41 protein-coding genes and 4 pseudogenes (2 of these 45 running past the window's edge) are annotated in these 57671 nt (G+C 70.4%); 26 read left to right on the plus strand and 19 right to left on the minus strand.

Annotated features, from left to right (window positions below; all coding sequences use genetic code 11):
• Nucleotides 1–4885 carry the 5' portion of an amino acid adenylation domain-containing protein gene (locus ACIBM5_RS16920; protein ID WP_396007561.1) on the minus strand. The gene continues 1535 nt to the left of window position 1, outside the view, so only the first 4885 of its 6420 coding nucleotides appear in the window; it begins with the start codon at nucleotides 4883–4885; the stop codon falls past the left edge of the window.
• A 50-nt stretch (nucleotides 4886–4935) separates the two neighbouring features.
• The gene (locus tag ACIBM5_RS16925) at nucleotides 4936–5961 is read right to left on the minus strand and encodes an amidinotransferase (RefSeq protein ID WP_396007562.1); all 1026 of its coding nucleotides are present in this window, start codon (nucleotides 5959–5961) and stop codon (nucleotides 4936–4938) included.
• Nucleotides 5962–6389: 428 nt separating this feature from the next.
• Between ACIBM5_RS16925 and ACIBM5_RS16930 the strand changes: the two genes are divergently transcribed.
• The 6 genes from ACIBM5_RS16930 to ACIBM5_RS16955 are packed head-to-tail and all read left to right on the plus strand — an operon-like array spanning nucleotide 6390 to nucleotide 12433.
• Nucleotides 6390–7337 carry a methyltransferase domain-containing protein gene (locus ACIBM5_RS16930; RefSeq protein ID WP_396007563.1) on the plus strand — a complete coding sequence of 316 codons (948 nt, stop codon included), beginning with the start codon at nucleotides 6390–6392 and terminating at the stop codon, nucleotides 7335–7337.
• A 60-nt stretch (nucleotides 7338–7397) separates the two neighbouring features.
• The gene (locus tag ACIBM5_RS16935) at nucleotides 7398–7877 is read left to right on the plus strand and encodes a VOC family protein (RefSeq protein ID WP_396007564.1); all 480 of its coding nucleotides are present in this window, start codon (nucleotides 7398–7400) and stop codon (nucleotides 7875–7877) included.
• The gene (locus tag ACIBM5_RS16940; RefSeq protein ID WP_396007565.1) at nucleotides 7874–8839 is read left to right on the plus strand and encodes a hypothetical protein; all 966 of its coding nucleotides are present in this window, start codon (nucleotides 7874–7876) and stop codon (nucleotides 8837–8839) included. The genes ACIBM5_RS16935 and ACIBM5_RS16940 overlap by 4 nt, the downstream gene beginning before the upstream one ends.
• Before the next feature lie 5 nt (nucleotides 8840–8844).
• Complete coding sequence (locus ACIBM5_RS16945; protein ID WP_396007677.1) at nucleotides 8845–9738, plus strand: LLM class flavin-dependent oxidoreductase; 894 nt, start codon at nucleotides 8845–8847, stop codon at nucleotides 9736–9738.
• Complete coding sequence (locus ACIBM5_RS16950; protein WP_396007566.1) at nucleotides 9735–10613, plus strand: PhzF family phenazine biosynthesis protein; 879 nt, start codon at nucleotides 9735–9737, stop codon at nucleotides 10611–10613. The genes ACIBM5_RS16945 and ACIBM5_RS16950 overlap by 4 nt, the downstream gene beginning before the upstream one ends.
• Nucleotides 10614–10636: 23 nt before the next feature.
• Nucleotides 10637–12433: a gamma-glutamyltransferase family protein gene (locus tag ACIBM5_RS16955; RefSeq protein ID WP_396007567.1), complete on the plus strand. Its 1797-nt coding sequence runs from the start codon at nucleotides 10637–10639 to the stop codon at nucleotides 12431–12433.
• Nucleotides 12434–12487: 54 nt separating this feature from the next.
• Here the strand turns inward: ACIBM5_RS16955 and ACIBM5_RS16960 are convergent, their stop codons facing one another.
• Together ACIBM5_RS16960 and ACIBM5_RS16965 are read right to left on the minus strand one after the other, a co-directional pair.
• A complete protein-coding gene (locus ACIBM5_RS16960) occupies nucleotides 12488–13807 on the minus strand; it encodes an MFS transporter (RefSeq protein ID WP_396007568.1) in 1320 nt (439 codons plus the stop codon).
• A gap of 236 nt (nucleotides 13808–14043) precedes the next feature.
• On the minus strand, nucleotides 14044–14193 hold the full coding sequence (locus ACIBM5_RS16965; protein ID WP_396007569.1) for a hypothetical protein: 150 nt from the start codon (nucleotides 14191–14193) through the stop codon (nucleotides 14044–14046).
• A 255-nt stretch (nucleotides 14194–14448) separates the two neighbouring features.
• On the opposite strand from ACIBM5_RS16965, the gene ACIBM5_RS16970 reads away from it, so the two are divergent.
• The 3 genes from ACIBM5_RS16970 to ACIBM5_RS16980 all read left to right on the plus strand — a co-directional run bounded on the left by ACIBM5_RS16970 (nucleotide 14449) and on the right by ACIBM5_RS16980 (nucleotide 19984).
• Nucleotides 14449–14823, plus strand: a complete 375-nt coding sequence (locus ACIBM5_RS16970) for a hypothetical protein (RefSeq protein ID WP_396007570.1) — start codon at nucleotides 14449–14451, stop codon at nucleotides 14821–14823.
• Between the two features lie 131 nt (nucleotides 14824–14954).
• A complete protein-coding gene (locus ACIBM5_RS16975) occupies nucleotides 14955–17621 on the plus strand; it encodes a tetratricopeptide repeat protein (protein ID WP_396007678.1) in 2667 nt (888 codons plus the stop codon).
• Between the two features lie 1424 nt (nucleotides 17622–19045).
• Entirely contained in the window at nucleotides 19046–19984 is a 939-nt protein-coding gene (locus tag ACIBM5_RS16980; RefSeq protein ID WP_396007571.1) for a hypothetical protein, read from the plus strand.
• Between the two features lie 322 nt (nucleotides 19985–20306).
• Here ACIBM5_RS16980 and ACIBM5_RS16985 read toward each other — a convergent pair whose 3' ends face one another.
• The gene (locus tag ACIBM5_RS16985) at nucleotides 20307–20627 is read right to left on the minus strand and encodes a carboxymuconolactone decarboxylase family protein (protein ID WP_396007572.1); all 321 of its coding nucleotides are present in this window, start codon (nucleotides 20625–20627) and stop codon (nucleotides 20307–20309) included.
• Nucleotides 20628–20899: 272 nt separating this feature from the next.
• Here ACIBM5_RS16985 and ACIBM5_RS16990 point away from each other — a divergent pair, with 272 nt between their 5' ends.
• Nucleotides 20900–21298 (plus strand): hypothetical protein, encoded by a 399-nt coding sequence (locus ACIBM5_RS16990; RefSeq protein WP_396007573.1) that lies wholly within the window; start codon nucleotides 20900–20902, stop codon nucleotides 21296–21298.
• A gap of 304 nt (nucleotides 21299–21602) precedes the next feature.
• Nucleotides 21603–21909, plus strand: a pseudogene (locus ACIBM5_RS16995) (transposase); the annotation flags it as partial.
• Nucleotides 21910–22041: 132 nt separating this feature from the next.
• Here the strand turns inward: ACIBM5_RS16995 and ACIBM5_RS17000 are convergent.
• Nucleotides 22042–24393 carry an arylsulfatase gene (locus ACIBM5_RS17000; protein ID WP_396007574.1) on the minus strand — a complete coding sequence of 784 codons (2352 nt, stop codon included), beginning with the start codon at nucleotides 24391–24393 and terminating at the stop codon, nucleotides 22042–22044.
• A 790-nt stretch (nucleotides 24394–25183) separates the two neighbouring features.
• Between ACIBM5_RS17000 and ACIBM5_RS17005 the strand changes: the two genes are divergently transcribed.
• A complete protein-coding gene (locus tag ACIBM5_RS17005; protein ID WP_396007575.1) occupies nucleotides 25184–25672 on the plus strand; it encodes an SRPBCC family protein in 489 nt (162 codons plus the stop codon).
• Between the two features lie 115 nt (nucleotides 25673–25787).
• Nucleotides 25788–26081: a hypothetical protein gene (locus ACIBM5_RS17010; RefSeq protein WP_396007576.1), complete on the plus strand. Its 294-nt coding sequence runs from the start codon at nucleotides 25788–25790 to the stop codon at nucleotides 26079–26081.
• Between the two features lie 454 nt (nucleotides 26082–26535).
• On the opposite strand, the gene ACIBM5_RS17015 is transcribed toward ACIBM5_RS17010, so the two are convergent.
• A complete protein-coding gene (locus ACIBM5_RS17015; protein ID WP_396007577.1) occupies nucleotides 26536–27345 on the minus strand; it encodes an NmrA family NAD(P)-binding protein in 810 nt (269 codons plus the stop codon).
• Between the two features lie 605 nt (nucleotides 27346–27950).
• Here ACIBM5_RS17015 and ACIBM5_RS17020 point away from each other — a divergent pair.
• From ACIBM5_RS17020 to ACIBM5_RS17035, 4 genes and pseudogenes are all read left to right on the plus strand, one after another.
• The gene (locus ACIBM5_RS17020) at nucleotides 27951–31268 is read left to right on the plus strand and encodes a BTAD domain-containing putative transcriptional regulator (protein WP_396007578.1); all 3318 of its coding nucleotides are present in this window, start codon (nucleotides 27951–27953) and stop codon (nucleotides 31266–31268) included.
• 76 nt (nucleotides 31269–31344) lie between these two features.
• Complete coding sequence (locus ACIBM5_RS17025; protein ID WP_396007579.1) at nucleotides 31345–31839, plus strand: hypothetical protein; 495 nt, start codon at nucleotides 31345–31347, stop codon at nucleotides 31837–31839.
• Nucleotides 31840–32482: 643 nt separating this feature from the next.
• Nucleotides 32483–34414 carry a glycoside hydrolase family 5 protein gene (locus tag ACIBM5_RS17030; protein WP_396007580.1) on the plus strand — a complete coding sequence of 644 codons (1932 nt, stop codon included), beginning with the start codon at nucleotides 32483–32485 and terminating at the stop codon, nucleotides 34412–34414.
• A 217-nt stretch (nucleotides 34415–34631) separates the two neighbouring features.
• Nucleotides 34632–34889, plus strand: a pseudogene (locus ACIBM5_RS17035) (DUF6069 family protein); the annotation flags it as partial.
• Between the two features lie 118 nt (nucleotides 34890–35007).
• On the opposite strand, the gene ACIBM5_RS17040 reads toward ACIBM5_RS17035, so the two are convergent.
• Entirely contained in the window at nucleotides 35008–35178 is a 171-nt protein-coding gene (locus ACIBM5_RS17040) for a DUF5670 family protein (protein ID WP_396007581.1), read from the minus strand.
• 479 nt (nucleotides 35179–35657) lie between these two features.
• Between ACIBM5_RS17040 and ACIBM5_RS17045 the strand changes: the two are divergent.
• Nucleotides 35658–37559, plus strand: a pseudogene (locus ACIBM5_RS17045) (replication-relaxation family protein); the annotation flags it as partial.
• Here ACIBM5_RS17045 and ACIBM5_RS17050 read toward each other — a convergent pair.
• From ACIBM5_RS17050 to ACIBM5_RS17075, 6 genes are all read right to left on the minus strand, one after another.
• Nucleotides 37556–39535: a hypothetical protein gene (locus ACIBM5_RS17050; protein ID WP_396007582.1), complete on the minus strand. Its 1980-nt coding sequence runs from the start codon at nucleotides 39533–39535 to the stop codon at nucleotides 37556–37558. The pseudogene ACIBM5_RS17045 and the gene ACIBM5_RS17050 overlap by 4 nt on opposite strands.
• A gap of 121 nt (nucleotides 39536–39656) precedes the next feature.
• On the minus strand, nucleotides 39657–40175 hold the full coding sequence (locus tag ACIBM5_RS17055) for an isochorismatase family protein (RefSeq protein WP_396007679.1): 519 nt from the start codon (nucleotides 40173–40175) through the stop codon (nucleotides 39657–39659).
• Nucleotides 40176–40265: 90 nt separating this feature from the next.
• Complete coding sequence (locus tag ACIBM5_RS17060; RefSeq protein ID WP_396007583.1) at nucleotides 40266–40508, minus strand: hypothetical protein; 243 nt, start codon at nucleotides 40506–40508, stop codon at nucleotides 40266–40268.
• Between the two features lie 291 nt (nucleotides 40509–40799).
• Complete coding sequence (locus tag ACIBM5_RS17065; protein WP_396007584.1) at nucleotides 40800–43724, minus strand: tetratricopeptide repeat protein; 2925 nt, start codon at nucleotides 43722–43724, stop codon at nucleotides 40800–40802.
• A 140-nt stretch (nucleotides 43725–43864) separates the two neighbouring features.
• On the minus strand, nucleotides 43865–44308 hold the full coding sequence (locus tag ACIBM5_RS17070; RefSeq protein WP_396007585.1) for a hypothetical protein: 444 nt from the start codon (nucleotides 44306–44308) through the stop codon (nucleotides 43865–43867).
• A gap of 218 nt (nucleotides 44309–44526) precedes the next feature.
• A complete protein-coding gene (locus ACIBM5_RS17075) occupies nucleotides 44527–45027 on the minus strand; it encodes a helicase associated domain-containing protein (RefSeq protein ID WP_396007586.1) in 501 nt (166 codons plus the stop codon).
• A gap of 1280 nt (nucleotides 45028–46307) precedes the next feature.
• On the opposite strand from ACIBM5_RS17075, the gene ACIBM5_RS17080 reads away from it, so the two are divergent.
• The 4 genes and pseudogenes from ACIBM5_RS17080 (at nucleotide 46308) to ACIBM5_RS17095 (ending at nucleotide 49384) form a co-directional block, all read left to right on the plus strand.
• Entirely contained in the window at nucleotides 46308–46493 is a 186-nt protein-coding gene (locus ACIBM5_RS17080) for a hypothetical protein (RefSeq protein ID WP_396007587.1), read from the plus strand.
• A gap of 191 nt (nucleotides 46494–46684) precedes the next feature.
• Entirely contained in the window at nucleotides 46685–46900 is a 216-nt protein-coding gene (locus ACIBM5_RS17085; RefSeq protein ID WP_396007588.1) for a hypothetical protein, read from the plus strand.
• Nucleotides 46901–47023: 123 nt separating this feature from the next.
• A complete protein-coding gene (locus tag ACIBM5_RS17090; RefSeq protein ID WP_396007589.1) occupies nucleotides 47024–48445 on the plus strand; it encodes an APC family permease in 1422 nt (473 codons plus the stop codon).
• A gap of 277 nt (nucleotides 48446–48722) precedes the next feature.
• Nucleotides 48723–49384: pseudogene (locus tag ACIBM5_RS17095) on the plus strand (transposase).
• 611 nt (nucleotides 49385–49995) lie between these two features.
• Here the strand turns inward: ACIBM5_RS17095 and ACIBM5_RS17100 are convergent.
• Complete coding sequence (locus ACIBM5_RS17100) at nucleotides 49996–51216, minus strand: MFS transporter (protein ID WP_396007590.1); 1221 nt, start codon at nucleotides 51214–51216, stop codon at nucleotides 49996–49998.
• Between the two features lie 76 nt (nucleotides 51217–51292).
• Between ACIBM5_RS17100 and ACIBM5_RS17105 the strand changes: the two genes are divergently transcribed.
• A complete protein-coding gene (locus ACIBM5_RS17105; RefSeq protein WP_396007591.1) occupies nucleotides 51293–51664 on the plus strand; it encodes a MerR family transcriptional regulator in 372 nt (123 codons plus the stop codon).
• Nucleotides 51665–51871: 207 nt separating this feature from the next.
• Here the strand turns inward: ACIBM5_RS17105 and ACIBM5_RS17110 are convergent, their stop codons facing one another.
• A complete protein-coding gene (locus tag ACIBM5_RS17110; RefSeq protein WP_396007592.1) occupies nucleotides 51872–52381 on the minus strand; it encodes an FAD-dependent oxidoreductase in 510 nt (169 codons plus the stop codon).
• Between the two features lie 11 nt (nucleotides 52382–52392).
• On the opposite strand from ACIBM5_RS17110, the gene ACIBM5_RS17115 reads away from it, so the two are divergent.
• Together ACIBM5_RS17115 and ACIBM5_RS17120 are read left to right on the plus strand one after the other, a co-directional pair.
• Nucleotides 52393–52713, plus strand: coding sequence for a hypothetical protein (locus tag ACIBM5_RS17115; protein WP_396007593.1), 321 nt, complete (start codon nucleotides 52393–52395; stop codon nucleotides 52711–52713).
• A 27-nt stretch (nucleotides 52714–52740) separates the two neighbouring features.
• Entirely contained in the window at nucleotides 52741–53421 is a 681-nt protein-coding gene (locus tag ACIBM5_RS17120) for a hypothetical protein (protein ID WP_396007594.1), read from the plus strand.
• A gap of 30 nt (nucleotides 53422–53451) precedes the next feature.
• On the opposite strand, the gene ACIBM5_RS17125 is transcribed toward ACIBM5_RS17120, so the two are convergent.
• From ACIBM5_RS17125 to ACIBM5_RS17135, 3 genes are read right to left on the minus strand one after another with little or no spacing between them, the layout of a single operon-like run.
• Nucleotides 53452–54081, minus strand: coding sequence for a DUF1989 domain-containing protein (locus tag ACIBM5_RS17125; RefSeq protein ID WP_396007595.1), 630 nt, complete (start codon nucleotides 54079–54081; stop codon nucleotides 53452–53454).
• Nucleotide 54082: 1 nt separating this feature from the next.
• Nucleotides 54083–55549, minus strand: coding sequence for an APC family permease (locus ACIBM5_RS17130; protein WP_396007596.1), 1467 nt, complete (start codon nucleotides 55547–55549; stop codon nucleotides 54083–54085).
• A complete protein-coding gene (locus ACIBM5_RS17135; protein WP_396007597.1) occupies nucleotides 55546–57174 on the minus strand; it encodes an amidohydrolase in 1629 nt (542 codons plus the stop codon). Before ACIBM5_RS17135 ends, ACIBM5_RS17130 begins: the two co-directional genes overlap by 4 nt.
• A 72-nt stretch (nucleotides 57175–57246) precedes the next feature.
• Here ACIBM5_RS17135 and ACIBM5_RS17140 point away from each other — a divergent pair, with 72 nt between their 5' ends.
• Nucleotides 57247–57671 carry the start of a LacI family DNA-binding transcriptional regulator gene (locus ACIBM5_RS17140; protein WP_396007598.1) on the plus strand. Its footprint extends 613 nt past the window's final position, so 425 of the gene's 1038 nt are visible here — the first part of the coding sequence; the start codon lies at nucleotides 57247–57249; the stop codon falls past the right edge of the window.

Genomic DNA, 57671 nt, shown 5'->3' on the forward strand with positions numbered 1-57671 from the left:
CCGCACTCGTGCGCACGGTGGTCAGCAGCAGGGCCGGCCGGACGTCGTCGAGGAGGAAGGCGATCCGCTCGGGCGGATACTGCGGATCCAGCGGCAGGTACGCCGCACCCGCCTTGAGCACCGCCCACACCGCCGCCACCAGGTCGAGCGAGCGCGGCACGGCCAGGGCGACCACGGATTCGGGCCCCACCCCGGCGGCCACCAGCAGCCTCGCCAGCCGGTTCACCCGGGCGTTGAACTCGCGGTACGTCATGCTCCCGTCGGGCGCGGTGACCGCCGTGCGCTCGGGGCCCTGCTCGACCCGGGACTCGAACAGGGCCGGCAGCGTGGTCGCGACGACCGGGTGATCCGTGTCGTTCCAGTCCCGCACCACCCGCTCGCGCTCGCCGGGCGCCCACAGTTCGAACGCGCCGATCCGGCGGGTGGGCTCGCCCACCACCTGTGCGAGCAGGCGCAGCAGCCGGTCCGCGATGGACAACGCCGTGCTCCGGTCGAACAGGTCGGTGCCGAAGAGCAGGGCGCCGCTCAGTCCGGTGGGGCCCTGCGACCCGGCGGACTCGTCGTCGAACTCCACCACCAGGTCGAACGGGGACATGCCGGTCCACACCGACTCGGGGTGCACCTCGATGCCGGGCAGCACCAGTTCGCCCGAGCGAGTGTTGCGCAGCACGAGCGCTACCTGGAACAGGGGATGCCGGGCCAGGGAACGCTCCACCGCCAGGTCGCCGACCAGCAGTTCGAAGGGGACGTCCTGGTGGGCGTAGGCGTCCAGGCAGGTTTCCCGCACCCGGGCGAGCAACTCGGTGAAGGTCGGATCTCCCGACAGGTCCGTACGCACCACGAGGGTGTTGGTGAAGAATCCCACCAGATCCTCCAGCGCGTCGTCCAGACGTCCGGCCACCGGCGCACCGATGGGGACGTCGTCGCCGGCTCCGAGCTTGGACAGCAGCACGGCCAGCACGGCCTGGAGCACCATGAACGTGCTCGCGTCGTGTGCCCGGGCCAGGTTCACCAGCCCCAGGTGCACGTGCGCCGGGATCTCCAGCGGAACCGAGTCGCCCGCGTAGGAGGGCAGGGCGGGCCTGGGCCGGTCCGACGGGAGGCTGATCTCCTGCGGCAGCTCGGCCAGGGCCCGCCGCCAGTAGGCCAGTTGTTTGGCGTGGACACTGTCCGGATCCGCCGCCGAGCCGAGCCGGTTCCGCTGCCACAGGGTGTAGTCGGCGTACTGGACCGGGAGCGGCGCCCAGCCGGGGTCCCGTCCGGCGGCGCGCTCGGTGTATGCCCGGCTCAGATCGGCCAACAGCGGACGCAACGACCACGCGTCGCCGGCGATGTGGTGCATCACCAGCAACAGGACGTGTTCACCGGGCGACAGGGCGAGCAGCCGCGCGCGCAGCGGGATCTCCGACTCCAGGTCGAACGCCCGCCGGGTGGCCCGGGCCAGGTCCTGTGCCAGGTCGGCCGGGTCGATCGGCACCACGGGCAAGTCGAGGTCGACCGAGTCGGCGGAGAGCACGTGCTGATACGGATGGCCGTCGTCGGCCGGGAACACGGTGCGCAGTACCTCGTGCCGGCCCACCAGGTCGCGCAGCGCGGCGCGCAGGGCGGCGACGTCCACGGCACCGAGCAGACGCAGCCCCATGCCCTCGTTGTACGTGGCGATCGGTCCCTGGAATTGTCGAAGGAACCACAGTCGGGACTGGGCGAACGACAGCGGGATCCGGTCGGGCCGCACCGCCGGGACCAGTGCGGGCCGGGCCGGGCCGGCCGTGCCGAGCCGGGCGGCCAGTGCCGCGACGGTCGGTGCCTCGTACACGGTCCGAATGCCCGTCTCCCGGCCGAGCACGGTCCGGATCCGGGTGAGCAGGCGCGTCGCCGACAGGGAGTGGCCGCCCAGCGCGAAGAAGCTGTCGTCGACGCCGACCGAGGTCAGGCCCAACACCTCGGCGAAGATCGCGCACAGCGCCTTCTCCGCGGGTGTGCCGGGCTCGCGTCCGCCGCTCGGGGCCTGGCGGGAAGGTGCGGGCAGGGCGCGCTCGTCCACCTTCCCCGCGGTGGTCAACGGCAGCGCGTCCAGCACGACGAAGGCGGCGGGCACCATGTAGTCGGGCAGGAAGCCGGCCACCTGCGCACGGATCGCGGCGATGTCCGGCCGCGCTCCCGCCGCGGGCACCAGGTAGCCGACCAGGCGCTTGTCGGTGCCGGGGTCCTCGCGCACCACGGCGAGCGCGGCGGCGACGCCGGCGCATCGGGCCAGGGCGGCCTGCACCTCGCCCGGCTCGATCCGGAAGCCGCGGATCTTGACCTGGCGGTCCGCCCGCCCGACGAAGTCCAGATCGCCGTCCGACGTCCAGCGCACCAGGTCCCCGGTACGGTACATCCGCGATCCGGGCGCACCGAAGGGGTTCGGGACGAAGCGCTCGGCGGTGAGGCCGGGGCGCCGCAGATAGCCCCGGGCCAGGCCGGGTCCGGCGACGTAGAGCTCGCCGACGGCGCCCGGGGGCAGCAGGTGCAGACCGGCGTCCAGCACGTACGCCGTGGCGTGGGCGACCGGTGGGCCGATGGGCGGCGATCGGCCGTCGGAGGGCGCGACACACAGTTTCTGCGTGGCGTCGACGGTGGTCTCGGTGGGTCCGTATCCGTTCCAGAACTCTCGTCCGTCCGCGGCCCACTGGTCCACGAGCGTTGCCGGCACGCGCTCGCCACCGGCGGACACCGTGCGCAGCGCGGGCAGTTCGTCGGGCCGCAGCAGATGCATCAGGGCCGGGGACAGATGCGCGACGGTGACCCGGTGGGCGGCCAGCAGCCGTTGCAGGGCTTCGGCGTCGAGCCGTTGGTCGTCGTCGGCCAGCACGATCCGCGCCCCGGCGGCCAGGGAGACCCACAGTTCGAGCATGGAACCGTCGAAGGTGAAGGCGTACGCCGCCAGGACACGGTCCTGCTCGCCCACGCCGTACGCCTGGACGGCGTGCGCCACGTACCGGGCGATCGACCGGTGTTCGATCACCACCCCCTTGGGACGTCCGGTCGACCCCGAGGTGTAGATCACGTACGCCGGATGCGTCGGGAGGAGGTCGGGCGCGGGTGCCTCGCGTGACTCGGCGAGGGGCGTTTGGTCGGCGGCGCCGGTGACCTCGTCCACCACCAGACACCGTGGCCCGGTCCAGCCGGGCGGAAGTTCCCGCGCCAGGTCCGCCGTCGTCACCACCAGTGCCGGTTGCGCGTCGTCGAGCATGTACGCGATGCGCTCCGGCGGGTACCCGGGATCGATCGGCACATAGGCGCCTCCGGCGGTGAGGGTGGCCAGGAAGGCCACCACGCCCGCCGGGGAGCGGGGCAGCAGTACGGCCACGAACCGCTCGGGTCCGACGTCCCGCTCGGTGAGCACGCGGGCCAACCGCCCCGCGCGGGCCCGGAGTTCGGCATACGTCAAGGAGGTGTCCCGGTACACCAGCGCGGTCCGCTCCGGGGTGCGCAGGGCCTGCTCGGCGAGCAGCTCGGACAGGGTGCGCGGGGGGAGCGGTGCGGACGGCGGGTTCCACCGGGTCAGGAGCAGCCGCCGAACGGCGGCCGGCAGCACCTCGATTCGGCCCACCGGGGTGTTGCCCGGCGTGTCGACGACGCGGTCGAGCGCTTCGTCGAGCAGACGCGCGCAGCCGGCGTGCGTGCGCTCGTCGAACCGGTCGGGGTCGGTGTCGACGGCCAGTTGCAGGCTGCCGTCGCGCGAGATGTCCCACAGGTTCAGGGAGATCTCCTCGAAGGGCCCGGTGGCGAGGTTGTGGGCGACGAAGGGCCGGCCGGCGAGGGTGACTCGGTAGTCGAACGGCATGACGTTCAGGGAGACCGCCCAGGGCACCTCCCCCGGGGCGAGGCCGAGGTCGTGGCGGATGTCCTCGTAGCGGTATCGCTGGTGGCGCATCGCCTCCAGGACCTGGACAAGGCTTCGGTCGAACAGGTCCGCCAAGGTCGTCTCGGGACGCACCGACAGGCGGATGGGGACCACGTTGGCCACGACTCCGGGAATCGTCTGCTCGATGCCGGGGCCGCGGCCGGGTACGGCGAAGCCGATGACCACGTCCGTCTCGCCCGTGGCCCGGGCGGCGAAGAGCGCGGTGGCCGCGACCGCGAGGCCGGCCAGGTTGGTTCCGAAGCCGCGGCAGGCGGACCGGAGTCGGTCGGCCGCCGCGGGGTCCAGGTTCCTCGTCTCGCGCCGGCGCGCGCGGGCCGGTCCTCGCACCGCCCCGCCGGCCAGGGACACCGGGCGGGGCCGGTCCGCCAGCAGGTCGAGCCAGTACCGGCGGTCCTCGTCGAACGCGGGGGAGGCGCGGTACGCCGCATCGGCGTCGACGAGGGCCCGCACGGACTCGAAGGGTTCGCCGTCGGCCGAGCCGCCCTCGAACAGGGCGGTGTAGAGCTCGGCGACGCGGGCGACCACCAGGGGAAAGCCGAATCCGTCGTTCACGATGTGGTGGCAGCCCTGGTACCAGTGGAAACGCCGATCGTGCAGCTTGAAGAGCGCGAACGTGACGAGCGGCCCGCGTTCGAGGTCGCGCGGGCGGGCCAGATCGGCACTCATCCACTCCAGCGCGGACCGGTGCGGGTCCCGGTCCGCGCTCACGTCGACGACGTGCAGGCGATGTTCGAGGTCCGGGTCGACCTCCTGGCGGAGCCCGTCCTCGTCCTCGAAGAATCTCAGCCGCAGGGTCTCCGCCTCGGACACGGTCTGCCGCAATGCCTCCTCGAACAGGCCGATGTCGAGGGAGCCGTCGATGTCGAGATACTCGCCCTCGTTGAGGATCGGGCTCTCGGGGTCGAATCGATGGGCGTACCACAGGCCCCGCTGCCCTGCCATGAGCCCGATACGTCCGGCGCTGCGGTCCGACATCTCACACTCCAGATCGAGACGACGCTTGGCGAGGTGCTCCCTGCGGCGGGTCAGCCGGGGTGGTCGAGATAGGAGTCGAGTCCGCCGCTGCGTCGCACGTCGAGGGTGGCGCAGTGGAAGGAGCCACCGAAACTGTTGAAGTTGCGGAAGCTGCACGGAATGGGGGTGAAGCCCCACTCCTTCATCGCGGAGATCATCGGCTCGTCGCCGCGCTCGACCACGACGCGGTTCTCGTCCAGCATCAGGACGTTCATGTTGATCCACTTGCTGGTCAGGTAGAGCGGGTGACTGTCGGGAATCACCGGCCGGGGGGCGCGCATCACGTCCCAGCCCTTGAAGATCGCGGGTACCTTCGACACCCGCTCGGGGTGCACGAGCAGCTTCCCGGGAGCCAGCGGGGCCAGCGTGGCGTCGATGTGCATGGGGTGCGTGTCGTCGAACTCGAGGACGTGGATCCGGTATCGATCACCGAGATGGCGGCGCAGCCAGTCGATGCCGAACTCGTTCGTGACGTTGCTCTTCTGCGCGACGATGTCGCGCCCGAGCCGCAGGAAGTCGGCTGCGTCGAAGGTCGGCTCGAACTCGGTCACGATCAGCCGGGTCGGCATCCCCTCGGCCGGCTCGGTCCAGGTCAAGTCGTATTGTTCGTCGGTGAGTTCGGGCTTGGGTCCGGCGCTCCACCGGGCGCCGGACCGGAAGTACTCCTTCAGGAGCGGCCGGTAGGCGAGGGTCTCGTAGTACCGGGAGCGCCAGGCCATCGGGCACTCGATGACGTCCTCGCCCACCACCAGGAGGCAGTCCCGCGGCATGGCCGCGTACAGACCGGTGCTGGTCCAGTCGCGCGTGGCGTAGGGCGTGCGCTGCGCGACCGGCTCGGGGCGTCGGACCGTTACCCCCTCGGCTTCGAGGATGTGCACGAACTCGTCGAGTTCCTTGCGGGCCGCGGCGATCAGCTCCGCGGGAAACGGTTGCCCGCCGCGGCGGCGGAAAGTCTCGTGCTGGTGCGCCGGAATGACCGGTTCCAGTGACGCGTGCCACGGGGGAAACGTGGCGTCGTCAACTATCCCGACAATCACTTCTTCGAGTGGATCCCACTCGGTATATGACGAGACGGAAGAATTTCCTGATAAGGGTATGTCTGCTGACGAATCGGACAACGTGAACTCCAGTCACTCTGCCGCATTCCGGTCCGACGGTCGCGCCAAGCCCTATCCAGGGCGGCCGCACGGCAGGCGGGGTGACATGAATTCAAGCCGCCGTCCCGGCGTGCCGAGTGGTCGGCGGCCCTGGTCGTCCAGGTGGGTCATGGTGAACCTGCCGTCGGTGTGGTCGCCCTGTCAACACGACGCCGATGTGACGCACGTCACTTGCGTTATCCGATCGTGATCATGGATATTAAATGTCGCCTGTCGTAAATTTTTGTTTCTCACCATTTTGCGTGAGAGGGGTGGATGTGACGCCGGGGGACAGCGAAAGAGCGATAACCCACATATACAATTCTGCGGTGGCGGCTTCGGCCATCGGTGCCGCCTGGGAACTCGGTATGTTTGACGAGTTACACACGCAGGGAATGCTCGACGTGCAGAGTTTCGCGGCCGAACGGGGACTCGACACCGTTTCCGTTCTCGGCCTCTTTCGGGCACTCTCGGCGGTCGAGATCGTCGAGCGCGAAGATTTCAAGATATTACCGGGCGTCCACTTCTCCGAGGCGTACCGAAACAAATCGTTCTTTCACTGGCTCACCAGGGGGAGTGCGGATCTGTTCCGGCGGGCGCCCGAGGTCGTGCGTACCGAGAACCGGGTGGGAAATTTCTGCCCGCGCGACAGCGCCGCCATCGCCTTCGCGTGCCGGGAGATCAGCGAGTTCTGCTACGACCCCTGGTTCTGGCAGACGGTGCAGGGCCTGGACTTCGACTTTCACGTCGTCGCCGACCTGGGCTGCGGCAGCGGCGAGCGGCTCATGCAACTCCTCGGCCGCCATCCGGGTACCCGGGCCGTGGGCATCGACATCGCCCAGCCGGCCGTACGGATGGCAACCGCCGCAGCGGCCGCGGCCGGCCTTGCCGACCGGATGACATTCGTGCAGGCCGACGTGCTGACGATGGCCCCGGATCCGGCGTTCGAAGAGGTCGAACTCCTGACCTGTTTCATGATGGGGCACGACTTCTGGCCCCGGCAACGGTGCATCGAAAACCTTCGGCGGCTGCGCACCCTGTTCCCGCGGGCGCGCAGATTCCTGCTGGGTGACGCCACCCGCAGCGAGGGAGTCGCCGACCGTGACCTGCCGATCTTCGCGCTGGGATTCGAGGTCGCGCACGACATGATGGGCACCTTCATTCCGACCGTGCGCGACTGGGAATCCGTTTTCGAGGAAGGCGGCTGGCGGCTCAGGAGTAAAAATTCGATCGACATCGCCGTCGGCGAGGTCATCTTCGAACTCGAAAAGCTCTGAGCCACGCAGGATGTCGGAACCGGGGCCGACGCAGGCCGCCGGCCACCGGAGAGGATTCGTATGCCCGATCTCGAATCGGTGCCCGTTCTGCACCACATCGCGGTGCAGACGGACAACCTCGACAACTCGATTTCATGGTACGAGGACTTCTTCGGCGGCCGGCTGACCTGGGCGACGGACATATTCTCGGACCTGACCGTGTCCCGCCTGCCCGGCATCGTGCGGATGGCCGAACTGGCCGTCGGAGCCGCGCACTTCCATCTCTTCGAACGCGGCACTCCCGCCGAGCGCCGGGCCGCGCCGGACGCACCTCGTTTCCAACACGTGTGCCTGGGCGTCGAAACGCCCGCCGAACTGCGTACCTGGCGCAGCCGTTGGTTGGAACTCTCGGGTTCGCACCGCTACGCGTTCGTCGACCCGGAGCAACCCACCGAGATCGTGACCGACGCGCAGGGCACCCAAAGTTTCTACTGTCTGGACGTGAACGGCCTGGAATTCGAGTTCACCTGCATCGGGGGAGCAGCGGGGGAGAACGCATGAGGCGCCCGTCGGCCGTCGCCGCACTCTCCCTGCCCGGCACCCACGGCTGGGACTTCGGCGACTACCCCTACGGCCTGGAACCGCTGACGATGCCGGCGCCGAACAGCGCCGCGCCCGACGGTGGCAGTCGCGACGAAGCCGACCTCGACGACGCGTGCCTGGGCTTTCTGGCCCGGGCCAAGGAAGGTTTCGGGATCACCCCACCCGTCGACGACAACGGCCTGGGGCGACTGTTCTGGTTTCGCTGGATCATCGGCCATCACGTCTCCTTCGTGATCTGGCGCCTGCTGGCGGACGAACTGTCGCGACTGTCCTCGAACCCGAAGGACCGCGAGGCCGCCTCGGTCGCCGTGACGGAATACGTGCGGGCGTACTGCGGGATGCTGCTGTACACGGGCTCGTGCAACAGCGCCATCTACAACGCGGACATCCGACCGAGCATGCATCGGCTGCACAGCACCTTCAGCGGTACCTGGGCGCCGGACTACCCGCCGGTACGAAGCCTGTTCCGCGGCCGGAAACTGCCACCCGTGGTCGACTCCGAGCGGGAACGGCTGGTCCGACAGGTCGAGTTGAGCCACCGCATCCACCTGGGGGTCGCGGCCAAGCTGGTGGAAGGCGGCAGGTCGCTGCTCCAGCAGTCGGTCGCGCAGCGCGACGCCAACCAGCCCCGCATGTGGGAGGGGATCTTCGACTGCTACTTCCTGACCCTGCGGGCGCCGACCACGCGGCAGGAGATCCTGGCGCAATTGTTGCGGCGCAACAAGGCCATCGTGATGGACCTCGTCACGAACGGCCTGTACCCGGGGTCGCCCGAGAGCCGAGACGAGACATTGGCGGAGATGCGACACCCCGACATCGTGGAGTGCGAGGAGGATCTGACCCCCTCGCTCTTTCGCGTCGCCGGTCTGGCCGCCGGCTTCTCCGCGGCCCGGGTGGCCAAGGAGATGACCGCCTCGTGAGCACCATGCGGCACGGGGTGATCCTGCTGCCCGAGCAGCGCTGGTCGCACGCGCGGCGACTGTGGACGCACGCCGAGGAACTCGGCTTCGACCACGCGTGGACCTACGACCACCTGATGTGGCGATGGTTCCGCGAAAAGCCCTGGTTCGGCGCCGTCCCCACGCTGGCGGCCGCGGCCGAGGCCACCTCCCGGATCGCACTCGGGACGATGGTCGCCGGCGCGTCCTACCGGCACCCGGTGACCTTCGCCAAGGAATTGATGACCCTCGACGACATCTCGGACGGCCGGCTGATCTGCGGACTCGGCGCCGGCGCCGGAGGCCACGACGACCGGGTGCTGGGCCACACCCCCCCGTCCCCGGCCGAACGCCACGACCGTTTCGCGGAGTTCGTCGAAATGACCGACCTGCTGCTGCGCCGACGGGTGACCGACCACCAGGGTGCCTGGTTCGAAGCCCACGGCGCCTTCATGGTGCCGGGCTGCGTCCAGCGCCCGCGCCTGCCCCTGGCCATCGCCGCGACCGGCCCCCGAGGCATCCGGCTGGCGGCTCGCCACGCCGACATCTGGGTGACGGCCGGCGACCCCGGCTGGGGTGAACCAAGCGGCTACGCACCGGCGATCGCGAACCTTCGCGCACAGGCGCAAACCCTCGACGCGGCGTGCGCGGACATCGGCCGCGACCCCTCGACGGTGCGCCGCCTGGTCGTCACCGGCGCGATGATCACCGGCGTGATCGATTCGGTGGACGCCTACGAGGACGCCTGCGGGCTGTTCGCGGACATCGGCTTCACCGACCTGGTCGTCCATTGGCCCCGAGCCGACTTCCCCTACCAGGGCAGCCCCGAGGTCGTGGAGCGGATCGCCGGCAAGCTCTTCACGTCGACGGGCACACGATGATCGGCTACGAGCTCGTCAACATGTTCACCGACCGTCCCTTCACGGGCAGCGCCCTGGCCGTGGTCCCCGACGCGACGGGACTCTCGTCCGCCGTGATGCAGTGCGTCGCGGCGGAACTCGGCGCCGCGGAAACCGCCTTCGTCCTCCCCGCGACCTCGCCCCACGCGTCGTACCGGGTACGCGTCTTCGGTCCGGACGCCGAATCACCGCACGGCGCGCATTCCGCAGTGGGGACCGCCGCCACGCTGGCTCGCTTGGGCCGCGTTCCCACCGGCCACCTGGTGCAGGAATGTGGCACCGGACGCCAGGTGCTCGCGGCGCGGGCCGACCGCGCCACCCTGCACGCGACCGGGCCGGTGCGCGGCGAGCCGCTGGATCGGCAACCACTGCTCGACGCGGTGGGGCTGACCGAGGCCGACCTCGCCGATGCGGACGGCGACGGCGGGCCGCGACTGGCGGGCTTCGGCGGGGGCTTCGCGGTGCTCCCGGTCCGCGCCGGCGCGATCGCCCGGGCCCGACCCGACTACGCGCACATGCGCGACGTCGCGCTGCCGGCCTTGTGCCTGTTCACCTGGGACCCGGCCGATCGCCTCGCCCGGGCCCGGCTGTTCGCCCCCGGCTTCGGCATCCCCGAAGACCCCGCCTGCGGACCGGTGGCCATGGCCCTGGGCGGGTGGCTGATCGTCGCCGGCCGACTGCCCGCCACGAACGGCGGGCACGGATACACGGTCCGCCAGGGAGCCGAGGCGGGCCGCCCCGCACTGCTCGAGTGCACGGTGACGGTCGAGAACGGCCTCGTGGTGCGAGGCAGCGTGACCGGCCGGGTGACACCGGTCGCCTCCGGACACCTCGCGGACCCCGTCGAATCCCCTTGACCGACCCCTCGGAAGGACGTCTCGTGCTGCATCGTCCGGAACTGCACGGCAACGCGTGCGCGGTCTCCTCCACGCACTGGCTCGCTTCGGCGGCGGGCATGGCGATGTTCGACCGCGGCGGGAACGCGTTCGACGCCGCCACCGCCGCGGCCCTGGTCATCCAGGTGGTGGAGCCGCATCTCAACGGTCCCGGCGGAGACGTCCCGATCATGGTCTACGACGCGGCGACCGGGTCCACCCGGATCGTCTGCGGACAGGGTCCGATGCCGCGGCAGGCGACGCCCGAGGCGTTTCGCCGGCGCGGGCTGGCGGTGATACCCGGCTCCGGACTGCTGGCGGCCACCGTGCCCGGAGCCTTCGGCGCCTGGATGCGCCTGCTGCGCGACTTCGGCCGGCTGACGGTACAGGACGTGCTGGAGCCCGCGATCGGCTACGCCGAGGACGGATATCCGCTGCTGCCCAAAGCCGCCGCGATGATCGAGGTGATGGCGCCGCTCTTCCGCGACGAGTGGACCGAGTCCGGCCGTACCTATCTGCACCACGGCGCGGCTCCCGCGCCCGGCGCCCGGATGCGCAATCCGGCGCTGGCCCGGACGTATCGCCGCATCCTCGCCGAGGCCACGGCGGGCGGACGAACGCGCGAGGCACAGGCGGACGCCGCGATCTCGGCCTTCTACGAGGGATTCGTCGCCGAGGCCGTCGACCGGTTCATGGCGACCGAGGAGCCGATCGACTCCACCGGCCGGCACAACGGCGGCTTGCTCACCGGTGACGACCTGGCCGGCTGGCGGGTACCCGTCGAGGCCACCGTGGCCCTCGACTACCGCGGTCACAGCGTGCACAAGGCGGGTCCCTGGTCCCAAGGCCCGGTCTTCCTCCAGCAACTGGCCCTGCTGGAGGGCTTCGACATCAACGCGATGGGCTTCGGGAGCGCGGACCACGTGCACACCGTGATCGAGTCCGCCAAGTTGGCCTTCGCGGACCGGGAGGCGTGGTATGGCGACCCGGAGCACGCCGACGTGCCGCTGGCCGGCCTTCTCGACCCCGTCTACGCGGCGGCCCGCCGGACCCTGATCGGATCCGAGGCGTCCGATGTCCTGCGCCCCGGCTCCCCCGACGGTCGGAAACCGTGGATTCCCCCGGTACTGGACGTGTCCGCCTCCTCCGGCGACCCGGACTGGCTGCGGCAGTTGGCCGACGGCATCCCGACCGTCCTGCAACGGACGGCGGCGAAGGGCGACACGTGCTGCGTGAGTGCGACCGATCGCGACGGCAACATGGTGGTCGCCACCCCCAGTGGCGGGTGGCTCAAGAGCTCCCCGGTGGTCCCCGGCCTCGGATTTCCGCTCGGCACCCGAGGCCAGATGGCCTGGTTGGACGAGGGGCACAACAACTCCGTCGCTCCCGGCAAACGGCCCCGCACGACGCTCAGTCCGACCTTGGTGCTCCGGGACGGCGCGCCCTACCTGGCCTTCGGTACGCCCGGGGGCGACCAACAGGACCAGTGGACCCTGAACTTCTTCGTCAACCACGTCGACTTCGGCATGAGCCCCCAGCAGGCCGTGGAAGCGGCGACCTTCCACACCGATCACGTACCGAGCTCGTTCACGCCCCGTCGGGCGCGGCCGCTGGCCGCGGTCGTGGAGCAGGACGGGTTCGATCCGGGCGTCCTGACCGAGCTTCGCCGGCGCGGCCACGAGGTGCAGACGGTCGCGCCGATGACCCTGGGCAAGGTGTGTGCCACGGGCCCGGATTCGCACGGCGGCGTGCTGGCGGCGGCGAGTCCGCGTGGGCAACAGGCGTACGCGGTCGTTCGGTGACCGTGGCCGGGCGCCGTGGGAGTCGCGCCCGGCCTTGCGGAAAGCGGTGCCCGGTCACCGGGGGAGCGTCGGATCGTCGACCGGATCCGGATCGGGATCGGGATCGGGATCCGGTTCGGCTGCGCCGTCGAGTCCGGCGGGTCGGCTTCGAACCGCCTCGAGACTCGCCAACCTGGGGACCACGACGAGGGACGCGAGCAGGACGACACCGCCGAGAACGGCGGGGGTGCGCACGGAGAACGCGGAACCGAGCCAGCCGCTGAGCCCGGCGCCGACCAAGATCCCCAGACGGCTCAGCAACAGGTAGCAGCTGTTGACCCGACCGAGAAGCCGACGCGGTACGACCCGTTGCCTGAGGGAGACCACCTGCACGTTCCAGGTCACCACACCGAAACTGGCCACGGCGTACAGGACGGCCGCCAAGGCCACGGAGGAGCCGACCCCCAGACCCAGCAGTGAGGCTCCCATCAGGAAGAAGGACAGACCGATTCTGGCCGTCAGGCCGAGGCGGTTGCGCAGCCGGCCCGAGGTGACGCCGGCCAACGCTCCGCCGACGGCACCCGAGGCCAACACCATGCCGTACGCCACGGGCGACGCCCCCAGGGTCTTCGTCAACAGCAGCACCAGCATGGTGACCGCCAGATAGAAGGCCATCGACGCCACCGCGGCCACGATGGCCAGCAGCCGGATCCCGCGGTGCGTCCAGGTCCAGCGAACGCCCTCGCGGATGTCCGCCGCCACCGGGCGACGAGGTGACGGCGTGCTCGCGCTCGACCGACCCAACGCGGCCACCAGGGCGGCGGCCAGGACGAAGGAGACGCCGTCCACGGCGAACGGGTACCCCGCGCCGACGACGAACAGGGCGGAGCCCAGCAGCGGGCCGACGAAGTGTCCGCCGACGATGAGACCGCCCTCCAGACGACCGTTGGCGGCCTCGAGTTGCTCGGGCCGCACCACATCCGGCAGGGCGGAGGTGGACGCGTTGACGAACACCGTCTCGCCGCATCCGAGCACGAAGGCCAGCAGGGCCGGCACCACCAACGGCGGGCTCGCGACCAGCACCCACGCGGCGAAGCCCAGGACCACCACGGCGCGCACCAGGTCGACCTGCCACATCAGGCGCCGCCGGTCGAACCGGTCGGCCAGGACACCCCCCACCAAGGACATCACCAGCCAGGGCAGCGTTCCGGCCACCGTCACCAACGCCACGGCGTTCGGGGACGACGACACCGTGGCGGCCAACAAGGGCAGGGCCGCGTCCCGCATGCCGTCACCCACGGCGGAGACCGACGAGGCCGACCACAGCAGCGTGAACTTCCTGCCCAGCCTCGACGCCGGAAGCCCCTGCGATGCCGCCGATTTCGCCGTAGTCACCGCCCCAGTCTGGCAGCCGGCCGGCCCCGACGAACGGGAGACGAGAGGGATGGCGCCCGGCAGGCACCAACACGTCGACGGCGCATTCGACCCGTCCGCCCGATTCGTGGTGAACACCCGGATCCGGGTGCGGACGTTGCCCGCGTCGGCAACCGTCGAGCAGTCCGCGGATACCGAACTCCGCGGCGACCCGCTCCGGCCCGACCGACGATCACGACCCGCAACGGCCACCAGCCTCACCCGAACCCAAGCACCGGCGCCGACGCATGATCGGCACCGGCGCGAGTAGCCGCACCCTCCATGCGCTCGACGAAGGCGTCCGACTCGACGGAGTCGGGGGCCTTGCTGGTGGCCTTGGCGAGGCGGACGAACCCGTCCTTGCTCATGGTCTCGGGATGGTCGTCCGGGGCCGGCGGGGGCCGTCCGCAACAGACGTATCCGCGCACACACCGGCGGGCAACGAACCCGGCCGACAGGGCCGCGCGTCCACCCGTCCGAGTGGGGGGAGCCGGCGCAGCGGATCCTGGTTTCGGCGGTTTCGTTGTCGTGGAGCCTGCGGGTGAGGGAAGCGGGGTTGGAGTCCTCCGGCGAACGTCCGGTTTGCTCACATCGACCGTATCGGGAGGGGCATGCTGGAGGGCATGACGGGTCGTGACGTGGGTGTGGCCGCGTTGGTGGTGGCGGGCCTGGGTGCGGTGGGGCCGGGTGTGTTCCTTGCGGTGGCCGGGTTGGACGACGCGGACGAACTCGCCAGTGTAATCGGGGTGTTCGTGGGCCTGGTGGGTCTGGGGCTGTCGGTCTACGGGATTGTCCTGGCCCGACGGCCGCCACCATCGCCAGAGCCGATCGCGCCGGGGGCCACGGCGGCGGGTTCGTCGCACAACGAGTTCACCGGTGGCACGGCGCGTGACGCGTACATCGCGCGCGACCTCACCGTCGACCGCGGCACCGCGACACCCACATCGGGTCCGACGCCTGCGATTCCTCCGGGAGGCCACGTCCCGCCCGGTCCGTGATCGAAGACTTGGCATACGGCGACTTCAGGGGGTGGGGCGTGGCGTGGTGGCGGTGGTGGTCCCGGTCCGCGAGGCGCGTGGTCCACACGGCGGGGGACACGACAAACGTGTTCTCCGGTGGGACGGTGTCGATGCTGGTGCAGGGGCAACACGTCACGCTGCGCCTGCCGAGGGACGTTCCGGACGCATTGCGTGGGTTGCCGCCCGCACCGGGCGTGTTCACCGGGCGTGAGAGGGAACTCGCCGATGTCGCCGCGCTTGTGGCTCCGTTCGTAGCCGCCGGAGGCGAGGGTGGGCGTGCGGTGTCGGTGGTGGCGGGAATGGCCGGGGTGGGCAAGACGGCGCTGGCGCTGCGCGCGGCCCACGACGTGGTCGCCGCAGGATGGTTCTCCGGCGGCGCGATGTTCCTCGGGTTGCGCGGCTACGGTGACGCTCGTCTCGACGCGGACGCCGTCGCCGTGGAGATGCTCGGGATCCTCGGTGTCCCCGCAGAGGTGATTCCCGCCGGCGCGCAAGCCCGCCTGGCGGTGGTGCGCACCGTGTTGGCCGGGTTCGCCGAGGCCGGGCACCGAGTCCTGATCGTTCTGGACGACGCCTCCTCCGGCGACCAGGTCCTGCCCGTCCTGCCCGGCACCACGACGCATCCGGTATTGGTCACCTCGCGCCATACCCTCACCGGCCTCGACGCCCCCACCATCGAACTGCGCACCCTGCCCGACCGCGCCGCGCTCGACCTCCTGGCCGCGGCCCTGCACGCCCGGCGCCCGGGCGACAGCCGCCTGCGCCGGAACACCCGCGCGGCCCGGGCGTTGGTGGGCGTGTGTGCGGGGTTGCCGCTCGCGTTGCGGGTCGTCGCGGGCCGACTCGCCGCCTCGCCCGATCTCGCCGCGGGCGTGTTGGCCGTGGACCTGGCCGACGGTGCCCGGCGTCTGGAGGGTCTGGACGACGGCGAGCGTGCCGTGCGCACCGTCCTCGATCTCGCCTACGAGCATCTTCTCGCCGCCGACGCAAACGCGGCGACGGTGTTGTGTCTGGCGGCCGAGAACCCCGGTCCGACATTCACCGTCGACGCCGCAGCCGCCCTGAGCGGGCTCGATCGCACCATCGTGATGCGCGCGTTGGCGGAACTCGACCGCGCCCACCTCGTCGAGCCCGCAGGCACCGGCCGGCGGCGCATGCACGACCTGGTCCGTCTGCACGCCCACTCGATCCCCGACCCGAACCGGGAACGCGCGGTGCACGGACTCATCGCGTACTACAACGCCGGGGTCGACGAGTTCGGCGTCGCAGCAGGTGCGTCTCCGGCGCAGGGAGTATCCGAGGCCGCAGCGGCGAGCACGGCCCGGGGGTGGTTCGCCGCCGAATACGACGGTCTCCGGGCAGCCCTGGAACACGCGGCCGGCCGGGGTGAACACGACACCGTCCTCGGATTGGCGCTCGGAGTTGATCCCTACCTCATCCGCATCCGCGACTTCGGTTCCGACCTGCGCAATCTCCACCTGGCGCTTCGGGCCGCGGAAGCCCTGAGTAGTCCCCACCGGGCGGCGCAGGTACTGAACCGACGCGGGAGCGCGCTGTGGAAGGTGCGGCGGTTCGAGGAGGCGATCGTTGCCCACGAACGCGCCCGCGAGTTGTTCCGGGCCACCGACGACCCGAACGGCGAGGCCCGCGCGTGGAACAACCTCGGGAACGTGCTGGGGGAGGTGCGGCGGTTCGAGGAGGCGATCGTGGCCCTCGAACGCGCCGGCGAGTTGTTCCGGGCCACCGACAACCCGAACGACGAGGCCCGCGCCTGGCACAACCTCGGGAGCGTGTTGCAGAAGGTGCGGCGGTTCGAGGAGGCGATCGTTGCCCACGAACGCGCCCGCGACCTGTTCCGGGCCACCGACGACCCGAACAGCGAAGCCAACGCGTGGAACAATCTGGGGATCGCGTGGCGGGAGGTGCGGCGGTTCGAAGAGGCGGTCAACGCCCACGAACGCGCCCGCGAGTTGTTCCGGGCCACCGACGATCCGAACGGCGAAGCCCGCGCGTGGAACCACCAAGGGAGCGTGTTGCGGGAGGTGCGGCGGTTCGAGGAGGCGATCGTCGCCCACGAACGCGCCGGTGACCTGTTCCGGGCCACCGACGACCCGAACGGCGAAGCCACCGCCTGGGGCAACCTCGGGAGCGCGTTGCGGGAGGTGCGGCGGTTCGAGGAGGCGATCGTCGCCCACGAACGCGCCCGCGACCTGTTCCGGGCCACCGACGACCCGAACGGCCAAGCACACGTGTGGACCCATCTGGGTCTCGCGCTGTGGGATGTGCGGCGGTTCGAGGAGGCGATCGCCGCCCACGAACGCGCCCGCGACCTCTCCCAGGCCACCGACGACCCGAACGGCGAGGCCAACGCGTGGAACAATCTGGGGATCGCGTTGCGGGAGGTGCGGCGGTTCGAGGAGGCGATCGTCGCCCACGAACGCGCCCGCGACCTGTTCCGGGCCACCGACGACCCCCATAACGAAGCCGCCGCCTGGGGCAACCTCGGGATCGCGCTGTGGCAGGTGCGGCGGTTCGAGGAGGCGATCGTCGCCCTCGAACGCGCCCGCGACCTGTTCCGAGCCACCGACGACCCCGACACTCGGCTGGCGGTCGAAATCCTCCTGCGCTCCGTCTGGGAACAAGTCCAAGCCATCGAAACATCGCGAGATCACGCCTCCCACAACAGGCAGGCTCCACCCAGCCCTTCGACCCCCGCATTCACAGGCTCCCTGACCGTGCTCTTCCCCAAGCGAGAAGAACCACCGCCCGGCACATGAGCCACACTCGCCGTACATCCTCTTCATGAGGGGCCGTGTGCCCTGGCGACGGGGAATACGGACGCCACCGAATACGGCCAAGTGCCGGCTATCCGAGCGGACCCGGTCCCAGCGGACGTCGAGCCGTAGGACGTGCGGTCACCATCGCCCCCCGCGAACCGAGAAGCCGGCCCCTTCTTCGTTCGCCGCGCAACGCTGCCGGGCCGATGCGACGCGGGACCCGTGGCCGAGACGGCGACTCGGTTCGGTGGTTTGAGGTCCACGGAGGGGGTGGAGCAGGGATGAAGAGGCGGCACGGTCCTCCGTGCTCGACCGATCAGGCATGCCGAGCGATGGGCGGAAGGCTCGTATGGTGCACAGCACGGAACTGGATCGTTCGGGTCCGACGATGCCGGAGGAGGTCGTCGCGGCGGCGCGTGGGATGCTCGTGCCGTATCTGCGGGACCTCGTGGGCCGAGTGCCGCCGCCGCTGGACATCCCGTGCGCGTACCACTTCGGGTGGGGGCCGGCCCCGCCCTGGAGCGCGCCGGCGTGCAGGACGTGCCAGATGGTGAGGGTGAGCTTGTGCGTGACCGCCACGAGCGCGGTCTGCTCGTGGACTTTTCCGGGCCGGGGCGGGTTGACGGTGGGCCGGCACGAGCTGTGTGAGCGCTCCTCGGCAAGCTGTCGCATACGAAGCTGCGTTCGCAGACGACCGGCACAACGAAGGTATCCGTCGAAGCGGAACAGGCTCAGGTCGAGGTGCATCGCGGCGGCTGTCGACGGGCCGGCGATACCGACCGGGTGATGCGGACCGGGTGACATGAATCGGGTCATACGGATGGTTCGATGCCGATTCGTTGTGTGATACGCGTTGTCCGTTTCGTCGAACGTGCCCTCGGATCAGGGCCATTCCGCGCATGATCGACGGCTGCGCGCTCGTGGGGGGCGCGGTGAATTCGTCCGGTGGGGCCGTGGCGAGCGTGACGTGGGGATGGTGGGGGACATGACGGCGTGGTCCTGAGCGGCGGCGCGCGGCCGGACGGCGGTGGTGCTCGCGGTGGTTGCGGCCGTGATCGCCGGATGCACGTCGGGCGGCGGAGGCGATGGCGACGGCACGGGCTCCGTCGAGGGGGCCAACCCCCAAGGGGGCGTGTCCGTTTCGGCACCCGCCAAGGCGTTCGAGGGTGCGTCGCCGGCCCTGCGCCTGAGTACCGTCGACGACGCACCGCCGCCGAGCGGCGCGTACAAGCTCTTCGGCAAGCCGACGAAGATCGAGGTACGGGGCGGTGAACTCGCCAAGGGGCGGGCCGTGGTGACCCTGGACCATCCGGCCCAGGCGACGCCGCAACAAGTCGAGAACCTGAGGGTGTTGCGGTACGAAGGCAACGCATGGCAGGCCCTGACGCCCGAACATGTGGACACGGCCCCGGCATCGGGTCTCGGTGAGCACGGACCGCTTCTCGCTCTGGGGAATCGGATGGTGGGACGTCGAAAGCGCGATCTCGACGACCGTGACCAAGGCGAGGAACCTGCTGAGCACCGACGGGGTTCCGGGCATCGGCAAACGCGTGGCGAACCCGCCCACCGTCGAGTGCGCGTACCCCGCGCTCACCCTCACCCTCGACGTCGAGAAGTTCGTGCCGGGCGCGATCACGTGCGCCAAATTCGATGTCACCGACGGGTCGCGACGGACCCTCGATCTGTACGTGAGCAATCCGCACTTCACCCCCTTCCTGCTCGATCTGCCTCCCGGCGTGCGGTCCGTCGAGGCCAAGCCGGACCCGGACAATCCGTATATGCTCCTGGCCCGGACCATGGCCTCGGCGCAGAATCTGCCCGTCGCGTTCCTGCCCGCCGTCGGCATGATCCGGCTCAAGGTCGACCTGTCGAAGCTGACAGGAACAGCCGTGTCGGAGCGTACCCGCCGCAAGGACACCACCGAGGTCACCTTCGTCCTGCCGCCCGGCCATCCGGCGGGTGAGACCGGCGTCGTCGGTGACTTCAACGACCGGCAGCCAGGAATACACCCCTTCGTACTGCGCATCGACGGAAGCCGCGCCGTCGCGGTGACGCTCCCGGCGAATCGGCGCGTTGCGTTCCGCTACCTGGCGCACGGCGACCACCGGTTCGACGAACACGATGCCGGCGGCCACGGCGGCCACGACGGCTACCTCGACCACCTGAACGCCCGAGCCCTGACACGCGAACAACCGCCCGCCGACGTGTCCCGCACGCCGGCGGGCGTTGTCGCGGCGGGCGGCGAGGCGGTGCGACGTGCCGCCGTGCGAGAGGCCGAGGCCACCACCGCGCGGCGGCACGCCACCGCGCTTGTCGGCGCACTTTTGACGCACGCTCTCTCCATCGGGTTGAACACCCAATAGAACCCGCATTGACACGGGGGAGACGAACCGGTCGAGCTTCCCCGTGTTCATGGGTGTCGCCTGTCCCGGCAGATATTCGGTATGTCGCCAATCACCGACCGGCGGAGTGAGCACACGACCGGGCACCCGGATGCGGTGGGATGGTTCCGCGGTCGTCCGGGTCCGCTCGTGCCTCGGCAGGCTTCGCGGCCCGTTTCGCACACCCGGCACGCTGCCGCTTCGTGCGCGAACCGTGTGAAGTGCGGATGGCCGGAGCCTTCCGTGCCGCCGTATCTTCGTCGACCGGCCGGGAGGGATTCGTCGGGTGTCGGCCCGTGGTGCCTCACTCCTCGGGTGCCGGCATGGCGGCGGCGATCTCGATGCCGAGAGCCTCGGCTATGTGGGTGGCCGCGGCCATTACTCGTGCGGTGCCGACGACGGGTGCGATGGCGACGAGGACGTCCTGGATCTGCTCCGGTGTCAGCTCGGCTTCCGCGCCTGCCTTGAAGTGCGCCAGATACGACAGCGCGGGGGCGTCCATGGCGACGAGCGCGGCGACGCGGGTGAGGATCAGGGTTTCGGGAGCCAGGCCGCAGCGCTCCAGGGAGTCCAGGGTCATGGCGGCCAGGGTGTCCAGGACGGGTGTTTCCTGCGATGTGGTCATGATCGGTTCCCTTGCGGATCTCGTGGTTGCCGGGCGTCACGCCGGCGCCGGGCTCACCGGGTCTCCCATTCGACGCTAGGCCCGCCTGCCTGCGGGTGCATCTCAGGGGACCTCGATGCCGGGCCCTGTCCGGACATCGGCTTCCCCGGGTCGTGGGCTTGTTCCCGGTCGCGCGACGATCCGGGAGGCTGCAGTCGCAGCGACTCACCGGAGGGGTCAGTGTGGGAGGAGGGGACATCGATCCGACGTTGCCTCGGCAAGGAGGCTTTCACATGGCCACGCACACGCACCCGGCGACTCGCTCGTCGGGCTGGACCACGTTCGCGGCGGTGCTGATGACCGTCGGCGGCGTCTTGGCGGTCTTCCAGGGAATCGCTGCCATCGCGAAGGACGACGTCATCGTCGAGACACGCAACTACTCCTTCTCGTGGAGCACCACCGGCTGGGGCTGGATCCACGTGATCCTGGGCGCCGTCATCTTCCTCGCGGGCCTGGCCCTGTTCACCAATGCCCTGTGGGCCCGCTTCCTCGGCGTGCTCCTGGCGGGGCTGAGCATGCTCGCGAACTTCGTCTGGCTGCCGCACTATCCGCTGTGGTCGATCGTCGTGATCGCCGTCGACATCGCCATCATCTGGGCGTTGTGTGCCGGCCCACAACGAAGCGACCGGTGAACCGCGAAGGGCGGTCGGTACGGCCTCCCGGGGGGATCGCGGTGATGGGTGGGCGTCTCCTCCTCCCGAAAAGGAGGAGGCGCCCGAACCGCGCATCCGGACCCGCACGGCGAGCCGGCGAGCCGGTTCCCGTCGACGGGCTGCGCCGCGGTCACCAGGGGACGGGGTTGTTGCCGTGGCCCTTCCCGGCATCGACTGCGGTTTGACGCTCAGAGGTCCAAACGGAAACCGCGTTGGGTGTGACCATCGGCTTGTCGGGTTGTTTCGTTGTACTGGATGTGCGCAAAGGGAGTCTCGTCCGTGGATCGTTTCGGATGAACTGTGGTCCCTGATAGAGCCGTTGCTGCCCGAACCTCCCCCGACGTCGACGCGTGGGCGACCTCGGGTGCCGGATCGGCAGGCGTTGTGCGGGATCCTGTTCGTCCTGCACGCGGGAAGCCAATGGGAGTTCCTGCCGCAGGAGTTGGGTTTCGGGTCGGGGATGACGTGTTGGCGACGAGGCCGGTGTGTGGGATCGCTTGCACGCACTCCTGCTCGCGCGACTCAACGCGACCAAGCGGCTCGACCGGTCTCGGGCGGTGATCGATGAGTCCGGCGCCGTCTCGCGGGGCTTCCTCAACCTGACTCGCGGGGCTTCCTCAACCTGAGTGGCCTCACCGCCGTCAGCGAGGTGGCGTTCAACCCCGCCCCGCCGATTGGTCGGCGATCGACCGACCGGCAGCGCGAGGACCGATTCCGCCGGTCTACTGGCGGGCCAGATGCATGCGCATCTCGCTCTCCGCGTCGGTGATGAGCTCGCCGGAGACGTCGATGGTCACGGTGTGCAGCGTGCCGGTGAAGCGGAACGGTGAAGTGTATTCGGGGGTCACCGGCGGTCCGGGGTTGGCTCCGCAGGTGAGGCCGCCGGGGTTGAACATGATCGGTGTGGTGACCGGGAAGTCCTTGGCGCCGACGAGTCGGCGGTCGATGTAGAGCTGGGCACGGCACGGCGCGCCCTTGCCGGCGGCCAGGTCGGGCTTGCCGGTCGGCTCGAATTCGAACCGCAGCTCGTGGTGGCCTTCGGGTACCGGGTCCTCGGAGGTGACGGTGTCCCACGTGCGCCGCACGTAGTTGTGCGTGTAGTGCAGCCTGCCGTCCTTGAGGTAGAGGGCCCAGCCGCCGGCGCTGGTGCCCTGGCTCATCAGTACGCCCTCGGCGCCGTCGGCGGGGATCTCCACGTCGGCGGTGATGCTGTGCGGGCGGTTGAGCACCCGGGGGGAGACGGATGCCGGCAGGGTCTGGGTGCCGGGCCGGAAGGTGAAGGAGTCGCGGGCTCTGGTGATCTGGGGGCGTTCGACCATCATTCGCGCGAGGGTGCTGCTGTCGATGGGCAGCACGCCGTATTTCCCCGCCTCCACGTACCACAGGGCGATCATCTCGACCAGCTTGTCGCGGTGGTCGGCGGCGATGTCGCGGGCCTCGGCGAAATCCTTTTCGACGTGGTAGAGCTCCCAGTTGTGGGCGTCCAGCGCGGAGAGCGTCTCGGAGGTGATCGGGGTGCCGAACGGCTGTTCCGACTCCGTGAACGAGGGACCGGGCCACGGGCAGACCGCGCGCCATCCGTCGTGGTCGATGGCGCGGTGGCCCAGCATCTCGAAGTACTGGGTCCGGTGGCGACCGGCCGCGGACGCGTCGTCGAAGGTGTGCGCGAAGCTGACGCCGTGCAGTGGTGATTGCGTGACGCCCTTGATGGTCTCGGGCGGCTCGATCCCGAGGACGTCGAGCACGGTCGGGAGCATGTCGATGAGGTGGGCGTACTGGGTGCGCACCTCGCCCCGTGCCTTGATTCCGTGCGGCCAGTGGACCAGGAACGGGTCGCTCGCGCCGCCTCGGTAGGTCTCTCTCTTCCAGCGCCGGAAGGGAGTGTTGCCCGCCCAGGTCCAGCCCCACGGGTAGTGGTTGAACGTCGTGGGGCCGCCGAGGTCGTCGATCGCGTTGAGGCTGTCCTCGATCGGCTCGGGCGCGTTGTTGAAGAACTGCGCCTCGTTGGCGGTGCCGGCGACGCCGCCCTCCGCACTGGCGCCGTTGTCGGAGACGACCATGATCAGTGTGTTGTCGAGTTCACCGGTCTCGGCGAGGAAGTCGATCAGGCGGCCGATCTCGTGGTCGGTGTGGGAGAGAAAGCCCGCGTAGACCTCCATCATGCGTGCTGCCAGGCGCCGGCTTTCGGGTGGGAGGGAGTCCCATAGCGGCACGTCCGGGTCGTGCCGGGAAAGCTCGGCGTCGGGTGGCGCCACACCGAGCCGCAGTTGGTTGGCGAAGGTCTTCTCCCGGTACGCGTCCCAGCCGTCGTCGAACTGCCCTCGGTAGCGGTCGGCCCATTCCTTCGGCACGTGGTGCGGGGCGTGGGTGGCGCCGGTGGAGAAGTTCATGAAGAACGGCTTGTCGGGGGCGACCTGCTTGGAGTCGGCGATGAACGCCATCGCCTTCTCCGCCATGTCCACGGTCAAGTGGTAGCCCTGTTCCGGTGAAGCCGGGGGGTCGATCTGGTGGTTGTCGTAGACCAGATCCGGATACCACTGGTTGGTGTCGCCGCCGAGGAATCCGTAGAACCGCTCGAAGCCGCGCCCCAGCGGCCAGCGGTCGTACGGTCCTGCCGGCGACTCCTGCTCCGAGGGCATCAGGTGCCACTTGCCGAGCATGTATGTGTTGTATCCGTGTTGCAGCAGCATCTCCGACAGGAAGCCGTTCTCGAAGGGGACGTTGCCGTTGTAGCCGGGAAAACCGGTGGCCATCTCCGTGACCGCCGCCAAGCCGTTGGCATGGTGATTGCGGCCGGTCATGATGCACGACCGGGACGGCGAACACAGGGCCGTGGTGTGCATGTTGTTGTACAGCAGGCCGCCTGCGGCGAGCCTGTCCAGGTTCGGAGTCCGTATCGGGCTGCCGTAGCAGCCGAACTGCCCGTACCCGGTGTCGTCCAGGACGATGAACAACACGTTCGGCGCACCGGGTATGGCGCGCATCGGCTCCGGCCAGGCCGGGCTGGACTCGTCGGTCGTCCGCCCGATCACTCCAGGAAACGTACTGCCCGGCTTGTACTCGTCAACAGGCATCGCGCCCGTCCTCCTTCTGATCGATTGCACACGGTCACGTCGCTCTGGCAGGCGGAGGGACGGAAGGATGTCACGGGGCGGCCGAAGCACTCGGTCAGGCGTACCGTGCGTGCCCACCACACACCCGAGGGCAGTTACGCCCACCACGCACCCGAGGGCCCCGGCTCCGGATATCGCAAAGACCTGAAACGCCTGCGGAAATGCGTGCACTGAAGCGAGGCCCCGAGCTCCACTCGAGTGACACGGTGCCGTCGCCGGATGACGCACAGTATTTCGGGTGCGCAGCCCGCCATTATGCGGGTCCGGGCATCATCCTTGCCGTCGGCATCAGACGATATTCATCGTAGGTGCCACCGGACGCGAATGCCACTTGGGCGTGTAGCGCGTTTTCCGGAACGCTATTCCGGGTATTTCTCACTGCGTTCAACACGCCGCTGCGCCGCCGTTCAAAACGCCGCTGCGCCGCTGACGACTGGAACATGGACGACGCTCTGACCTGGGAAGTTTCGAAGGGCGACCATCTTGTCGACGACGAGTTCACGCTCACGCCCGTCGCAAGACCTCGAACCGGATTGATGTGGCGCAGTGCGCCGGCGTCCCCTCGGTGGCGCTTCCTTTCGGCCTTCGCTCCGAGTGAATTCCAATGATCCCCGATCGAATCGTCAGGGGGTCCTCGGGAATGCAGTGTGTACAGCCGTCGGGCGTGCGGAGGTTGCCTTTCATGTTTGGACGCTGGCATCCACTCACCGAAAGCGGAGATGAATTCCTGAAGTCCGCGCCTTTCCGGTGTGTGAACTCCGTCGACGTCGATGCGCCGCCTGCACGCATCTGGGAGATCATCACCGGAGATGCGCTGGTCGAATGGACTCCGGTGTTCACCGCTCTCGCCTGGAACCCCGACCCACCGTCCGCGCTGGGCGCGACTCGAGAGGTCACGCTGCTGCGGCTGCTCACCGTGCGCGAGCGGTTCTTCCGGTGGGAGGAGAACAAGCGCTACACCTTCAGCGCCGTGGCGGCCTCCCTCCCCGGCCTTCGCCGCGTGGCGGAGGACTGGGTCGTCGAACCCGTTCCGGGCGGCTCCCGTCTCGTCTGGACCTTCGTCGCCCAAGCAGCCACACCCGCTGTCCCGCTGCTGTGGGCGAGCCACCCCCTCGTCAAGCTCATGCAACGGCATGTCCTGCGCTCGGTCGGACTGCACGCGGAAGGCCGAAACGCGCGGCGCTCACGACCACGGTCCGGACAACGCCACCCCGGCGACGGTCGAGCCGCACGGTTGTGATTCGGGTCATGGCAGTCGACGCCGAGTCCGGCATAAGGTGCAAAAATTCTGGCCCGGGGGTGTCCAAAGAGGGAGAGCTTCGAAGGTGCGGCAGGCTTGCCTGGACGATGCGCGGGTGCGCGCGGTCATACAGACTCTCGGTCCCTACGGGTGGCGCAAACTGACCCCCGAGATGGTGAGCCGGCGCGCGCTCGCGGCCGTGGACGGTCACGTGGCGACCGGGACGGTGCCTGTAACGCGGCACGACGAGCGAATCGATGTGCTCCTCGAGTTCCTCGGGTGCTGTTCCTGGCGCACCCTGACAGTCGACGCTCTGAGCCGCCGACTGGTGACCGCTTTGGACACCTGGCGTACGGAAAGCCAATGGCTCGACATCGAACTGCGTTGGGTGCTCGACGCCGACGACTGAGCGGAACCAGGGGCCCGGTGCCCATCCGGACGCGGGGCATCGCCCTCGCGGGGCCGGTCGTGGCGTCCGCCGCATCCTTGCCACGGCGGCGCCGAACGACACGCCGCGGTCTTGCCCCATCAACCCCGGCGCCGCGCCCAGGATGAGCAGCACGCCGATCGCGATGAAGAACGACATGATGGCGAAGACGACTCCGATAGCCCCGTACTTCTGGTCGTAGCTGACGATCATGCCGGAGAAAATGGCCGCGAAGACCGCCTGCATGCCCGTCCAGCGGGCGCCCGTGGCGACGGCACTCGGAAGCGATCTCCGCCACGAGAGCCGTTTGGCCAACAGGAGCCACATCGCCGGCCACCAGAAGGCCGTCAGCGCGACCAGGGTGGCCCGCCTCGGCAACCCCCGCACCCCACCCGGCGTCACGAACGCAACGCCGAACACCCGCGCGGCCGTCGCGTCACCGAAAGCGGTCGGCGTGTTCGGACACCCAGTCGGCGAAGGTGCGGGCAGGGCGGCGAGTCACCCGTTCGACCGTGTCGACCACGGTCTTGGAGTCCGCGCTCGAAGAGGCATACCAGTCGACGACGTATTCGGCATCGGCGCGGGACACGCCCTTGTCGATCAGCCTGTCCACGGCCTGTTCGTGGGTGATCCGCAGCAAGTTCACGTCACGGCCGATCGCTTGGGACAGCACCGCGAGCCGCTCGCGCGCGGTGAGTACTTCCGGCCCGGTGAGGTTGTACGCGCGCCCCGCGTGCCCGTCGTCGAGCAGCACGGCGGCGGCCACCGCGCCGATGTCGGCCTCGTGTACGAGCGCGCTGGGGAAGTCGTAGGGCTCCCGCACGACCCCCTCGGCCCGGATCGACTCGACCCAGGTCAGCGTGTTCGACATGAACTCCTGCGGTTCCAGGCGTGTCCACTCCACGCCCGAGTCCGCCACCGCCTGCTCGACCGGTCCCACGAAGCCGCCCCACACCACGGTGATGCGTCGCACGCCGGCGTCGACGGCCCGCCGTACCAACTCCGGCCCGACGTCGGCGAGTCCCGCCGTCACCGTGATGTGCAGCCGGCTGACGCCGTCGAAGGCGCCGGCCAACTCCGCCGGAGCGGTGTGGGTTCCGGCCACCAGCTCCGCGCTTGGTGGAAGCTTCCCCTTCGCGGCAAACGGATTGCGCGTCAGGGCGCGGACCCGCTCGCCGCGTCGGACCAGCTCTGCCACGACGTGCCGCCCGGTGTTCCCGGTGGCGCCTGTCACCAGCGTCGTCATAGTGAATCTCCCTGTATTCGAAATTCGAAGGGCCCGTCAGGGGTTGGCGGGCGAGTTCTCGGCTTCCGGCGACGCCGTGCGCGTCGCCGGAGTGCCGTCGGTCGGTGTGGCGCCGCGGCTGGTGCGCGGCAGGACGAGGGCAACGGCCGAGGTGGTCGCGGTGACGACCGCGCACGCGACGCCGACGACGTGAGGAGAACGCCCACGATCGGAGAGCCGTGGACGTCCGTGATCCACAGGGTCTGCGTGCCGGTCGGCCGCAAATCCTCGGCGAGATGCGGCAGCGCCAGGTACCACACGCTCTGATCGTGGGAGGTCGGCAGCGTGGGCAGGGCCGATACCGCCGGCCCCAGCCGATGCCGGGCCCCGGCCTTCCGGGAGGGCCCCGGGAGCGATCGACGACGACATCGGTGATCCTTCCTCGGCGCTGGTGCCTTGATCTCGGGTGGGTGGTGCCCGGCGTGCCTGGCACGCGCCGGGCTCGATCCCGTGGTCGCCACACTGCGCTTCGGCGCTCTCGACGATCTCTCGGTTCGCTCTCGGTCCGCGCCCCGCCGCCGACGGCGTCGGGAAGTGGCGCCGAAGCGGTCGGCTAGCCTGGCCGCATGCGTTTCGGGGTGCTGGGCCCGCTGGAGGTACAGGCCGCCGACGGCTCGGAGGTCGACGTCCCCGAGCGGAAGGTCCGCGCCCTGCTCGCCTGCCTGCTGGTCCACCGCGGGCGGCCCGTCTCCGCCGACCGCCTGGTCGAAGACCTGTGGGGCGCGAAGCTCCCGAGCAATCCCGCGGCCATGCTCCAGACGAAGGTGTGGCGGCTTCGGCGCGCGCTGGAGGACGCCGAGCCCGGCGGGCGGTCCCTGGTGGTCTCGCGCCCGCCGGGATACGAACTGCGCGTCGAACCCGACGCGGTGGACGCCGACCGCTTCCGCCGAGTGCTCGACCGCGCACGGGACTCCCAAGACCCCCGGACCCGGGCAGCCCTGCTGGAGGAGGCGATGGCCCTGTGGCGCGGTCCCGCGTACGCCGACTTCGTCGACGAGGCATGCGCGCGCGACGCCGCGGCCCTTCTCGAAGAACAGCGACTGACCGCGGTCGAGGAGCACGCGGAGCTACGCCTGGCGCTCGGCGAACCCGCCCGAGTCGCCGACGAACTCGGCGACCTGGTCGCCGCCCACCCCCTACGGGAGCGCCTGCGCGCCGCGCACATGCGGGCGCTGTATCTCGTCGGCCGCCAGGACGAGGCGCTGCGCGGCTACGCGGAGCTACGCACCCGCCTGGCCGAGGAGTTGGGCGTGGACCCGGGGCCCGAACCGGCGGCCGTGCACCAGGCGATCCTCACCCACGACCCGGCACTGACCGCCGGGCACACCTCCGCCCCGTCGGCACCTCCCTGCCCGCCGAGCGGCGTACCGGCCGCACTGACCGACCTGATCGGCCGCGACGAAGCGATCGAGGCGTTGCGTCTGTCGTTGCACGCCCACCGACTGGTGACGCTCACCGGGCCCGGTGGTGTGGGCAAGACACGGCTCGCGCTGGCGACGGCGGCAGGGCTCGACGCCGCGTTCCCCGGCGGCATCCGCCTGGCCGAGTTCTCGGGGCTCGAACCGGCGTCGGCCTATCAGGGCGGTGGCCGGCTGGAGGTGACCGAGGTGGTCGGCGCGGCGCTCGGGGTGCGTGACGACACGGCGCGTCCCGGAGACGAGCCGCTGTCCCCGGCCACGCGTATCGCACACGTTCTGGGCGAGCGCCCGGCCCTGCTCGTCCTCGACAACTGCGAGCACGTCGCCGCGCCGGTGGCGGAGCTGGTCGAACAACTGCTGAAGCAGGCCCCCGCACTACGCATCCTGAGCACCAGCCGAATCCCCCTCGGTATCACCGGGGAATGGCTGGAGGAGGTCGCGCCGCTACGGCGGCCCACGTCCACCGCGGGAATCAAAACCGCGGACGTCGGCCCGTTCAGCGCGGTCGAGTTGTTCGTGGCACGCGCCCGAGCCGCCGCGCCGGGTTTCGTCCTCGACGACCGTACTCTCGACGCCGTCGTGTCGATCTGCCGACGCCTCGACGGCCTTCCCCTGGCCTTGGAGATGGCCGCCAGGCGGGTGCGTGCGCTCGGCGTGCACGAGCTGGCCGCCCGGCTGGACGACCGCTTCCATGTGCTGGCGATCGGCTCTCGAAGCGCCCCGGCACGCCAGCGCACGCTGCGGGCGGTAATCGACTGGAGCTGGGAACTGCTCGGCGAACGCGAGCAGGCGGCGCTGCGCCGGTTGTCCGTACACGCCGACGGTTGCACGCTCGCCGCGGTCGAGGATCTGTGCACCGGCGACGGCGTGGACCGCGCGGACGTTCTCGACCTCCTGACCCGCCTGGTGGACTGCTCGCTGCTGGAGGTGGCCGACGGTGCGGGCGACCCGGCGGGTCCCCGCTACCGGATGACGGAGTCGGTTGCCGCGTACGCCGCCGAACGGCTCACGGAATCGGGCGAGTCGGCGGCCTACCAGCAGAAGTTCCGCCACTACTACACGGCGTTGGCCGAACAGGGCGAATCGTATCTGCGTGGCGGCGCGCAGCGCGCGTGGCTGCGTCGGCTGGACCTCGAACACGCCAACCTGCGCTCGGCGTTGGAAGGCGCCGTACGGGCCGGGGACGCCGAGTGCGCCCTTCGCCTGGTGAACGCCATGGCGTGGTACTGGTGCCTGCGCGGACGCAACGGCGAGGCCCGGCGCTCCCTCGCCATGGCCTTGGCGGTCGACGCCGATGCCCCCGCGGCCCTGGTCGCCCCGGCGACGGCGTGGCTGGGCGGCGTCGAACTGCGCCTTCGCGGCAGCGCGGACCCGGTCGGCGCGTACCGGGCGGCACTGCGTCCCTACGACGACGTCGACGCGCCGCTGGGAAGAGCCCGGGCGCAGTGGTTCGTGGCGTCCAACATGTACGGCATCGGCGACCCGGCCCCGAGCCGGCGCCTCGTCGAGTCCGCACTCGCGGCGTTCCGCTCACTCGGCGACCGCTGGGGCGTGGCGGCCGCGCTGGCCGGCCAGGCGTTCCACGCGAAGCTGCACGGCGAATTCGACGCGGTGCGGGACCGCGGCGAGGAGAGCCTGCGGCTGTTTCGCGAACTCGGCGACCAGTGGGGCCGGTTGCAGGCGATGGTTCCGTTGCAGACCCTCGCCGAGGTGACAGGCGACTATGAACGCGCCGAGGCGCTGCACCACGAAGGTCTGCGCATGGCCGAGGAACTGGAACTGTGGCCCGAGGTCTCCTTCCAACTCTCCGGCCTGGGCCGCATCGCCTTGCTGAGGCGGGACTTCGCCCGGGCCCGAGAGTTCCACGAACGGGCCCGCCAGGTGGCGATCGCGCAGTCCGACACCTTCGGTGAGCAGTACGCCGAGATCGGCCTGGGGATGGGCGCACGCCGCGAAGGCGACCTGGACGCCGCCGAGGCCCACATGTGGAACGTCCTCGAAATACACCGCCGGATGGGATACGAGCCGGCAATGCCCGCGTTGGTGTTGGCAGAACTGGGCTTCATCGCGGAACTGCGCGGCGACCCGCAGGGCGCGTGGAATTTCCAGACCCAGGGCCTGGCCGCCGCCCGCGCCGCCGGAGACGCCCGCTCGGTGGCCCTCGCCTTGGAGGGCTTGGCCGGCGCGAGCCTCCTGACCGGCCGAGCCGACCACGCGGCGCGTCTGCTGGGCGCCGCCACAGCAGCCCGCCACTCGGTCGGAATCCCCCTGCCGGAAGGCGAACGACACGACGTCACCCGCATCCAGGCACGCGCCCACAAACTCCTGGGCCAACCGAGCTTCGACGCCGAGTACGCCGCAGGAGAACCCTGGAACGACACAGCGAGCGCCGACGCCCCTCTCACGGCCCTGTCCCCGGCCGACGGCCCCGCACCCGATGCCGGTTCCCGGCGAGCGCACGGGTGAGGGCACCCTGTGGTTGACGGTCCGCGGCGCGGTTCCCTCGGTGGCCGGGTCCGTGCTCACCGCATCCGGTCCGGGCATGCAGGTGCGCGTGCACGAGAGCACCGAACGAGTGTTCCTTACCGCGGCCGACGGCCGGCAGGTCATCTGCACCGACCAGCCGCTGACCCTCGACAGGCCGGCCGCCGTGACCGGGCAGGACACCCTCGATGCCGCCGTGCTCCGGGATCCGTTCGGCGAGCGCCTGCCTGCCGGGGCGTGGCTGCTGCCGCCGGAGCTCCCGCTGCGACCGCGTCGTGCTCTGGTGGCGCTCGTGTTGCCGGGGCCGGCCGGCCGTCCGTCCGGATCGATTCGGGCAGGGTGGACGGCCTTGGCCGCCCCCTGCCCGCGGCGCAGACGAGCTCCGGCCGTCGTCGCGGCGGATCGCCGTGTCGTGCCGGGCCGTGGCCACCGCCGAAGGGTTTGCCTCAATGGCGACCTCGTCGCATCGGCTTCCTTGACCATGCCGCTCGACAGCGACGACCGCATCGAGTTCTTCAATGCGATCGCAGGCGGTGAGTCACCCGCGAGCTGACCGGCAACGAGCGGTGGCAGTTCGGGCACGGCCCGATCGATCACTCGCAGACCGGGCCGTTGGGTGGGTGGAGCGGAGGAGCGTGGAGCGGGGCCGTCCGGACAGCGGCCCCGCTTGCGTCGGTCCGGGCGGGGCCGAGGAAGGCTGAAGGGCTCGTAGCGCAGTTTGTCCCCTGTGGTGGAGGGCAGCAACGTGTTCTCCCAGTTGGCTTTTTGGCAGCCCACGTCGATCCGGGTCTCCCGTCCGATTTCGGGCGTACGGCCCCGAACGAGGCCAGGGGGTACAGGGATACGTCCCCCGCCCTGCCGACTGTCTCGTGCAGGCTGGAGAGTCGGGCCCCAGGGCCGCCATCGACGATGTCGACTCCGTGCCGTCTCGGCTCTGGCGGACAGGCGTCGACGTCCCGGGCGTTCTGCCCCAAGAGCGGCGTCGCAAAGACGTCGTCGAGGGCGGGGAGACCGTTCGGTGGTGTCGCGAGGTGTCCCGTCGCATGGTTCGCGGGGCTGGGGTTTTGATCCGTGGTGGCGTACATTGCCACCGAACCGACTGCGTTACCCGTCGGTAACCGCCAAGTCGGGTGGATGTGCGGCGTGCCCAGGGGCTGCCTCACCGCCCCCGGAAGACCCGAAGGACGAGCGAACTCGTGAGGATACGTACGCTCCGCGCGCTGTTAGCCGCCATTCTGCCGATCGTCGCGCTCGCCGCGCCCGTCGACGCTGCCGCGACGCCGAGTCAGCGCACGACCGGGGCTGCGTCGGCCGCCGTACCGCTCGCCGACACGTGGCGGGGCCCACTGAGCACGCGCGGGCGCTACATCGTCGATGCCGACGGCAACCGCTTCAAGCTCAAGTCGGCCAACTGGCACGGCGCGCAGGGCTCGTGGACCGGGTCCGGAGACGTCAACGACCCGGCGAACCACAACGCACGCGAAAAGTCCGACCAGATGCCGCTGGGCCTGGACCGGACGCCGATCGCGAGAATCCTCGCCGACTTCCACACACTCGGCGTGAACAGCTTCCGACTGCCGTTCTCCAACGAGATGTTGCACGACCAGCGTCCGGTCTCCGACGCCGCCGTCGCCGCCAACCCGCAGTTGCGCGGCAAGACCCCACTGCAGGTCTTCGACGCGGTCATCGCCGCGTCCACCGCGGAGGGCTTCGCCGTCGTCCTCAACAACCACACGAACACGTCGCGGTTCTGCTGCGCCTTGGACGGCAACGAGCGCTGGAACACCAGCCAATCGACCGCGCAATGGGAGACCGACTGGCTGTTCATGGCCGAGCGGTACAGGGACAACAAGCGTGTGGTCGGCGCCGACCTGTACAACGAGGTACGCCGCACGATCACCGACGACGCCAACTGGGGCTGGGGCGACAGCCACGACTGGTACGCGGCGTCCCAGCACGTGGCCGACCGCATCCTCACCGAGGCCAACCCAGACCTGCTGATAGTGGTCGAGGGCATCAACTGGCAGGGCATCCCGCTCGACGGGTTCTCGCACTGGCGACCGACGCTGGAGCCGGTCCGCACACTGTCGAACACGCTGGTCGCGTCCGACAAGGTCGTGTACTCGGCGCACTTCTACGGGTATACCGGGCCCAACCACACCGGTGCCACCGGCACGGGGGAAACACACGACTGGCGCTACCGCGAACTCAGCCGTGACGACCTGTTCGCGACCTTGAACCGCCAGGCGTTCTACGTGGCGGCCGACACCGGGCAGCACTACACCGCACCCGTGTGGATCAGCGAGTTCGGGGTCGGCGCGGACGACACGAATCCGCAGTCCCGTGCCTGGTTCGGCAACTTCGTCGACTACCTGATCGCCAACGACACGGACTTCGCGTACTGGCCGGCCGTCGGCTTCGCCGGGCAAAACCCGTGGAACCTGCTGGACTACGACACTGCCGGCCACCGCTCGGGGATCCTGGACGGTGCGGACTGGCGCGCGGCGGACTGGCAGAGCCTGATCACCGCGCCCGGCAAGACCGGGCCGGTTCCGGCCACCGACACCTGGGACATGCTCGACCTCGACCACAACGACCAGGTCGAGTCGATGCGGGTACGGGCGTTGCCGGACTGGGACTCGGGCGCGCGCAAGGGCGTGTGCCCGGACGGGCAGCGGCTGATCGGCGTGTCCCACAAGGACGCCCGGGGCCTGTGCACCGACGCGGGTGGGGCGGGGCTCGCCGCGACCTCCGCACCGCTGACGGTGGTGCACGACGAGCGTTACGTCCAGCAGGGCGACTGGGCGGGCGGCTACAGCAAGTACCAGTGCGGCCCGAACCAGTTCATGATCGGCTACAGCGTGCGCGGGCAGGCCGTGTCCGGTGTGCTGTGCGCGACGGCGAACCGGGCACTGCCGACGACCGGGCGGACCGTGTGGTTCGACCGAGGCGACAACCGTCCGTCCGGCAACCCCGGCGGCGAGTTCGCGCACGGGAACTACAAGGGCCAGTGCAAAACGGACGAGTACGTCGCCGGCATCGCCTTCACCGGGGCATGGCTCGCAGGCAAGAAGCCGGACGCCCTACACTGCCGCGCGCTCCAGAAGATGGGGCCACAGTCGACGTGAGGGTACGTCAAGGTCCGGTTCGGTGATCTTCCATCGCCGAACCGGGCCGCCTTTTTGCTCCCGGTGCAAGGACAAGTCAGTGGTTCGACCCGGGGTGACCTTCTGGACCAGGCCGGCACCCACGACCTTCTCCTCCCAGCCTGGCCGACGTCCCGCTCCTGTGGACGTTGTCCGCAATAGCTGATGGCCCCGAAGTCCAACGGCAGGAGTTCTGTCATTGACCGCAGTCCTCCTCGCCCACCCCCTGCACACGTCCGCCCGACGCGCCCGCGCCGGTTGCGGCGGCCTCGCGGTCCTGGCGGTCATGGCGGTCCCGGCGAACACGGTCCTGTTCACGGTCGCGGCTGCCCTGGGGACCGATTTCGAGATCACCGACCCCGGCAAGAGCGAGGCCCACGGGTTCGTCGCCCCGGAGATCGCCGTGTTCACCCTGGCGGTGGGGCTGCTCGCCTGGGGCACACTGGCCGTCCCGGAACGGCGTGTGCGGTGCGACCGGCCCCGGGGGCAGGAACCCGCGAGGGGTGGTGTTCGACTCGATGCTCCGAGTCGGGCACCACCCCTCGCGCGTCGCGGTATCGCCCGCGGTTGCGCTTCTACCAGCGATACCAGCGACCGCGGCCGCCCCCGGCACCGGCCGAACGGAAGACGAAGCCCAGGGCCCACACGACCAGGACGATCACGGCCAACCACCACAGCGCCTTCAACGCGAAACCGGCGCCGAAGAGGACCAGAGCAAGAAGCAGGACCAGCAGCAGGGGAATCATTTTCGTCTTACCTCCGACCCGTCGTGTCCGTCACGGACCCGCTTGTGCCCCAGCCTTCGGGGCGCATGCCTGCGAAAAGCCTTCTCTTGACGGGCGCGCTCCGCGTCGGGACGAACGCCCTTCCCGGCGGCGATTCCGGCGCGGAACGCGCAGCCCACCGCGCATGCCGCAGTCGTGCTTGAGGGCGGGGCATTTACAGGGTGGGCGTTCGTCCCTCGACCGTGTGCGTACATCGCCGCGACTCCCGCTACCAGTTGCGCATCGCCCAGGGCCCACCGTGAACCCGTGGACCAGGTCACCGCCGTCGACGCCGCCTGCCGCATCGTCCTACTCGAGGACCAGTTGGAGGAGGCCCGCGCCGCCGACCCGACAGACGGATTGCCTGCCCCGAGGCAACTCCATGGTCTGGCACCTGACATCCGCCGGCCGCAGCGCGTTGGACGACTCCGGCATGACACCGCCCCGCCCCCCGCGCGGCGACCGGCCGCAAGTCGTTGGACAGCGCCCTGGTGGACCACGCCCTGGCCGTCACCGCGACCGCGGCCGCGTGCGTGCGACACGGCCTGGGACCGGTCACCGACTGGCAGGTCGAGGTCGCCCACCCCTTCGACAAACACAACCCCAGCGCCGACGCCGTCGTCACCACCCACACCGGCGGCCACCTGGTCGAGATCGACCGCAACACCGAACCCATCCCCGTGCTGACGAGAAAGCTGCGGGACTGGACCCGTTGGGCCGCGCACCGCGTCCACGTCGGCCCCCGCCACCTCGTCGGCTCCACCCGACCCGCCTGGGACACCCGCTACACCACCCGCCCCGACCTGTGGCTCGTCCTGGACAACCGACCCACCGGGGACGTCGAGTTCGACGTCTCGCGGCAGGCAGGAACCGATCAGGGCGACGGACGGCGTCCGGACGACCGGGCGCCTGTTCCGTCGTCCGGGCCAGGCCCGGCGGTCCGTCCCGGGTGGCCGATCACTTCGATCGACTCGGCAGCAAGGTCGAATCCGCCTCGGTCGCGCGGAGCCGGCATCGGGCGCTGCGCCGGGGCCTCTCGCCGGCCGCGCGGAACTCGGCCGGGGCGATCCGAACGTCGCAGCGGCCGTGTCCCGTGGGGCTGGTTGGCGTTGGGCCGGGCGGTGCATGGTGGCGGTTGGTGTGGGGGCGCGGGCCGGGTCTTTCTTCCCCGAGGACCCGGCGCCGCGCCCGAGGGGTTTCATACCCGGGCGTCGAGGGTTCACGGGTCGCCCGTTGTGGTGAACGCCGGTCGGGCCGCGTTCTCGCCGCACGAAACGGTGATCGGTGGCCGTCCCGGTGTCGGCCCGTGCCCGCATGCGCCCGGGCGGGCTGCCCGAGCCGGTGTGTGTGGAGGCCGGGTGGCCGTGGTCCGGGGGCGTCCGGTGCGGAGGCCGGGTACACGGGTGGGGCCGCCGGCGCCGGGCGGGCGGGTGCGCGGTCCTGTGCCGGTGCCCGCCTGGTCCGCGGGTGATTCCCGAGGAAGTTCGGGTCCGGCCGCGGTCCGTTCGTTCGACAGCGTGTCGAACACCTGGGTGTGGTGCCGGTCGTCGGGGGACGCGGGGTCGGGTCGTGCGTTCAGGCCGCTCACGGCCGGTCCAACGAGCGCTGCGTGTCGCGGGCTCGGCGCCCTCGGGCCGTGGATCGCCCGAAGGCGGGAGGTGGGGCGTCGCAGGCGATCGCCGATGGCTTCGGCGAGGGCCTGCGGGAACGTCCATCCCCGATCCGCAGGCGGCGGCTGCGGGTCGCTCCACGACCGGGCCTGGGCGACCAGGGCAGCCAACGCCTTGGCGTCGGCATCGACCTTCGGGCGTGGATCGCTGTGCCTCATGCGGGTGCCGGTGCCCGCTCGTACCCGTCGTACGGTCTACGGACAGTCACGGACGTATCGCCCTCAGGTAAAGGGGCGGACATTTCCGATCATGAATCGTCGCCCTCCGAACCCGGGGGTCTGGGGGCGACCCCGGGCCCGCCTTCGAGTGCAGGTCGGTTGCGTTCCGCCGGGCGGCGCGCGGGTCGGGTGGCCCGGCACGAGTGGAACTCGCTTGTACCGACGACTCTTTCGGGTGATGGCCGGTGTGTCGTCGGGTGGGTCACGCCCCGGCCGGGTAGGTGCGCCTCGTCGGGTCCCCACGCGGAAGGTGGGATCGCCAATCACGATGATGTGTACGGCGGGGGATGGGACCGCGGACGCGGTCCGCCGGTGTTCCTCCCGTGTGGATCGCGCCCGGTTCCCTTTGGGGCCGCCGTCGGGTCTTGCCCGAGTCTGCGCCGCGCCCCCGCATTCCCGCCTCCGGCGATTACTCGCCCACGTCCGGGCGTTGCGTCCGACCAGGCCCTGTCCGGCGGATCTTGGCAGGGCCTAGCCGAGCGAGGCCCAGGACGAGAAGGACCCGTCGGCTCGCTCCCCACTGGCAAATACCTGACCACCCGGACTGATCGACAACAGCACGATGTTGCCGTCCCGATCCAGTCCGGCCGCCGGGAGGCCGACCAGCAGACCGCCTCGATCCGTCCACGCGCCGAACGGCTGATCCGGCGCCACCTGACGGGAGAAGCTCACCCCGCCACCGCGATTACGAAACGCCGCCACCATGCGACCATGGCTGGTCATCATGGCCGGCTCACCGACGCCGCCGGGGGCATCGGCCCCTGGCGAGAAGTCCCCCGGGCCGAGCCAACCACCGTCGGGCTGCGCCTGATACAGCGTCATGGTGTGGGCGTCGTTGGGCTGGCGATAGAACAACTCGATCCGACCGGACGCGTTGAGCCCGGTCGAAAGCCCGCTCGCGGCCGTGATGTCGGGGAAGTTCGCGTCCGACACGAACGGTGCGTTCGGGGCGGGTTGATACCAGTGCAGCACCTGACCCCGAGTCGGCGCGAACAGTTCCATCCGGCCGGTGTAGGTCTTGACCACCGCAGGCGGACCCTGGACGTCGGATCCGGACATGTCCGTCCAGCCGTTCCATGCGCCGTTGGGCGCGGCCTGCCAGCGCGTGCTGATCCCGCCGCCGGCGTTGCGCACGAAGACCTGGAGCCGGCCGTCGGCGTTGGACGAGACGACGGGGCTGCTCACCCGGAGTGAGTACGAGTCCGTCCAGGGCCCGCTCACCGCGTTGGGGGAGCCCAACTCGCCCCAGCCCCAACCTCCGCCGACCCCTTGGAAGCGCGTGACGATCTCCCCGGTGTCGCGACGACGAAGGAACACCTCCATGCGACCGTCCGCGTTGTTGTAGACGCTCACCGCGGCATCCAGGGCCCAGCCGTTGCTGCCGTGAGCGTACGGCCCGTGCCAGTTCAGGGCGTTGTCCTGGGACCACTCGAAGAGACCGCCTCCCTCCACGACGAAGGCGTGCAAAAGCATGGCGCTGTCGCGACCGACCCAGTTCGTGCCACGGGGCGCGCGCGAGTACTCGCTGGGCTTCCACTCGTCGCCATAGGTGGGATCCATCGGGTGTGCGGGGTCCTTGGCGTCGTGCGGCCGGTACTCCTCGAAGATGTCGGCTTTCTCGGCAAGCTCCGCGTCCACGAGGTTACGCGGCATATCGGCAATGTTGTAATCGCGGTAGTGCTCCAGAACCACCCGGTTGTTGATGCCCCCGTAGTCACGCACGGCCTCGTCGGTGAGGCGCGAGGCCGCAATGTGGGTCTGGTGATCCCCCTTCGGGTACGCGGGTGTTGCCAGCAAGGTGTCGGGGGCGGAGTCCTGCGCGCGTACCGTGGTGGCCCCGTAGTCCGTCAGCAAGCGAGTGATGAAGGTGACCAACTGGGGTCGGGTGTAATACTGCGGCCAGGTGTGGTTGTCGGGATCCCCGTCCATGTCCAGCGTTTCCGCCGACACGCCGTTCGGGGGCGCACTCTCCAGTTGATCGAGCGACACCGGTCTCGGCGTCTCCGGCAGGTCGAGGAATACCAAGCGCAGACCCGTCCATCTGTTCAGCGTGAACTCCTCGACCAGGTGCCCTCCGGTGAACGAACGCTCGATCCGGGTCCAGCATCCGCTCGGTCCCGCCTGGTCCCTCGCGCATGGGTCATCGCTCGTCAGACCTGCCATCCGGGCGTACGCCGCCATCACTCCGGCCTGACGTCTCCTCGCATAGGCAACGGGGTCGTCGGCGTCGGCCTCCCCGGCGGTCAGGTAGATCGTCGTCGTATTGACGCCCGCTTTGATTCCTCCCGATATATCCGGGTTCATAAACAACAGGTCGTCGTCCTCGTGCGCCACGATCTGCACGAAGTGTGTCGTGAGCGGCGCCGCCGAGGCGTTCGGCGCGTACAGCCCTTGGATCCCCAGAAATCCCGCCGCAACCAGTGCGACTCCCCGCCACCAACCACGTCTCACCGAGCGTCCTTCACCCTTGAGGCGGTGCCGTGCCGGCGCACGGCCCGTCCGCGACCGACCCTAGGCCGACCGGCCGACACCCACCAGCGATGCGGGGGAATGGTGGTGGGCGTCGGTGTGGTCAGCCCGCGAGGTGTGCGACCGTTGGTACCACGAGGCCGAAGAGGTCGGCGATGGTGGTCAGGCTTGCCGACTGGAGGGTTTCGGCGGGGGTGACGGCGCCGTCGGGGGTGGGCAGGGCGCGGGTGGCGGTGGCTTCGGCGACGACGGTGGGGCGGTAGCCGAGATTGAAGGCTCCCTGAGCGGTGAAGGTGACGCACATGTGGGTCATGAACCCTGCCAGGATCAGGTCGGGGCCGGTGTCCAGGTCGCGGAGCGTGCGCTCCAGGCCGGTGCCGTGGAAGGCGTTGGGGACCTGCTTGACCACGACCGATTCGCCGTCGGCCGGCGCCACTTCGCCGCTGATCGCGCCGATCTCGGCGCGGATGTCGTACGGGGTGCCCGCTCCGCCGTCGTTGACGACGTGCACGACGGGCGTACCCGCCGAACGGGCCGCGGCGAGCAGTCGGGCCCCGGCGGCAGCGTTCGTCGTGCCCGAGGCGACGCACCGAGCGCACAACCCCCACTCGGGCCGACCGATCACCGGCCCGAATGCGGTTGCTGCCCCGTCGTATCTCAGGACGACCGGGCAGGCGACGTCCCAGACGATCCGCTCGGCCGGGAGTTTCGCCTACCTGTTCCCGGTGGTGGTGATCCACACCCCCGACCAGACGTCCACGGGCCACCGACCGAACGCCACCATCGACTCGACATGGGCGCGCGGGACTTCGAGGTGCCCGACCCGGGTCCGGTAGACCGCCGCCGCGCCGAGTGCGATCGTGAACGCCTGCTCGCGCGTGCGCTTCGGCCGAGGCCCGTCCGGCACCGACACCCCCGCCGCCCCGGCTGCGGGTTCGGCGGCGTCGTCGGCCAACGGGGCGGAGTCGGCCCCGGCGCCACCGGCTGCTCGCGCTGCGCCTGGTTGAGCCCGTCCCTTCCGGATCGCTGCCGGGTGACCCCCTGCCCGATCCCCGCCCCGCGGTGGGCGACGTCCGGGCCACGTTGTCTCGGACCCGGTAGTCGAGTCGGGCCCTGCGGAAGTGGCCTGCCCGCGTGCGCGAGCAGGCCGTCCGATGGCCGGGCAGCGGCACCGGCCGGGGTACACGGTGCCGTCTGCGGTCGGAGCGCCATCTTCGAGACAGAGGTGAAGCCGGGCCGGACGTGGTCAGTCCCCGGGGGGTTCGTCGGCGAGCCGCCGGCGGATTTCCCGGGCTTCCTCGGATCGCCCGAGCCCGTCGAGGAGGGCCGCCCGTGTCACCTGTGCAGTCCGCAGGCGCCCGGCGAACACCTTGGGTGTCTCCAAGGCCAAGTGGCGGAGGATCCGGGTGGTTTCCTCGATCGTGGCCAGGCCCTCGGCCCACCGACCCGCCTCCCCGTAGTCGACCGACAGGTTGTTCAACGACATGGCGAGGTCCGGTTCGTACGCGGCGGGGTTCGCCGTCGCCAGGCGGTGGCAGATCTCGACGGCTTCCTCGCTCGCGGTCAGGCCCTCGGCCCGCCGACCCACCTCCCAGAGCCGGATCGACAGGTTGTTCAACGAGCCGGCGAGGTCCGGTTCGTATGCGGCGGGATTGGCTGTGGCCAGGCGGCGTCGGATGGTGACGGCTTCCTCGATCGCGGCCAAGCCCTCGGCCCACCGGCCCGCCTCCCCGAGCCGGATCGACAGGTTGTTCAACGCCGTGGCGAGGTCCGGTTCGTACGCGGCGGGGTTCGCTGTGGCCAGGCGGCGTCGGATGGTGACGGCTTCCTCGCTCGCGGCCAAGCCCTCAACCCGCCGACCCGCCTCCCCGAGCCGGATCGACAGGTTGTTCAACGACATGGCGAGGTCCGGTTCGTACGCGGCGGGGTTCGCTGTGGCCAGGCGGTGGCAGATCTCGACGGTTTCCTCGCTCGCGGCCAAGCCCTCAACCCACCGACCCGCCTCCCCGAGCCGGATCGACAGGTTGTTCAACGCCGTGGCGAGGTCCGGTTCGTACGCGGTGGGATTCGCCGCCGCCAAGCGGCGCCGGATGGTGACGGCCTCCTCGGTCGCGGCCAAGCCCTCAACCCGCCGACCCGCCTCCCCGAGGCGGACCGACAGGTTGCTCAATGAGGTGCCGAGGTCCGGTTCGTACGTGGCGGGGTTCGCCGTCGCCAGGCGGCGGTAGATCTCGACGGCTTCCTCGGTCGCGGCCAGCCCCTCGGCCCGCCGACCCACCGCACCGTAATCGATCGACAGATTGTTCAACGAGGTGGCGAGGTCGGGTTCGTACGCGGCGGGGTTCGCCGCGGCCAGGCGGCGTCGGATGGCGACGGCCTCCTCGATCGCGGTCAGGCCCTCGGCCCGGCCACCCACCTCCCCGAGCCGGATCGACAGGTTGTTCAACGACATGGCGAGGTCGGGTTCGTACGCGGCGGGATCGGCCTTGGCCAGGCGGCGCAGGATGTCGTGTGCGTGTTGGTCGGTGGTGAGGGCTTGTTGGTGGAGTCCGGCGTTTGCGTAGCGGTTGGCGAGGGTGGTGTGGAGGCGGGCGTGGTGGGCGGGGTCGGTGGTGGTGGCGAGGCGGTGGGTGGTGAGGCGTGCGGTGAGGGCGGCGATGCCGGGGTCGAGGTCGGGGTGCCGGCCCTCGGGCAGGTGGGTTTCGACGGTCTCCAGGACTTCCACCGGCAGGTCGTCCAGGGCTGCGAGGGCGGTGAGGGCGGCGCCGCCGGCGTGGAGGGCGAGGTCGGGTTGGGTGGTGAGCAGGGGTGTGAGTTGGGTGGGGACGAGGTGGGGCCAGCGGGCCGCGGCGGCGATCAGGACCGTGAGGGTGCTGCGTGTCCAACGGGTGGTCCGCCCGGTGGTGTCCTTGGCGTCCGCGTCGGGTGTGTGGTGGAGCAGGCGTGTGGGTGCGGTGGTGGTCCAGGGGTCGGGGGTGGCGTGGGTCAGGTGGTGGCCGGGGGTGGTGAGGGCGATGAAGTCCTCGGCGAGGCGGTCGGGGTACAGGGGTTCCAGGACGGTCCCGGCGTGCGGGTCGATGGGCGGGTAGGGGACGGCGTGGTCGGTCAGGGCGCGGTCGAGGGTGTCGCCGGTGCAGGCGCCGATCGCGACGAGGGCGGCGTGTCCGACGTCGTGGGGAACCGCGCCGGTGAGGGCGGCAGTGTAGGTGGTGCGGGCAAGCGTCTCGGCGGGGACGGTGACGCGCCTGTTGGCGTGGAGGGTCTGCCAGTGGTCGCGTTCGCGGTCCAGAAGGTAGCCGGAGATCCGTCCGAGGGCATCGAGCTCCGTGGGGGTGCGGGTGCGGTGGACGTCGACGGCAGCGACCGCGGCCATGTGCACGGCCAGCACCTGCCCGAACTGCTGCGGGTCGCCCAGCGCGGTGGGCGCGGCGACGCGGTGGGGGTCGGGGACGTCCAGGGCGGCGGCGAAACGGTCCCGGGCGGCGGCGAACAGGGCACCGGGGTCGGTGCCCGGATCGTCGGTGAGCGACGGCAGCGGCAGGACGTCGGTGTCCAGGTCGAGGCGATCCAGACGATGCGCCAGCGTCTGCCACCACAATCCGGCCGGGCGCGCCACCAACAGCACCCGCACCCGGCGCCCCTGCCCGGCGGAGTGGGCGAGCAGGGCCAGCAGATCGGCCACCGGCCACCGCTCCGCGTAGTCGACCATCACCAACACCCCCGCCGCAGGCTCCCCTTCGTCGGCCGCGTCCGGCCCGCGCCCCAGGCCCCCGCCGCCCGAGGAGGCGTCCGCGGGGGCGGGGTCGCCGGCATGCCGGGCCTGCAACACCTCCCAACCACCGCCACCGTCACGGGTGTCGGCGGCGAAGCGGGCGGCCAGCCGTGTCTTGCCCTGCCCGCCCGGCCCGTGGAGGAGCAGCACCGACGCCACCCCGGGGCCGTCGCGCCACCCGGCCAACCGCTCCAACTCCGTGTGACGACCGGTGAAGTCGACGAGGGCGTAGCGGGCCTGCAACAACCGCGCCGGCTGCGCACGCGCCTGCGCCACCGTCGGTGCCCGGCGCTCCGCCGGGAAGGCATCCACCCGGTACAGCGCCCGCTCCGCGCCGGTGTGCGTGGTGATGTGCACGTCGCCGGTGACGCCGGAGACCTGGTTTACCGGCCCGTACACCACCGACCCCGCCACCCACTGCCCCGGCCGCGCCCGCGCTGTCCGCGCCGGGGCGCCCGGCCCGGCCTCGCGCTCCCCGGGCCCGGGGGCGGGCGGGGTGCCGCGGCGGGGCCACCATCCGTACCGGCGTCCCGGGCCGGTCACGGGCCCTCCTCGATGGTGACGTCCCCGACGGTGCCTTGTACCTGGTCGACCGGGCCGGGGATGGTGCTGCCGTGCACCCGCTGCCCGTCGTCCGCCGGCGGTGCGCCGCCTCCCGCGGGCGGCGTACCGGGCGCGACGGGGGGCGGGGCGGCCGGTCCGGTGCCGCGGCGGGTGATCCGCACGCTGCCGCCGGTCCCGGACACCTGCGCGACACCGCCGCCGATCACGCTGTCCGTCACCGACTGCCCACCCGACGCGGAGCGTTCGCGCCATACCCCGACCACCGACACCACCAACCCGACCACCGCCACGAACAGACCGAGCACGCTCGCCCACTTGTCCGCCTCGTCCAACCCCACCACCGCCAGATACACCGCCAACCCCACCAGCGCCGCACCCGCCACCGTGCCGCCCACCCACGCCTGCGCCTTGGCCGTCATGCCCTCATCGTCCATCCGGCCCACCCGCCGCACCCCCCACTCGCACGGACGGTGACCCCCTCGTGACATCGACCCGTCCCACGACCCACAGGCGCCCCATCGGGACGACGGTCCGCTTCCGCTCCGGCGCAAACCGCCATGTACCGGGCCCGGTCACACCACCCGACGAAGCGAACGGGGTCGGTCCGACGCATGACCGGCCCCGTTCGTGTCGTCGGTTACGTCCAGCGCATCCCCAACGCGTCGAGTGCCGCGATGCGTTCGGCCGGGAGTTTCGCCTGCCTGCTTCTGGTGGTGGTGACCCACACCCCGAGCCGTACGTCCTCCGGCCACCCGTCGAACGCGATCACGGTCTCCACGTGGGCGCGGGGGACTTCGAGGTGTCCTACCCGGGCCCGGTACGCCGCCGCCGCGCTCACCGCGATCGCCCACGCCTGCTCGCGCGTGCGCTTCGGCCGAGGCCTGTCCGGCACCGCCACCGCCTCGGCCGAGCCGGCGGTGTCGAGCGCGGGCGGGGTCAGCCCGAGCGCGTGCAACTGTTCGCGCTGCGCCGCGTTCAACCCGTCCCATCCGGAGCGCTGCCGGGTGACCCACCGCCCGATCGACGACCCGCGATGCACGACGTCCAGTCCCACGTCGTCCAACCGCGCCCCCTCACCCCGCCCGGCCCGCTCGGCCAGGAAGACGGCCGCGTGGGTCGGATGGCGTTGCCACGCCACCGGCCACCGCCCCGGGTTCCACTCCTCGTCGTCGACCAGGGCGTCCAGCGCCGTGCCGCGCCCGGCGGGCGGTTCGCCGCGCCGGTCCTGGCCGGCGAGTCACAGGACGCGGCTTTCGCACGGGAGCGGCGAGAGTACCTGAATCGCGTGTGCCCGTGCCTGTGGAGATGGTCCACGCCTCCGGCGTGCCGTACGCGTCGATGTACCACTGACCGTCCGGGCCGAGGCCGGCGCCGGGGTCGGTGCGATGCCCAGGAGCAGGAGTACGGCGATCGTTTCCAGTAATATCCCTCGGCCGCTCGACCCTGCGCGGGTGTGAAGCGAAGTCATGGATCCGTGTGGCAAGTGTGGTCCCCCTGAGCCCATCGATACGGGGATCCTGCCGACAGCGAACTCGCGGTGACCAGTCGATATCGGTCCGCGATCGACGTGATTCCCGTGCCCCACCCCGAGACCATGCCCCGTCGACCGTTGCGGACGCCGACCCGGCGAGCGTGCCGTGCCCCGGGCGTCGACGCCGCCGAGTCCCGGCCCCGACAAGGAGGCTGCGTGGCGGGTTCGCGATGGGCGGTGTCCAAGCCCTGGTGGCTCGGTTCCCCTGGGAACGCGGCGAGTTCGGCGAGCGCGGGCAAGGACGCGAAGGGAGCCCCGGATCGACGTTGCCGCGGTTCGAACTTCGGATTTCGAGAGGACGGATGTCGGGACGGGCGGGTACGGCCTTCGGGTCGCGTGGGAAACCCCCACATCGCGTGCTCGGGCGAGCGCCGGGCGCGCTCGACGGCCTGCCGGGCCCGTCGTACGCCCCGATCCCCGACAGCCCTCGGCGTACTCCTCGAGGAACGCCACACGCTCGACCAGGAACGGTGATCTGGCACGAGAACCGGCTCGCGTTCGACCTTCTGCAACGGCGCCTGCGCCGCACCGGGGGCGGCGGCAGCGCGCGAGGCCCGGGAACAACCCGCGAACTACGTGGCGTTCGACCTGCTTCACCACGGCGAAGACCTGACCGGGGGGTCGTACGAGCGCCGACGCGCCCGCCTGGAGGCGTTGTTCGCCGAGTACGCGCTCGGCCCGCCGTGGGCGCTGTGCCCGTCCACATCGGACCGGGCACTGGCCGAGACGTGGATTGCGGGACTGGGGCCCTGTGTTTCGTCGGCCGCAGCACCTCCCTGGATCGCGCGACACGCGCCGCCGCGGCCGCGCGCCTGAGCCCCGCCGCCGACGATCATCCCTGGCACGGCCACACGTTCACCCCCGCGTGGGGGAGCGAGAAGCGTCCGATGATGCCGGTCGCGCCCACGATGGTCGCCGAGATCTGCGTCGACACCGCGTTCGAGAACGGGAAGTGGCGGCACCCGATCAGGCTGGTGCGGGTGCGCGACGACATGACACCGGGTGATATGCCCGCGTTCGCCGTCGAGGACTACACCCGGATCAAGCACGTGATGACCAACTACGACGCCTGATCCACCCCGCCGCGCAGGCGGCACCCGGCGACATCCGCACGCACCCTGTCAACCGCGCCTCGCGAGGCCTGACAGGGTGCGTGTTGCCGTCGGTGGCGGGGCACGGCCACGATGCGATGGGCCGTCCGTACGCCCGGCGCACCCCGCGTCCGGGGCGCCAGGCCCAGTCCCGCATCGCCAAGGAGTCGCCGATGACCCGCGCCCGCACTCGCGCCCTGTCCCCGCTGCGGATCGCCGGCCACGACGTGGATCGGCGGATGTTCCTGCGCGGCGCGGCCGTCGGCGCGCCGGCCGCGTGCGGCGTGCCCTCGGCGTACGTGCGGGAGTCGAAGCGTGGCGGCCCGGACCGGTCGGCCGATGTGCGGATTACGCACCATCACCTGGCAGCTCGAAGCGATATTCAGTGACATTTGTGGCGCACAGCCCACGGAATCAGCTTGGTAACGGGATCTTGACTTGAGATCACACGAGCGTCTTTATTACGCCGCACCGTTCGGAACGTGCGAACGGCCCATCACAGAGGTAGGGCCATGGCTGTAGAAAGCACCCCACTGCCGTCCGAAACCCTGCCGCCACCAGTCGTGCTCGACGACGCCGGTGGCGCGCCCGCACCGCTCAAACGATCCATCGGTGTCGTCGGCGGCACCCTGCTCACCCTGTCCTGTCTGACCCCCGCGTCCTCCCTGTTCGTCATCGTGCCGGGCATGTTCGCGGATCTGGGCTCCGGTACCTCGCCGGCCCTGGTCGTGGCCGCCGTGCTGTGTGTCGGGGTGGCGTTCTGCTACTCCGAGCTGGGCACGCTCGTCCCCAGTGCCGGTGGCGAGTACGCCATGGTCGGCACCCTGATGGGGCGCTTCATGGGCTGGCTGGTCTTCGTCATCGCCACGGCCGTGGTGATGGTCGTGCCGCCGATCATGGCGCTGGGCATCGCCGAGTATCTGACCTCGATCGCCACCGTCGACACGATGTGGGCGGGCGCTGCGGTGATGATCCTGGCGACGATCATGGGCCTGCTCGACCTGCGCGCGAACGCGTGGGTGACCGGCGTGTTCCTGGGCCTGGAGGTGGTCGCCGCGGCGATCGTGGCCTTCCTCGGCTTCGCCAACGCGCACCAGTCCGCCTCGACGCTGGTCAAGCCCGAGGTGGTGACCGACGCCGCGGCCGGCACGACCGACCCGCTGAAGATGGGCCTGCTGATCGCGGGCATGGCGGGCGCCCTGTTCGCGTTGCAGGGCTTTTCCACCGCGGTCTATCTGGCCGAGGAGATGGAGAACCCGCGGCGCACGGTCTCCCGCACGGTGTTGTGGACCCTGGGCCTGGGCGGCGTGATCCTGATCGTGCCGACCATCGCGATCTCGCTGGGCGCGCCGGACCAGGCGTCGCTGGCGGAGGGCGACATCCTCGGCCTGGTCGAGGGTTGGTCCAACCACGGCACGGCCACCTTCATCGGCCTGTGCATCGCGCTGGCGATCGTCAACGCGGGTGTGGTCATGGTGATCCAGGGCTCGCGCGTGATCTACGCCTCGGCACGGGACCGGGCCTGGCCCGAGCCGATCAACCGGGCGTTCGGCAAGGTGAACCGCTTCGGTTCGCCGTGGGTGTCCACGCTGGTGATGGGCGTGCCGGGCGCGCTGCTGTGCTTCGTGAACCTGGACATCCTCGGCGAGGTCACCGGCGTCGCGGTCGCCGCGCTCTACCTGATCGTGGCACTGGCCGTGCTGGTCGCCCGCCGGGGTGTACACAAGAGCGGTCGGGCGTGGCGGATGCCGCTGTGGCCGGTGATCCCGGTGCTGCTGATTGCGGCGATGATCTACGTGCTGACCGAACAGCCCGTGCGCGCGCTGGAGATCACCGGCGGCATGATGCTGATGGCGGCCCTGTACTGGGTGCTCTACCTGCGTTCGCGCCAGGAGACCCGCTGGAACATCAAGCTGATGGCCGACGACTCCTGAGTGCCGCCGGGCGCTCGTGTACCACCCGCCCGAGGGCGGTGCCTCTTCCTGTGGGCACCGCCCTCGGGCGTGTTCCGGGCTCGCGCGAGCCGGCCCGTGCTCAGTCGGTCAGCAGCGCCGATCGCCTCGGGTCCAATACCCAAGGCTCTTCGGCCTGCGCGCTCCCGCCCCTCCGCTGCCCGAGCGGGTCGGGTGAGCCCGCAGCCGCCGAGGGCGAGCATCGCTGTCAGCAGCGTCGAACGGGCCGTCCGAGAGGAAACGACCGATGTAGCGCACCATGCACGCGCTCCCGCCGCCGCTGCGAGCACCTGTCGACGCCGGCCACGTCAGCGCGGGGACGATCCGGCGCGCAGCCGCCACGCACGGCATCGACCTGACCGGGCCGGTCCGGGTCGATCCGCGCGCTTGCGACCGTCCCGGCTACGCCAAGGAGGATTTCACCTTCGACTGGGACAGTCGCACCGCGACCTGCGCACGTGGGGTCGCCAGCCCACCGTGGAAGCCCACCCTCGGGGATCAACAGCCCCGATTCTCCGTCCTGTTCCCCAAGGCCGCTTGCAGGGCCTGCGAGGACCGGCTCCGGTGCACCGGCAACACCGACGGCCGTGGGCGGCATCCGACCCTGATGCCCCGGCCGCTGCACGGGAACCAGAGTCGGGTCCGCCGGGATCAGCAGACCCCGGAATGGCGGCGGCAGTACGCGATGGGGGCCGGCTGTGAGGCGACCGTCTCCGAGACCTCCGGTCCCGCGGGATGCGCAACTGCCGCTACCGCGGCATTGCCAAGACCCATGTCCAACACGTTCTTGCCGCCGCCGGCACCAACATCACCCGGCTCAGCGGATGCCTACCACCAGGCACGATGCCCACCCGAACACCCAGAGCTCCCAGCCGTTTCCGGCGACTCTGCGACGAGCTCGCGATCCCCCGGAATCACTGACCCACAGAAGATCACCAACAACATCAGTCGTACGCACATGCGTTCCGAATCGAGAGTCGGCGCCCGGTGCCGAACCGACCATCTGGTGCCGCCGGACCGTCACCGAGTGCATCCAACCCCCGCCGCAACGGGTTCCGCCCGTTGAATGCGGTGCCGGGCTCGGGGTGACGCCGAGCCAGCTCCGGCCGCCTGCGGCCCGCACCCCACCCCGCAGCCGCTGCGCCTGCGGGGTGGGGTGCGGTGTGTGGGGTGTCGCGGTCGGAGGCGTGATGGCCTGTGAGGGCGTCGATGTGGGGCAGCAGGGCTGTGCGGCGAGACCGGTTCGCGGGGTGGTCGACGTCGTCGGGGAAGGCTTCGGCCCACGGGCCGCCGGCCTTCTCCTCCACCGGTGCCTGTGAGGCGCGGGGAGGCGTTGACCGCACACGTGGTCGACGCCTCCCCCTTTAACTCCGCCGCGTGGTCGACACCCGCGAGCACTGACCGGTGGACGGCTGGGACATCCCGACGGCGTAGGCGGGAATCGAGGAAGGGGCTCCGGACGCCACAGGTTGCGAACACGATCGTCGCTGCCTGGGCGTCAGGGCTGCGGTCACATCAGAGAAGGAGTGCTCTCATCTTGGCGTTGTTTCGGCGTGGTGGAGTGGGCGCGCGGGGAATGCGTTCCTGCGTGCGCCGACGACGATCGCGAGAGTCGGTAGCAAGAGTGCGATGGCGGCCCAGGCGAGGTAGTTCGCTCCGGGTCCGCCGAGCAGGAGTGCACCGAGGATGCCGCTGCCGGCGATGCCGATGTTCCAACCGGTCACGAGCAGGGATTGGGCCACGTCCCCGGCCGCATCGGCTGCTTCGGCGACAGCCGTCTGTAGCAGGGTCGCCGTGCCGCCGAACGCGAGCCCCCACACGGCGGTGCCGACGAAGACAGGTACGGGGGAGCCGGTGAAGACTCCCAGGAGCAGAGCCGCCGTGGCGAAGAGGGCACAACTGCTGATCATGAGGGTGCGCAGGTGTCGATCGATGAGCGCGCCGGTGATCCAGATACTCGCCAACGACAGCACTCCGAAGGTGAGGAGGACGGCGTCGACCCGGTCCGCCATGCCGAGCGCGTCGAGGAAGGGTGCGATGTAGGTGTAGAGGGTGTTGTGCGCGAGTACGAAAGTCAGTGTCACGAGGAGTATGGGGGCGACACCGGGGATGCGCAGGGTTCGGGCGAGCGGGAGCCGGGACCCCTTGGGTCGTCCCGGGAAGTTGGGAACGGCAGCGATGATCCAGACGATCAGCGCCAGGGTGGCTGCTGTCGTGAGTCCGAAGGCGAAACGCCAGCCGACGACTTTCGCGAGGAACGCGGCGGCGGGTACACCGACCGAGAGTGCGACGGGAGTGCCTGCCATCGCGATTGCCATGGCCCTGCCGCGTTGGTGCGGAGCGACCATGCGACGGGCGTACCCGGCGAGCAGGGCCCAGAGCAGTCCCGCGACGACACCTCCGATGAAGCGGGACGCAAGCGTGAGGGGGAAGTTGTGCGAGAGGGCCGTGATCGTGTTGGTCACAGCGAATCCCGACACCGCGGACAGCAGCAGGTGTCGGCGTGGCCATCCGATGGTCGCTCGCGTCAGGGGGAGGGCCGACAGCAGCGCCCCCAGGGCGAAGGCCGTGACCGTCTGACCGGCTGCCGACTCGCTCACCCCCAGGTCGTGGCTCATCGCGGGCAGTACTCCGGCGGGCATCGTCTCGGTCAGGAGGGTGATCAGTCCTGCGGTGCCCAGTGCCAGCAGCCCCGCGAGGGGAAACCGTGTGGCAGGGGCGGCAATCGAGGTGGTGCGATCCGTTCTCGGCATGGCCATACGATCGACGGATGACATCAATGTCAGGGTCAAGTCGAGGACTTGCGCCGTTCGTGGGGGAGGTTCGCACGTGATGATCGGTGAGCTGTCGAAGCGCACGGACACGCCGGTGCGCATGTTGCGCTACTACGAGGCGCGGAATCTGATCGTGTCGGAGCGTCTGCCCAACGGATACCGGGACTACGACGACTACGTGGTCGATCGGGTCCGCCAGATCAGGGGTTTGCTCGACGTCGGTCTGCCGACGAGGATCATCAGGCAGATCCTGCCGTGCCTGGACAGCCCGAGAACGATTCACATGCCCTATCTGACGCCGGACATGGTTGCCACCCTCGAGCAGGTACGCGATCGCATGGCCGAGAAGATCGAGTGCCTCACGAAGAATCACACGGCCATCGGCGACTATCTGCGCGCAGCCGGTCTCGATGCCGAAGCAGGCTGACGGCAGGCCTCGGACAACGGACCGGGCACGACGAAATCTCGGTCGTCCGACCGGGAGGGGTGCCATGTCGTACGTCGAGGCTCCGGTGCGTCGCGATCAGCCGGTCGCGGCCGCACGCAACGCGCCGGCCCGTGGCGGAGTGGTGCGGACGTCCCTGCGTGCCGTCGCCGCCGAGCCCGGGGATTTCGTCGGGCCCGCTGCAATACGTCACTCGGTCACCGATCCGGCCGGCACCTGCCGGATGAGCCCGTCACGCAAGGCGGGCGGCGCCGGCGTGTAGCGGAGTCGACCCGCCGGGGTCTGCGGCACGGCGACGACAACTCGCCGGGACGTCACGCTGCCGCCCTCGAACTCGACCGCCACGTCGGCGTCGTCCTGACGGACGGTTTGGACTACAGCGCCCTGCCTGACCGCATCGCCCGGTGCGGAGATCTGCTGTGTGCCGCCGACTACGCGGGTGTCCTGGGCGCCTCCTGTGGTGGCGATGAGCGTTTCCGGGCCGGTGCCGGATCGAATGTGGAAGAGGAAGTGCAACAGGGGGAGTTCGGGGGAGTCCGCGGAGAACAAGGCGGGCAGCGGCACGCGGAAGATCCGCCGTGCGATGCCGTCCCGGCTGTTCGTGACCGGCCAGGTGTCCGGCGCCTGCGCATCCGGATCCCGACCGTCCGCAGTTTCCCGTGACCGGGACAGCAGATCACAACCCCCGACTCCGAGCATTGCGCGACCGGGTGACCGCTCCGCCGACCGTCGACCTGCCCAAGGCCGGCGACGACCTCACCTGGCGACCTGTCACGGCCGCCGACATCGACCTGATACTCGACCTCAAGCGCGCCGCCGGAACCATCGATCACCCCCGCTACCTGGAGATGAGAGACGAGCTCGAGGAGGAATTCGCGAGCGAGACCTTCGACCTCGAGCGCGACGCGGTCATCGTCCAGCAACTCGCCAACCTGGCGACCCTTCCGCCCGCCGGCTTCAAGGTGGCGTTCTTCCCGCTGAAACTGGCCCGGGCAAGCGCCGCCCCCGCCCGCGTCGTCGCGTTCGTGTGACCCGGCCCCATTCACCAGGAGGACACCGTGAAACTTGCCACCGTCGGGTACGACACGGGCGACCACGCCGCGGCCGTGGTGGAGCACGAGCAACGGCTCGTCCTCCTCGACCGCGCCGCCGCCTACGCCCTGCCCGCCGAGAGCGGCCCGCTCCTGGCCTCGATGCTGCACATCATCGAGGGCGGCGACCGGGCCCGGGAGGCCATCGACCGGATCCTCGCCGACCCGCCCGAGGCGGCCGTCGTCGACGTGACCGACGTACGGTGGCGGGCGCCGCTGCCGAACCCGCCGCAGATCCGCGACTTCGGCGGCTTCATGGACCACTTCCGCAACGCCCGCGCACGCATGCAGGGCATACCCGCGCACAACGTCGAACTGCCCCAGGTGCAACTCCAGCGCCCGCTCTACTACATCGCCAACCGGCTCGCGATCGCCGGCCACGAGAGCGACGTACGCTGGCCCGCCCACTCCACCGTTCCGGCGACCGGGACGCGGCCTCGGGCGGCGAGGGATGGGTCTCCACGGGAGCGGACGCCCCCGCCGATCGGATGGGTGCGGACGCTCATGATCGGTCATCGCGGGCGCACTGGTTGCCTCGGCCGGCCGCGGCTGCCCGGTCGATCCCGCGGCCCCGTCGTCAGGTGTGCGGGAGGGGGCCGGACCCGGCCGGCCGGGAAGGCGCGGTCCGCCGCGAGGCCGCCGGGGTGATGCGTCGCATCCGCGGACGAGCGGCGAAGGTCAGGGATCGACGAGGATCTCGAAGTCCCGGGGCGAACCGTCGCCGCCGTTGGTCGGGTAGTGATCGTCGGGACAGGATGACACCACGAGCATCAGATCCATCTCCGCGCGCAGTTCGACGTACATGCCCGGACGGAACGGTGGTCGTTTGTAGACGATCTTCCCGCCCGGCTCCACCTCCGCTGTCATGAACAGGTTCCAAGGCTGCGGCGGGTCGACGGCCGGCCACTGCGGCAACGCCTGTGCGTGGTTGGCGGTGCAGCTCCGATGTGTCCCCGGGAGGCCGACGTTCAGGTACGTTTCGGTCCGGCAGGGTGCGATCAGGGTGTCGTGGTCGATACCCGAGGTGTCGTCGACGACAGTGAGGCAGGCCCGGTAGCGATTCGTCGACAGCGTGTCCCCCGGTCGGAAGTGGATCCGCTGCAGCACCTCCCTGCACTGCGAGAGGCCCAGATACTCGCCCGGCTCGTCTCGCGCGTGAGCCCAGAGATCCACCACCTGTGTGCCGGAGGTGTTGACGACACGAAACGTCTGCCCGCGGCGCACGTCGACCGCGGTGCCCCGGCCCGCGGGCACGATCACGCATCGAGTCGGATTCGCGTCGTCGCCGGCTGCGTCGTAGGCGTGCATATTACGCTCCCTCGGTTCGGCCCGGCGCCTGCGCGAGCACGTCGTCGTGCGAAAGGACCGGTTGCGGCTCGTGGTGGACCCGCCTCGCGCGCCGCGTCGCCGCCGCGCCGACGAGGAAGGCCACCGGTACGACGAGGAGCAGGACGGTGTTGGTGGCCGTCCCGGCTCCGGTGAGGACGGAGAAGTTCTCGACGATGAGGTAGAGGGCTGCGGTGAGCGCGACGGCGGCCACGGTGGGCGCGATGAGCCGCCGAACGATGCCCACGCCGTGGGAGTCACGGGCGAAGAACACGATGATCGCGATGGAGCACAGGACCTGGAGTCCGATGATTCCGGCGATGCCGATGCCGTTGAGCCACAGGAACGTCTGGAGGTACGGGTCGGCGCCGAACAGTTGGAAGCCGCCGACGCCAAGGACGGTGAGGGCCGTGACGAGCAGGCTCGCGTTGGCGGGCGAGTGCGTCCTCGGGTCGGTTCCGGCGAGGACGCGAGGCAGTACACGATCGCGCGCGAGAGCGTGCAGGTATCGGGCCGAGGCGTTGTGCACCGCGAGTACGGAAGCCAGGGCACTGGTCACCAGGAGCAGGTGCATCGCGTCGCTGAGGGGTTTGCCCACCCATCGGGTCATCGCGACGAAGAACATGTCGGCCGGATCGGAGCCGGCGGCCTCGACGGCCTGGGATTCGCCGAACGACATGATCACGGCCCAGACGACGAGGGAGTAGAACACAGCCAGGAAGCCGACCGCGATGTACGTCGCCCTGGGTACCGCCTTCTTGCCGTCCCTGGTCTCGCCGCGGTAGATGGCGGTCGACTCGAATCCCAGGAAGGCTCCGAAGGAAAGCACGAACAGGCCGCCCACGCCCGGCGCGAAGATGTTTCCGGGGCTGAAGCCGTCGAGACTGAGCCCTTCCGCACCGCCTCGGACGATGACAGGCACGGTGAAGACGAGGAGGACCAGGACCTCGAGGACGAGGATCGTTCCCAGCACCTTGGCGCTCAGGGTCACGTTGAGGTAGCCGAGGATCGCGACGATCGCACCGCCGATCGTGGCCCACACGCCCCAGGGCACGTGGAGTCCGAACACCGATTCGGCGCTCTGTTGGGCGAATACGCCGATGGCGGGAACGAATCCGACGGCGATGGGGATGTAGGAGGCGAGAGCCACGAAGGCGGCGCCTCCGCCGACGACGCGGCCGAGTCCCTGCGAGATGTAGGCGTAGAAGGCGCCGGGGTTGGGGACGTACCGGGTCATCGCGGTGAAGCCGACCGCGAACACGAACATCACGATGCCGCCGAGCAGATAGCCGCCCGGTGCTCCGATGCCCCCGAACTGGATCGCGAGTGGCGCCACGCCCGACATGACCGCCAGTGGCGCGGCCGCCGCGACGACGAAGAACACCAGATCCCACATGCCGAGCGCGTTGGGTCGCAGTTCCTTCGAGGGTTCCTGCGCGGAGCCGTTCATGGTCTTTCCTCTCTGAACGAGCACCCGCCGTCGACGATAGTGGCGAGCACGGGCAGTTCCGGCAGTTCGTCGGCGGGGACCCGGAGGGGGTCGCCGCCGAAGCAGGTGAGGTCGGCGGCCATGCCTTCGACGACGCGGCCGCGCGAGGTGTCGCCGAGTGCCTTCGCGGCTGCGGCCGTGTAGCCGTGCAGGGCCTCGGCGGGTCGCAGGACCTGATGCGGTTCGAAGACCGCGCTGCCTGCGAGGCCCGGGGGGCGCCTCAGTTGTGCCCAGGCCATCCCGACACGTGGGTCGAACGGCGCCACCGGCCAGTCGGAACCGAGTGTCAGCGGGATACCCAGGTTCAGCATGTCCCTCGTCCGGTACGCCCGGGACGCGCGATCGGGGCCCAGGCGGGACGACCACTTGTCCGACCGATCGTGGCGGCGCCATTGCATCTGGAGTGGTTGCATCGACGCGGTGGCGCCGAGCCGACCCATGCCGGACAGATCGGCGTCGGTCAGCGTCTCGATGTGCTCGATCCGATGGGGGGCGCCGTTCGCGGCGAGGATCCCCACCTTCCGATACGTTTCGACGACTTCCCCCACCGCTCGGTCGCCGATCGCGTGCGTGGCGATCTGGAAACCCTCTGCGGCGTATCGCGACACCACGTCCGCGAATCGTTCTCGATCCGTCCAGTAGGACTTGTGGCTGTGGCCACAGGTGTCGGGCTCGTAGAGCCATGCCGTGCCCGTCTCGACGACGCCGTCGAGGAACAGCTTGATCATGCCCGTGCGCCATCGACGCCCCCGGTCGGTCCGTCGCGCGACGAACTCTTCGACACCGTCGTCCCCGCGCCCGGGTTCGTGCCACAGGGCGACGTCCAGGCGGATGGGAAGATCCTCGGTCGTCTCGATCTCGGCCAGCAGGTCGAGGGTGTCGAGGGAGCCGTCCATGACCACGCCGCCGGTGAGCCCGGTGCGGGCGAAGTCGCGCAACACGCGCGTGGTGTGTGCCCGCAGTTGCGAGCGAGTCACCTTCGGGCACGCCCGCAGGAGCAGGTTGTAGGCACTGGGCTCGCGGAGTTCGCCCGTGGGCCGGCCTTCGGCGTCCACGACCACGACCGACTGATCGGCGAACGTCTCGCTCCCGTCGATGCCGGCGTGCGCGAGCGCGGCGTCCGTTGCCACGCCGGTGTGGAGGTCGTGGAACATGACCACGGTCGGCATGGCGTGCACGGCATCGGTGAAGTCGACGCCGCGGATCGGCCGCCCCTCGAGCGCGGCGTAGTCCAGGTTCCAGGCGAAGATCCACTGTTCACCTTTGCGGATCGTCGCGTCGGCCTCTGCCCGCAGCGCGGCCAACACGGCGCGGAAGCTGGTCAGGCCGCCGAGGTCGACGCCTCGGGCCAACTCGGCGCCCCAGATGGGGTGCGTGTGGGAGTCGATCAGGCCGGGGGTGACGGTCCCTCCGTGGGCATCCACGAGGGAACCGGAGGGCCGGGAGGCCAGGACCTCTTTGGATGTGCCCACCAGGGTGATCCGGCCGTCACGCCACGCCACCGCTTCGGCGGCGGGACGCGCCGGATCCATCGTGTGCACGTTCGCGTTGAGGATGGCGCCGTCGCGCAGTGATGAGATTCGCATGGCCAGACCGTAACCCAAAACGTTTTGGGCGTGAAGGGGTCAGGTCGAATCGCGATGGACTACGGTGTGCGGATGGCCGCGCGTTCCGGAAAACGAGTGACGATCAAGGACGTGGCGGAGACCGCCGGAGTGTCCATCACGACCGTCTCTCATGCCCTCAACGACAAGGGCGAGGTCAACGCCGAGACCCGCCGACGGGTTCGAGAGACCGCGGCGGCCCTGGGGTACCGCCCGAACCGGGCGGCTCAGGATCTGCGCGGGACGCCGCGCAAGTCCGTCGCGCTGATCCTTCCGCGGACCGACGGTTCGCCGGCGGAGGCGGAGTTGATCGGGCTCGACTACTACCTCGAGATCGCGTCGGCGTGCGCCGGCGCGGCGTTCGCGGGTGGCAACTCCCTCGTGTTCCCGCCGCCTCTGGAGACGGCCGAGGAGTGGGCACAGATGGGTCTGGACGGTGTGATCATCTGCGACCCGTCCGAGGAGGACCCTCGCATCGA

Origin of the sequence: Embleya sp. NPDC050493 (assembly GCF_044458105.1) — a bacterium.
Lineage (GTDB): Bacteria > Actinomycetota > Actinomycetes > Streptomycetales > Streptomycetaceae > Embleya.

Coding starts and splice junctions, on each gene's coding strand:
- ACIBM5_RS17135 (WP_396007597.1), bottom strand. CDS start 57,174: ATGCGAATCTCATCACTGCGCGACGGCGCCATCCTCAACGCGAACGTG.
- ACIBM5_RS16970 (WP_396007570.1), top strand. CDS start 14,449: ATGACGGGTCGTGACGTGGGTGTGGCCGCGTTGGTGGTGGCGGGCCTG.
- ACIBM5_RS17085 (WP_396007588.1), top strand. CDS start 46,685: ATGACCCGCGCCCGCACTCGCGCCCTGTCCCCGCTGCGGATCGCCGGC.
- ACIBM5_RS17130 (WP_396007596.1), bottom strand. CDS start 55,549: ATGAACGGCTCCGCGCAGGAACCCTCGAAGGAACTGCGACCCAACGCG.
- ACIBM5_RS17090 (WP_396007589.1), top strand. CDS start 47,024: ATGGCTGTAGAAAGCACCCCACTGCCGTCCGAAACCCTGCCGCCACCA.
- ACIBM5_RS16965 (WP_396007569.1), bottom strand. CDS start 14,193: ATGAGCAAGGACGGGTTCGTCCGCCTCGCCAAGGCCACCAGCAAGGCC.
- ACIBM5_RS17040 (WP_396007581.1), bottom strand. CDS start 35,178: ATGATTCCCCTGCTGCTGGTCCTGCTTCTTGCTCTGGTCCTCTTCGGC.
- ACIBM5_RS17025 (WP_396007579.1), top strand. CDS start 31,345: ATGCAGGTGCGCGTGCACGAGAGCACCGAACGAGTGTTCCTTACCGCG.
- ACIBM5_RS16940 (WP_396007565.1), top strand. CDS start 7,874: ATGAGGCGCCCGTCGGCCGTCGCCGCACTCTCCCTGCCCGGCACCCAC.
- ACIBM5_RS17080 (WP_396007587.1), top strand. CDS start 46,308: ATGATGCCGGTCGCGCCCACGATGGTCGCCGAGATCTGCGTCGACACC.
- ACIBM5_RS17020 (WP_396007578.1), top strand. CDS start 27,951: ATGCGTTTCGGGGTGCTGGGCCCGCTGGAGGTACAGGCCGCCGACGGC.
- ACIBM5_RS17100 (WP_396007590.1), bottom strand. CDS start 51,216: ATGCCGAGAACGGATCGCACCACCTCGATTGCCGCCCCTGCCACACGG.
- ACIBM5_RS17125 (WP_396007595.1), bottom strand. CDS start 54,081: ATGCACGCCTACGACGCAGCCGGCGACGACGCGAATCCGACTCGATGC.
- ACIBM5_RS16945 (WP_396007677.1), top strand. CDS start 8,845: ATGCGGCACGGGGTGATCCTGCTGCCCGAGCAGCGCTGGTCGCACGCG.
- ACIBM5_RS16935 (WP_396007564.1), top strand. CDS start 7,398: ATGCCCGATCTCGAATCGGTGCCCGTTCTGCACCACATCGCGGTGCAG.
- ACIBM5_RS16985 (WP_396007572.1), bottom strand. CDS start 20,627: ATGACCACATCGCAGGAAACACCCGTCCTGGACACCCTGGCCGCCATG.
- ACIBM5_RS17000 (WP_396007574.1), bottom strand. CDS start 24,393: ATGCCTGTTGACGAGTACAAGCCGGGCAGTACGTTTCCTGGAGTGATC.
- ACIBM5_RS17015 (WP_396007577.1), bottom strand. CDS start 27,345: ATGACGACGCTGGTGACAGGCGCCACCGGGAACACCGGGCGGCACGTC.
- ACIBM5_RS16975 (WP_396007678.1), top strand. CDS start 14,955: ATGCTGGTGCAGGGGCAACACGTCACGCTGCGCCTGCCGAGGGACGTT.
- ACIBM5_RS17110 (WP_396007592.1), bottom strand. CDS start 52,381: ATGCTCGGAGTCGGGGGTTGTGATCTGCTGTCCCGGTCACGGGAAACT.
- ACIBM5_RS17070 (WP_396007585.1), bottom strand. CDS start 44,308: ATGACGGCCAAGGCGCAGGCGTGGGTGGGCGGCACGGTGGCGGGTGCG.
- ACIBM5_RS16950 (WP_396007566.1), top strand. CDS start 9,735: ATGATCGGCTACGAGCTCGTCAACATGTTCACCGACCGTCCCTTCACG.
- ACIBM5_RS16990 (WP_396007573.1), top strand. CDS start 20,900: ATGGCCACGCACACGCACCCGGCGACTCGCTCGTCGGGCTGGACCACG.